This is a genomic window from Aquamicrobium defluvii (genome assembly GCF_004363725.1).
GTDB classification, from domain to species: Bacteria; Pseudomonadota; Alphaproteobacteria; order Rhizobiales; family Rhizobiaceae; genus Mesorhizobium; species Mesorhizobium defluvii.
The window spans coordinates 1-56863 of sequence record NZ_SNZF01000023.1 but is presented as its reverse complement, the minus strand read 5'-3'; the positions used below and the strand labels follow the sequence as shown (position 1 = coordinate 56863).

The 56863-nt window shown below is 63.8% G+C and carries 53 protein-coding genes and 1 pseudogene (1 of these 54 cut by a window edge); 27 read left to right on the top strand and 27 right to left on the bottom strand.

Features of this window, described 5'->3' with window-relative positions; translation table 11 throughout:
• Positions 1-872: the 3' portion of an iron exporter MbfA gene (gene mbfA, locus DES43_RS16250; protein ID WP_035030975.1), read on the top strand. It extends 112 nt beyond the left edge of the window; only the last 872 of its 984 coding nucleotides appear in the window; its start codon lies off the left edge, out of view; it ends in the stop codon at positions 870-872.
• 6 nt (positions 873-878) lie between these two features.
• Here mbfA and ligD read toward each other — a convergent pair.
• Positions 879-1793 (bottom strand): annotated as a pseudogene (gene ligD / locus DES43_RS16245) (non-homologous end-joining DNA ligase); the annotation flags it as partial.
• 325 nt (positions 1794-2118) lie between these two features.
• Here ligD and DES43_RS23200 point away from each other — a divergent pair.
• Positions 2119-2253, top strand: a complete 135-nt coding sequence (locus DES43_RS23200; RefSeq protein ID WP_280940173.1) for a hypothetical protein — start codon at positions 2119-2121, stop codon at positions 2251-2253.
• Between the two features lie 205 nt (positions 2254-2458).
• Here the strand turns inward: DES43_RS23200 and cysK are convergent, their stop codons facing one another.
• Together cysK and DES43_RS16235 are read right to left on the bottom strand one after the other, a co-directional pair.
• Positions 2459-3439: a cysteine synthase A gene (gene cysK / locus DES43_RS16240; protein ID WP_035030973.1), complete on the bottom strand. Its 981-nt coding sequence runs from the start codon at positions 3437-3439 to the stop codon at positions 2459-2461.
• Positions 3440-3731: 292 nt separating this feature from the next.
• On the bottom strand, positions 3732-4349 hold the full coding sequence (locus tag DES43_RS16235) for a LysE family translocator (protein ID WP_035030970.1): 618 nt from the start codon (positions 4347-4349) through the stop codon (positions 3732-3734).
• Positions 4350-4545: 196 nt separating this feature from the next.
• Here DES43_RS16235 and DES43_RS16230 point away from each other — a divergent pair, with 196 nt between their 5' ends.
• From DES43_RS16230 to DES43_RS16210, 5 genes are all read left to right on the top strand, one after another.
• Positions 4546-4770, top strand: coding sequence for an aa3-type cytochrome c oxidase subunit IV (locus tag DES43_RS16230; protein ID WP_035030967.1), 225 nt, complete (start codon positions 4546-4548; stop codon positions 4768-4770).
• Between the two features lie 88 nt (positions 4771-4858).
• A complete protein-coding gene (locus DES43_RS16225; RefSeq protein WP_035030964.1) occupies positions 4859-6151 on the top strand; it encodes a Re/Si-specific NAD(P)(+) transhydrogenase subunit alpha in 1293 nt (430 codons plus the stop codon).
• Complete coding sequence (locus tag DES43_RS16220; protein ID WP_035030961.1) at positions 6151-6564, top strand: NAD(P) transhydrogenase subunit alpha part 2; 414 nt, start codon at positions 6151-6153, stop codon at positions 6562-6564. The genes DES43_RS16225 and DES43_RS16220 overlap by 1 nt, the downstream gene beginning before the upstream one ends.
• Positions 6561-7109 carry a hypothetical protein gene (locus tag DES43_RS16215; RefSeq protein ID WP_035030959.1) on the top strand — a complete coding sequence of 183 codons (549 nt, stop codon included), beginning with the start codon at positions 6561-6563 and terminating at the stop codon, positions 7107-7109. Before DES43_RS16220 ends, DES43_RS16215 begins: the two co-directional genes overlap by 4 nt.
• 1 nt (position 7110) lies before the next feature.
• Entirely contained in the window at positions 7111-8511 is a 1401-nt protein-coding gene (locus DES43_RS16210; protein ID WP_035030956.1) for an NAD(P)(+) transhydrogenase (Re/Si-specific) subunit beta, read from the top strand.
• Positions 8512-8694: 183 nt separating this feature from the next.
• Here DES43_RS16210 and epmA read toward each other — a convergent pair whose 3' ends face one another.
• On the bottom strand, positions 8695-9750 hold the full coding sequence (gene epmA / locus DES43_RS16205; RefSeq protein WP_035030954.1) for an EF-P lysine aminoacylase EpmA: 1056 nt from the start codon (positions 9748-9750) through the stop codon (positions 8695-8697).
• 124 nt (positions 9751-9874) lie between these two features.
• Between epmA and efp the strand changes: the two genes are divergently transcribed.
• Both efp and DES43_RS16195 read left to right on the top strand, forming a co-directional pair.
• Positions 9875-10441, top strand: a complete 567-nt coding sequence (gene efp / locus DES43_RS16200; protein ID WP_035030951.1) for an elongation factor P — start codon at positions 9875-9877, stop codon at positions 10439-10441.
• 29 nt (positions 10442-10470) lie between these two features.
• Positions 10471-11238: a transporter substrate-binding domain-containing protein gene (locus tag DES43_RS16195; RefSeq protein WP_035030948.1), complete on the top strand. Its 768-nt coding sequence runs from the start codon at positions 10471-10473 to the stop codon at positions 11236-11238.
• 95 nt (positions 11239-11333) lie between these two features.
• Here DES43_RS16195 and gyrB read toward each other — a convergent pair whose 3' ends face one another.
• Positions 11334-13811, bottom strand: a complete 2478-nt coding sequence (gene gyrB / locus DES43_RS16190; protein ID WP_035030945.1) for a DNA topoisomerase (ATP-hydrolyzing) subunit B — start codon at positions 13809-13811, stop codon at positions 11334-11336.
• A 195-nt stretch (positions 13812-14006) separates the two neighbouring features.
• Positions 14007-14591, bottom strand: a complete 585-nt coding sequence (locus DES43_RS16185) for an NADPH-dependent FMN reductase (protein ID WP_035030941.1) — start codon at positions 14589-14591, stop codon at positions 14007-14009.
• A gap of 184 nt (positions 14592-14775) precedes the next feature.
• Here DES43_RS16185 and DES43_RS16180 point away from each other — a divergent pair, with 184 nt between their 5' ends.
• Positions 14776-16167, top strand: a complete 1392-nt coding sequence (locus tag DES43_RS16180) for a cytochrome P450 (RefSeq protein ID WP_035030938.1) — start codon at positions 14776-14778, stop codon at positions 16165-16167.
• Positions 16164-16442, top strand: coding sequence for an acylphosphatase (locus DES43_RS16175; RefSeq protein WP_035030935.1), 279 nt, complete (start codon positions 16164-16166; stop codon positions 16440-16442). Before DES43_RS16180 ends, DES43_RS16175 begins: the two co-directional genes overlap by 4 nt.
• Positions 16443-16450: 8 nt before the next feature.
• Here DES43_RS16175 and DES43_RS16170 read toward each other — a convergent pair whose 3' ends face one another.
• The 7 genes from DES43_RS16170 to rph form a co-directional block, all read right to left on the bottom strand.
• Complete coding sequence (locus tag DES43_RS16170) at positions 16451-16822, bottom strand: YraN family protein (protein ID WP_035030932.1); 372 nt, start codon at positions 16820-16822, stop codon at positions 16451-16453.
• Positions 16815-17726 (bottom strand): 16S rRNA (cytidine(1402)-2'-O)-methyltransferase, encoded by a 912-nt coding sequence (rsmI, locus tag DES43_RS16165; RefSeq protein WP_035030929.1) that lies wholly within the window; start codon positions 17724-17726, stop codon positions 16815-16817. The genes DES43_RS16170 and rsmI overlap by 8 nt, the downstream gene beginning before the upstream one ends.
• 42 nt (positions 17727-17768) lie before the next feature.
• Positions 17769-18203: an EamA family transporter gene (locus DES43_RS16160; RefSeq protein ID WP_035031073.1), complete on the bottom strand. Its 435-nt coding sequence runs from the start codon at positions 18201-18203 to the stop codon at positions 17769-17771.
• 104 nt (positions 18204-18307) lie between these two features.
• Entirely contained in the window at positions 18308-19465 is a 1158-nt protein-coding gene (hemW, locus tag DES43_RS16155) for a radical SAM family heme chaperone HemW (RefSeq protein ID WP_133675808.1), read from the bottom strand.
• On the bottom strand, positions 19462-20106 hold the full coding sequence (gene rdgB, locus DES43_RS16150; protein WP_035030923.1) for an RdgB/HAM1 family non-canonical purine NTP pyrophosphatase: 645 nt from the start codon (positions 20104-20106) through the stop codon (positions 19462-19464). Before rdgB ends, hemW begins: the two co-directional genes overlap by 4 nt.
• Complete coding sequence (locus DES43_RS16145) at positions 20106-20534, bottom strand: VOC family protein (protein ID WP_035030920.1); 429 nt, start codon at positions 20532-20534, stop codon at positions 20106-20108. The genes rdgB and DES43_RS16145 overlap by 1 nt, the downstream gene beginning before the upstream one ends.
• Before the next feature lie 13 nt (positions 20535-20547).
• On the bottom strand, positions 20548-21264 hold the full coding sequence (rph, locus tag DES43_RS16140) for a ribonuclease PH (RefSeq protein ID WP_035030917.1): 717 nt from the start codon (positions 21262-21264) through the stop codon (positions 20548-20550).
• A gap of 126 nt (positions 21265-21390) precedes the next feature.
• Here rph and hrcA point away from each other — a divergent pair, with 126 nt between their 5' ends.
• Positions 21391-22482: a heat-inducible transcriptional repressor HrcA gene (gene hrcA / locus DES43_RS16135; protein WP_035030915.1), complete on the top strand. Its 1092-nt coding sequence runs from the start codon at positions 21391-21393 to the stop codon at positions 22480-22482.
• A 12-nt stretch (positions 22483-22494) separates the two neighbouring features.
• Here the strand turns inward: hrcA and DES43_RS16130 are convergent, their stop codons facing one another.
• Together DES43_RS16130 and DES43_RS16125 are read right to left on the bottom strand one after the other, a co-directional pair.
• Positions 22495-23268, bottom strand: coding sequence for an N-acyl amino acid synthase FeeM domain-containing protein (locus DES43_RS16130; protein ID WP_084496586.1), 774 nt, complete (start codon positions 23266-23268; stop codon positions 22495-22497).
• Between the two features lie 338 nt (positions 23269-23606).
• Positions 23607-25919, bottom strand: a complete 2313-nt coding sequence (locus DES43_RS16125; protein WP_051520735.1) for a putative bifunctional diguanylate cyclase/phosphodiesterase — start codon at positions 25917-25919, stop codon at positions 23607-23609.
• Positions 25920-26191: 272 nt separating this feature from the next.
• Here DES43_RS16125 and DES43_RS16120 point away from each other — a divergent pair, with 272 nt between their 5' ends.
• On the top strand, positions 26192-26965 hold the full coding sequence (locus tag DES43_RS16120; RefSeq protein WP_035031067.1) for a gamma-glutamyl-gamma-aminobutyrate hydrolase family protein: 774 nt from the start codon (positions 26192-26194) through the stop codon (positions 26963-26965).
• Positions 26966-26970: 5 nt separating this feature from the next.
• Here DES43_RS16120 and DES43_RS16115 read toward each other — a convergent pair whose 3' ends face one another.
• The 4 genes from DES43_RS16115 to DES43_RS16100 all read right to left on the bottom strand — a co-directional run bounded on the left by DES43_RS16115 (position 26971) and on the right by DES43_RS16100 (position 30641).
• Positions 26971-27945: a 2-hydroxyacid dehydrogenase gene (locus tag DES43_RS16115; protein ID WP_035030909.1), complete on the bottom strand. Its 975-nt coding sequence runs from the start codon at positions 27943-27945 to the stop codon at positions 26971-26973.
• Between the two features lie 4 nt (positions 27946-27949).
• Positions 27950-28969: a LacI family DNA-binding transcriptional regulator gene (locus DES43_RS16110; RefSeq protein WP_133675812.1), complete on the bottom strand. Its 1020-nt coding sequence runs from the start codon at positions 28967-28969 to the stop codon at positions 27950-27952.
• A 64-nt stretch (positions 28970-29033) separates the two neighbouring features.
• Positions 29034-29921: a DMT family transporter gene (locus tag DES43_RS16105; RefSeq protein WP_035030906.1), complete on the bottom strand. Its 888-nt coding sequence runs from the start codon at positions 29919-29921 to the stop codon at positions 29034-29036.
• A gap of 183 nt (positions 29922-30104) precedes the next feature.
• The gene (locus DES43_RS16100) at positions 30105-30641 is read right to left on the bottom strand and encodes a MarR family winged helix-turn-helix transcriptional regulator (protein ID WP_084496584.1); all 537 of its coding nucleotides are present in this window, start codon (positions 30639-30641) and stop codon (positions 30105-30107) included.
• A gap of 270 nt (positions 30642-30911) precedes the next feature.
• Between DES43_RS16100 and DES43_RS16095 the strand changes: the two genes are divergently transcribed.
• A complete protein-coding gene (locus DES43_RS16095) occupies positions 30912-32018 on the top strand; it encodes a CobW family GTP-binding protein (protein ID WP_051520734.1) in 1107 nt (368 codons plus the stop codon).
• A gap of 7 nt (positions 32019-32025) precedes the next feature.
• Complete coding sequence (locus DES43_RS16090; protein ID WP_035030904.1) at positions 32026-33000, top strand: WD40 repeat domain-containing protein; 975 nt, start codon at positions 32026-32028, stop codon at positions 32998-33000.
• Between the two features lie 30 nt (positions 33001-33030).
• Here the strand turns inward: DES43_RS16090 and DES43_RS16085 are convergent, their stop codons facing one another.
• Positions 33031-33483, bottom strand: coding sequence for a hypothetical protein (locus DES43_RS16085; protein ID WP_035030902.1), 453 nt, complete (start codon positions 33481-33483; stop codon positions 33031-33033).
• A gap of 147 nt (positions 33484-33630) precedes the next feature.
• On the opposite strand from DES43_RS16085, the gene DES43_RS16080 reads away from it, so the two are divergent.
• Both DES43_RS16080 and DES43_RS16075 read left to right on the top strand, forming a co-directional pair.
• A complete protein-coding gene (locus DES43_RS16080; RefSeq protein ID WP_133675806.1) occupies positions 33631-35004 on the top strand; it encodes an aspartate aminotransferase family protein in 1374 nt (457 codons plus the stop codon).
• Positions 35005-35067: 63 nt separating this feature from the next.
• Positions 35068-36453: a glutamine synthetase family protein gene (locus DES43_RS16075; RefSeq protein WP_035030897.1), complete on the top strand. Its 1386-nt coding sequence runs from the start codon at positions 35068-35070 to the stop codon at positions 36451-36453.
• Between the two features lie 33 nt (positions 36454-36486).
• Here the strand turns inward: DES43_RS16075 and DES43_RS16070 are convergent, their stop codons facing one another.
• The 3 genes from DES43_RS16070 to DES43_RS16060 all read right to left on the bottom strand — a co-directional run bounded on the left by DES43_RS16070 (position 36487) and on the right by DES43_RS16060 (position 40416).
• Positions 36487-37749: a glycerate kinase type-2 family protein gene (locus tag DES43_RS16070; protein WP_035030895.1), complete on the bottom strand. Its 1263-nt coding sequence runs from the start codon at positions 37747-37749 to the stop codon at positions 36487-36489.
• A 70-nt stretch (positions 37750-37819) separates the two neighbouring features.
• The gene (guaD, locus tag DES43_RS16065) at positions 37820-39133 is read right to left on the bottom strand and encodes a guanine deaminase (RefSeq protein WP_035030892.1); all 1314 of its coding nucleotides are present in this window, start codon (positions 39131-39133) and stop codon (positions 37820-37822) included.
• A 62-nt stretch (positions 39134-39195) separates the two neighbouring features.
• Positions 39196-40416 (bottom strand): urate hydroxylase PuuD, encoded by a 1221-nt coding sequence (locus tag DES43_RS16060; RefSeq protein ID WP_035030890.1) that lies wholly within the window; start codon positions 40414-40416, stop codon positions 39196-39198.
• Between the two features lie 139 nt (positions 40417-40555).
• Here DES43_RS16060 and DES43_RS16055 point away from each other — a divergent pair, with 139 nt between their 5' ends.
• Entirely contained in the window at positions 40556-41497 is a 942-nt protein-coding gene (locus tag DES43_RS16055) for a LysR family transcriptional regulator (RefSeq protein ID WP_035030887.1), read from the top strand.
• Positions 41498-41598: 101 nt separating this feature from the next.
• Positions 41599-42087 carry a DNA starvation/stationary phase protection protein Dps gene (dps, locus tag DES43_RS16050; protein WP_035030885.1) on the top strand — a complete coding sequence of 163 codons (489 nt, stop codon included), beginning with the start codon at positions 41599-41601 and terminating at the stop codon, positions 42085-42087.
• A gap of 2 nt (positions 42088-42089) precedes the next feature.
• Here dps and xdhC read toward each other — a convergent pair whose 3' ends face one another.
• The 4 genes from xdhC to uraH all read right to left on the bottom strand — a co-directional run bounded on the left by xdhC (position 42090) and on the right by uraH (position 47409).
• Positions 42090-42962: a xanthine dehydrogenase accessory protein XdhC gene (gene xdhC, locus DES43_RS16045; RefSeq protein ID WP_051520731.1), complete on the bottom strand. Its 873-nt coding sequence runs from the start codon at positions 42960-42962 to the stop codon at positions 42090-42092.
• An 81-nt stretch (positions 42963-43043) separates the two neighbouring features.
• Positions 43044-45398: a xanthine dehydrogenase molybdopterin binding subunit gene (gene xdhB, locus DES43_RS16040; protein ID WP_035030882.1), complete on the bottom strand. Its 2355-nt coding sequence runs from the start codon at positions 45396-45398 to the stop codon at positions 43044-43046.
• A gap of 150 nt (positions 45399-45548) precedes the next feature.
• On the bottom strand, positions 45549-47030 hold the full coding sequence (gene xdhA, locus DES43_RS16035) for a xanthine dehydrogenase small subunit (RefSeq protein ID WP_035030879.1): 1482 nt from the start codon (positions 47028-47030) through the stop codon (positions 45549-45551).
• 4 nt (positions 47031-47034) lie between these two features.
• Positions 47035-47409, bottom strand: a complete 375-nt coding sequence (gene uraH, locus DES43_RS16030; protein WP_035030876.1) for a hydroxyisourate hydrolase — start codon at positions 47407-47409, stop codon at positions 47035-47037.
• Between the two features lie 202 nt (positions 47410-47611).
• On the opposite strand from uraH, the gene puuE reads away from it, so the two are divergent.
• The 8 genes from puuE (at position 47612) to DES43_RS15990 (ending at position 56378) form a co-directional block, all read left to right on the top strand.
• On the top strand, positions 47612-49045 hold the full coding sequence (puuE, locus tag DES43_RS16025; protein ID WP_035031052.1) for an allantoinase PuuE: 1434 nt from the start codon (positions 47612-47614) through the stop codon (positions 49043-49045).
• A 10-nt stretch (positions 49046-49055) separates the two neighbouring features.
• Positions 49056-49910: a bifunctional allantoicase/(S)-ureidoglycine aminohydrolase gene (locus DES43_RS16020; RefSeq protein ID WP_133675804.1), complete on the top strand. Its 855-nt coding sequence runs from the start codon at positions 49056-49058 to the stop codon at positions 49908-49910.
• Positions 49907-50416, top strand: coding sequence for an ureidoglycolate lyase (locus tag DES43_RS16015; RefSeq protein WP_035030873.1), 510 nt, complete (start codon positions 49907-49909; stop codon positions 50414-50416). The genes DES43_RS16020 and DES43_RS16015 overlap by 4 nt, the downstream gene beginning before the upstream one ends.
• On the top strand, positions 50413-51006 hold the full coding sequence (locus tag DES43_RS16010) for a nucleoside deaminase (RefSeq protein WP_035030870.1): 594 nt from the start codon (positions 50413-50415) through the stop codon (positions 51004-51006). Before DES43_RS16015 ends, DES43_RS16010 begins: the two co-directional genes overlap by 4 nt.
• A 297-nt stretch (positions 51007-51303) precedes the next feature.
• A complete protein-coding gene (locus DES43_RS16005) occupies positions 51304-52896 on the top strand; it encodes an ABC transporter substrate-binding protein (RefSeq protein ID WP_035030867.1) in 1593 nt (530 codons plus the stop codon).
• Positions 52897-52906: 10 nt separating this feature from the next.
• Positions 52907-53869, top strand: a complete 963-nt coding sequence (locus tag DES43_RS16000; protein WP_035030864.1) for an ABC transporter permease — start codon at positions 52907-52909, stop codon at positions 53867-53869.
• Between the two features lie 9 nt (positions 53870-53878).
• The gene (locus DES43_RS15995; RefSeq protein ID WP_133675802.1) at positions 53879-54709 is read left to right on the top strand and encodes an ABC transporter permease; all 831 of its coding nucleotides are present in this window, start codon (positions 53879-53881) and stop codon (positions 54707-54709) included.
• The gene (locus tag DES43_RS15990) at positions 54702-56378 is read left to right on the top strand and encodes an ABC transporter ATP-binding protein (RefSeq protein WP_051520730.1); all 1677 of its coding nucleotides are present in this window, start codon (positions 54702-54704) and stop codon (positions 56376-56378) included. Before DES43_RS15995 ends, DES43_RS15990 begins: the two co-directional genes overlap by 8 nt.
• The last annotated feature ends 485 nt before the right edge of the window (positions 56379-56863 follow it).

Here is a 56863-nt window from a genome sequence, read left to right as displayed (position 1 = left end):
CTTATGCGGATGGGCTGGCCGAGGGCTTCCCCCATTCGGCAAAAATGTTCGAGGAAATGGCCAGGGAGGAGGACCAACACCGCGCCGCGCTCATCGACATGCACCGCAAGCGCTTCGGCGAGCGCATCCCGCTGATCCGGCGCGAGCATGTTTCCGGCTATTATGAGCGCAAGCCCGACTGGCTGGTGCGCCCGCTTGGCGTGGAAAAAGTGCGCGCCCAGGCCGCACTGATGGAACGCCAGGCCCACGCCTTCTATATCGAGGCGGCAAAGCGCACCTCCGACGCCTCGACGCGTAAGTTGCTTGGCGATCTCGCCGCCGCCGAACAGGGTCATGAGAAGTTGGCCGAAAGGCTGGAACGACAGCATGTTACGGGCGAGGCTCGCGACGAGGAAGCCGAAGCAGAACGGCGGCAATTCATACTCACCTATGTCCAGCCGGGCCTTGCCGGGCTGATGGACGGCTCGGTTTCGACGCTGGCGCCGATCTTCGCCGCCGCCTTCGCCACGCACGATACATGGCAGACGTTCCTCGTCGGTCTCGCCGCCTCGCTCGGCGCCGGCATCTCCATGGGCTTCACCGAGGCCGCGTCGGACGACGGCAGGCTTTCGGGGCGCGGCTCGCCGGTCAGGCGCGGCTTTGCATCCGGCATCATGACCGCGCTGGGCGGGCTCGGCCATGCCCTGCCCTATCTGATCCCGGATTTCTGGACCGCAACGAGCGTTGCCATCGTCATCGTGTTCTTCGAATTGTGGGCGATCGCCTTCATCCAGAACCGCTTCATGGAAACGCCGTTCCTGCGCGCCGCCTTCCAGGTGGTGCTGGGCGGCGGGCTGGTGTTCGCGACAGGTGTGCTGATAGGCAGCGCCTGAGCCGGTTCACTTGCGGTCGAGCAGCTTGCCCCTGCTGAAAAAATCCGCCCACGGATCGTCCTGCGCCAGCCGCCGCAGGGTGGCCCTGCCGCCGAGCGGAAAGGCATCGGGCGCGACGCCGGCCTCCACCTCGTCCCACCGCACCGGCATGGCGACGGTGGCTCCCTTCTTCGCCCGCGACGAATAGGGTGCGACCGTGGTCGAACCGCGGCCGTTGCGCAGGTAGTCGATGAAAATACGCCCCTCGCGCGCCTTTTTCGACAAGGTGGCGGTGAAGCGCTCCGGCGCGGCCTGTTCCATCGCTTGGGCGAAGTCGTGGGCGAACCCCTTCACCTCGCTCCAGCCGGCCTTAGGCTTCAGCGGCACCACGACATGATAGCCCTTGCCCCCCGAGGTCTTGACGAAGGCTGGCAGCGAAAGCTCATCCAGCCGGGCGCGGATATCGAGCGCCGCGTCGCGAACCCTGTCGGATCCGATGCCTTCATCCGGATCGAGGTCGAAGACGATCTGGTCGGGCGTGTCGATCCGGTCGATCGTCGCGCCCCAGACATGGACTTCCACGACCCCGATCTGCACGAGCGCTGCAAGCCCGTCGAAGTCCTTGATATACAGGATTTCCTCTCCATCCTCCGGATCCGTGGCGCGATGGATATGATCGCTCATGCCGGGTGAGGCGTGTTTCTGGAAGAAGCGCTCGCCTTCGACCCCGTCCGGCGCGCGCACCAGCGCCAGCGGACGCTCCACCACAAACGGCTCCATGCGCGGCCACACGAGCCTGTAGTGGTCGAGCAGGCCGCTCTTGGAGATTTTTTCCCGCGGCCACAGCAACTTGTCGGGGTGGGAAAGCGTAACGGAGGATTTTATCGCGGGGGTCTTCGCGTTTTTCGCGGCTTTCGGCTTCTCCTGCACGATCTCCTCCGCCCTTTCTCCTCGCACAGGTTACGGGCGAGAACCTGGCAGTGTTTTTCAGGACTGGCACGGCGCCATGGCATCTTCCCGATCTCACGTCCTCGGGGAAGGACAACGAAGCAGGAAATGGTTCGTTCCGTCCCGCCGCCATGTGACGCAAAAGACACAGCGGCTGGACTTCATTTCCGATGGCACGAAAAGGGCGCGAACGAGCCGCAATCCGGTCACGAAGCGGCGCGTTTTATGGGAAAAGTTAAGATTGCGTTCACCGCTTATTCACGCCTGCAAGGCTATGGTGCACGCATCGGGAGGACATGGGTAAACCGGACGACGCGACATGACGATCTTGAACCTTTTGCGCCGCTTCGCGGCGGCCCTGCGCCAGCTCATCGCCCCTGCCTACAAGCCCGAACGCCATTATATGCGCGGACCAGGACCAGCAACCCTGCGCCGCAGCGCCGGCAAGATGTGAGCATGCCGTCCATGCATACGAGCAGGGTTCCCGGCAACGCGGCGCGCAAGGGCATCGACATGGCAGGCCGGGCGGCCCGCATCACCACCTATCACAGCCCGCGCCCCGCAGATCTGCGCCGGCGCTGATCTTCCGCTTTCGACGACAAAGGGCGGCGCATCTTTCGGTACGCCGCCCTTTTTCCATGCCGCGCAGGCCACAGGCGTCAGCCGCCGAGCCCTTCGAAAAGCACCGTCGACAGATAGCGCTCGGCAAAGGACGGGATGACGACGACAAGCGTCTTGCCGGCATTTTCGGGTCGCGAGCCGACCACCGCCGCCGCTTGCAGGGCCGCGCCTGACGAGATACCGACCGGAACCCCCTCCAGCCGCGCGACAAGGCGGGCATTGGCGACGGCGTCCTCGTTGGAAACCGTCACGATCTCGTCGTAGACGGCGGTGTCGAGCACCTTGGGCGCAAAGCCCGCGCCGATTCCCTGGATCTTGTGCGGACCCGGTGCGCCGCCGGAAAGCACAGGCGACGCCTCCGGCTCGACCGCCACCACCTGCACGGACGGCTTGCGGCTTTTCAGCACCTGGCCGACGCCCGTGATGGTGCCGCCCGTACCGATGCCGGAAACGAGGATGTCCACCTCGCCATGCGTGTCGTTCCAGATTTCCTCGGCTGTCGTGTTGCGATGGATTTGCGGATTGGCCGGGTTCTCGAATTGCTGGGGAATGATGGCGTCGGGAATGGACGCGGCCAGTTCGTCGGCCCTGGCGATCGCCCCCTTCATGCCCTTTGCGCCTTCGGTCAGAACCAGTTCCGCGCCGAGCAGGCTCAGCATCTTGCGGCGCTCCACCGACATGGTTTCCGGCATGGTCAGGATCAGGCGATAACCCTTGGCGGCGGCGGTGAAGGCAAGCGCGATGCCGGTATTGCCCGAGGTCGGCTCGATCAGCGTGGTCTTGCCGGGCGCGATCCTGCCTTCGGCCTCAAGCGCCTCGATCATGGCGACGCCGATCCGGTCCTTGACCGAGGCGATGGGATTGAAGAATTCCAGCTTGGCGACCAGTCTGGCGACGATGCCCTTCTCGGCGGCAAAACGGTCGAGCCGCACCAGCGGCGTGTTGCCGACGGTTTCGGTAATGGAATCGTAGATGCGGCCGCGGCCGGGAGCTTTCGGAAAGGTTTCTGCCTTGGTCATGGAACTCGCTCTCGCAGGGTTTGTCGCACAGGATTTCTGGGCGCAGGCTTGTCACGCCAAGACATAGGGTGCGCAACGGCAATATCCGAGCGGTTCCCTTGCTCTAAAATTAAAATATAAGAAAATTCATTCCCTATATTTTTATAATCATGAAAAAATAATCCGATCCGTCTCCGAAATGGGGCGCCAGCCAAAGCATGTCGCCCGAAAGCGGGAACCGGTTTCGGGACAACGGCATGCGTAAAAACAGGAACCTGAAGCGCAAGGAGCGGATCTGAAAGCTCCTTGCGCTTCAGTGCCGGGCGGCAATGGCTGCGGCAGCCCCCACCATGAAAGTCGCCGCCGTGCGGTTGAGCATCTTCAATGCCCTTGGCGAAGACAGGAACCAGCGTGCCCGCGAGGCAAGCACCAGATAGGGCAGCAGCACGACGGTCAGAACCACCGCCGTGATCAAGGCAAGAACCACATAGTCGGACAGGGTGATGCTGTTCAGATCGATAACGGTCGGCGTGATCGCGAGATAGAACACCATGGTCTTGGGATTGCCGAGCGTCAGGGTCAGCCCGCCGAGGAAACTCGACAGAAGCCCGCCCCGCGCCCTGCCGGCCTCGATGTTCTCCGGCGTGATGCCTTCGCGCCAGAAGCGCCAGCCAAGCCAGGCGAGATAAAGCACGCCGAACCATTTGATGACCGTGAAAACCATGCCGAACTGCTGGGCAACGAAGGCAAGACCGAGCACGGCGGCGGTCAGGTAGAACAGATCGCCGAGCAGGAGACCGATCAGCATGGTGAAGGACGAGCGGAATCCGGAGCCCAGCGCCCGCGCGACCAGTGCGGTGACACCCGGGCCGGGGATGGCGGCGGCAATACCCAGCGCCGCACTGTAGGCCAGGAAGCTGGCTGGCGTCATGAAATGTCCGTCTCCTTCAGATGACCAAGACAGCATTTCGCACGATCCGGCCCGCGTGGAAATCGCCTGTTCCGGCCTTCGATTGCGCCAGTGGCAAAAAAGCCGTCCGGTTCATACCGGTGCGGCAACAGCACCATTGCCCTCGGGTCCCGTTTTCGCTATGTGCCCCTGAGATAATTTCGGAGGGGTATTTCCTATGGCTGACCATTCGCCCGCGGGTCCTGTCGAACTCGGCGCCCAGATGGACTATGCCGAGCATGAGAAAACCTACAATCTGTTTACGTCGCTGACGAAATATTCCGCGCTGGGATGCGCGGCCATCCTGATCGGCATGGCCTTCGGTTTTTTTGCGGGGGGAGCCGTTTCCGGCTTTATTGTCTTCCTGCTTGCCTTCGTCGTTGGCGCCTTTCTCCTGCGCTGATCACTTAATCCCTTTGACCCTCGGGGCGGCATCAAGAGGGTCGCCACCGATGCGGGCTAGGCAATAATCCAGCCGAAAGGATCCTGCGGTGGGACAGATCATCTTCATACCTCGCGAGGTTGAAGCCAACGAAGCTCGCGTTGCGGCTTCGGCAGACAGCGTAAAGCGACTTGTCGGCCTTGGCTTCGACGTTATCGTCGAGGCCGGTGCCGGTTTGGCATCGCGCATCGTCGACGATGAGTTTTCGAAAGCCGGCGCCAAAATCGGCAAGGCTTCCGACGCCGCCAGGGCAGATGTGGTGCTGAAAGTTCGGCGCCCCACAGACGCGGAGCTGAAGGGCTACAAGGCGGGTGCGGCGGTTCTGGCCACCATGGACCCTTACGGCAACGAGGCTTCCGTCGCAGCCATGGCGCGTGCGGGGGTGACCGCGTTTGCGATGGAGTTCATGCCGCGCATCACCCGCGCGCAGGTGATGGACGTGCTGTCGAGCCAGGCCAACCTTGCCGGCTACCAGGCGGTGATCGACGCGGCGGCCGAATACGACCGGGCGCTGCCGATGATGATGACGGCGGCAGGCACCGTGCCGGCGGCGAAGGTGTTTGTGATGGGCGTCGGAGTGGCAGGACTTCAGGCGATCGCCACGGCACGGCGTCTGGGCGCGGTGGTGACGGCCACCGACGTGCGCCCCGCCGTGAAGGAGCAGGTCCAGTCGCTGGGCGCGAAGTTCCTCGCCGTTGAGGACGAGGAGTTCAAGGCGGCCGAGACGGCGGGCGGCTACGCCAAGGAGATGTCCAAAGAATATCAGGCGAAGCAGGCCGCGCTGACGGCCGAGCATATCGCCAAGCAGGACATCGTCATCACCACGGCGCTGATCCCCGGGCGCCCCGCCCCCCGCCTGATCGCGGCGGATGTGGTGGCCAGCATGAAGCCCGGCTCGGTGATCGTCGATCTGGCTGTGGAGCGTGGCGGCAACGTCGAAGGCGCCGAGGCGGGCAAGATCGTGACCACCGCCAATGGCGTGAAGATCGTCGGCCATCTCAACGTGCCCGGCCGCGTGGCGGCTTCGGCCTCGCTGCTCTACGCCAGGAACCTCTATGCTTTCCTCGAGACGATGATCGACAAGGAGAGCAGGCAGGTTGCGATCAACCGCGAGGACGAGCTGGTGAAAGCCACCATGCTGACCGACACCGGCAAGATCGTGCACCCGAACTTTGCCGGCAAGGCGGAGGAGGCAGCGCCCGCGAAGGAAGCCGCGAAGGCCAGGGTTCCGGCAGCGGCGAAAGCAAAAAGCGCGGCTGCGAAAAAACCTGCTGCGCCTAAAGCGGCCAGAAAGCCGTCGACGGCCACATCCTCCAGAAAGACCGGTGGGGAGAACGCGTGATGGAAACTCTGCAGAAAGCCCTCGACCAGCTCGACCAGGCCAGCGCCGCGGTGCGCATGGCGGTACAGGATCTGGCCACTTCCGGTGCCGCCGGCGATGCCGCCCACGCGTTGTCGGGCGGCATGGTCGATCCCTTCGTGTTCCGTTTCGCCATCTTCGTGCTGGCGATCTTCGTCGGCTACTATGTGGTGTGGTCGGTGACGCCGGCGCTGCACACGCCGTTGATGGCGGTTACCAACGCCATCTCCTCGGTGATCGTGGTCGGCGCGCTGCTGGCCGTTGGCATCTCGGCTGCCGGCCTTGCCACCGGCTTCGGCTTCGTGGCGCTGGTGCTGGCTGCCGTCAACATCTTCGGCGGCTTCCTCGTCACCCAGCGCATGCTGGCCATGTACAAGAAGAAGGACGGACGATGAGAGCGCTTCTCAAGCCCTTCCTGCCTGTCCTTGCCGCCCTTTCCATTCTTGCCGCACCGGCCGGCGCGCGTCCGCTGAGCGGGGAGGAGAAGGAGAAGCTGCAGCAGACCGTCGCGGCCTTCGACAAGGCCATGCGCGACGAGGATTACGACAAGGTCGCCAACACCATTCCGCCGCGCGTGATGGCGTTCATTGCAAAGCAGGCCGGCCTTGAGGTCGAGGCTCTGCGCACCGTTGTGGTGCAGCAGATGGAGGCCGCCCTCGCCGCCGTCGAACTGGAAGAATTCGGCATGGACATGGACGCGCTGAAGCAGGCCGAGCTTGCCGACGGCGAACCCTATGCCCTGATCCCGACCGAGACGGTGATGAATTCCGAAGCCACCGGCAGGATGCGGGCGAAATCGGAAACGCTGGCCCTGCTGGACGAAGGCCAATGGTACCTCGTCCGCGTCAACGACCTGCAGCAGGTGGCTATCCTGCGTCAGGTCTACCCCGAATTTGCAGCCGTCGAATTCTCCGGCGGTACGATGGAGGCCATAGAGTAGCATGTCCGTCAACCTCGCTTCGTTCCTCTATCTGGTCTCCGGCATTCTGTTCATCCTGGCGCTAAGGGGCCTGTCGCATCCGACCACCAGCCGCCAGGGCAACATCTACGGCATGGTGGGCATGGGCATCGCCATCCTCACCACGCTCGCGCTGGCAACGCCGTCGGCCGGCGGGCTGGTGCTGATCCTGCTCGGCCTCGCCATCGGCGGCGGCGTCGGCGCGGTGGTGGCGCGGCGCATCGCCATGACCTCGATGCCGCAGCTGGTCGCCGCCTTCCACTCGCTCGTCGGCCTCGCCGCGGTGATGGTCGCGGCCGCCGCCATCCATGCGCCGGAGAGCTTCGGCATCGGCACCATCGGCGCCATCCACGGCCAGGCGCTGGTCGAGATGAGCCTTGGCGTCGCCATCGGCGCCATCACCTTCACCGGCTCGGTCATCGCCTTCCTCAAGCTCGATGGGCGCATGTCCGGCAAGCCGATCATGCTGCCGGCACGCCACCTCATCAACATCGTGCTGGGCGTTGGCCTGGTGGTGCTGATCGTCATGCTGGTCACCACTCAGTCGACCACCGTGTTCTGGCTGATCGTGGCCCTGTCGCTGGTGCTGGGCGTGCTGCTGATCATCCCGATCGGCGGCGCCGACATGCCGGTGGTGGTGTCGATGCTCAATTCCTATTCGGGCTGGGCAGCGGCGGCACTGGGCTTCACCCTCGGCAATCTGGCACTGATCATCACCGGTGCTCTGGTGGGTTCCTCGGGCGCCATCCTGTCCTACATCATGTGCAAGGGCATGAACCGCTCCTTCATCTCGGTCATCCTCGGCGGCTTCGGCGGCGAGGCGGCTTCCGCAGGCGGCGACGACGGCATCGAGCGTACCGTCAAGCAAGGCTCGGCCGACGACGCCGCCTACCTGATGATGAATGCCCAGAAGGTCATCATCGTGCCCGGCTACGGCATGGCGGTGGCACAGGCCCAGCACGCCGTTCGCGAGATGGCCGACAAGCTCAAGGCCAACGGGGTCGAGGTCAAGTACGCCATCCACCCGGTCGCCGGCCGCATGCCCGGCCACATGAACGTGCTGCTGGCCGAGGCCAACGTGCCTTACGACGAGGTGTTCGAGCTCGAGGACATCAACTCGGAGTTCGCGCAGGCCGACGTCGCCTATGTCATCGGCGCCAACGACGTCACCAACCCCTCGGCCCGCGACGACAAGTCCTCGCCGATCTACGGCATGCCGATCCTCGACGTCGACAAGGCGCGCACCTGCCTGTTCGTCAAGCGCTCGCTCGGCTCCGGCTATGCCGGCATCGACAACACCTTGTTCTACAAGGACGGAACCATGATGCTGCTCGGCGACGCCAAGAAAATGACCGAGGAAATCGTCAAGGCAATGGATCACTGATCCACCCTTTCCCCGCTGAAACGAAACGGCCCGGAATCGCTTCAGGGCCGTTTTCTTTTGTGGAGCGGCTTGCCCGAGCCTTTCCGCGTCTCCTCGAACCGCAGAAACGCTCTGAACTTTTTTTTTACGCAATTCCGAACGCAAAGCCGCTTCGTGCTTTTGCTGGAATCGCTCCCGTTGGCATCAGCCCCAGCGGCCGGCCACCGGCGTCCAGATCACGTCCTCGATGCGGTTGGCACCCGCCGCCAGCATCACCAGACGGTCGAAGCCAAGTGCAATGCCGCTGGCGTCCGGCATGATGGCGAGCGCCGCCAGAAACTCCTCGTCGATCGGATAGCGCTCGCCATAGATGCGCTCCTTCTCGTCCATGTCGGCCTCGAAGCGCTTGCGCTGCTCGACCGGATCGGTCAGCTCACCGAAGCCGTTGGCGAGTTCGACGCCGCAGCAATAAAGCTCGAAGCGCTCGGCCACGCGCGGATCGTGCGGCGCGGGGCGGGCAAGTGCCGCCTCGACGATCGGGTATTCGCACAACACCGTGGCCCGCCCCTGCCCCAGTTGCGGCTCAACGCATTCCACCATCACCCGGCTGTAGAGGTCGGACCATGTATCGTCCGGCGCGGTGCGAAGGCCAGCCTGGACCAGCGCCGCATGCAGCGCGTCGCGGTCGGTGCTGCCGTCTTGCGCGGCCGTCGCCAGAAGGTCGATGCCGGCGTGGCGACGGAACGCCTCCGCGACGCTGACACGCTCCGGCTCGGCATAAGGATCGGCCGTGCGGTCGCGGAAGGAGAATGTCCGCACGCCAGCCCGGTCGGCCGCCAGCGCCAGCAATGCGGCGCAATCCTCCATCAGACGTTCATAAGCCTCGCCGACCCGATACCACTCGAGCATGGTGAATTCGGGGTGGTGCAGGGCCGAACGTTCGCGGTTGCGGTATACCGGCCCCATGGAAAAGATGCGCTGCTCACCCGCAGCCAGCAGCTTCTTGCAGGCGAACTCCGGCGACGTATGCAGATAGAATGGCTGCGTGCTTCCATCCAGCTTTATTTCGGCGGTTGCAAAGGCCGACAGATGGGTTTCGTTGCCGGGTGAGATCTGGAGAGCCGCCGCATCGACCTCCACGAAGTCATGTGCGGCAAACAAATCGCGGATCGCGCTGGCAATGCGATTGCGCAGCAGCAGGCGCGGACGGCGGTCGGCATGGACGTGCGGCGTCCACCAGGGCGAAGCTTCAAGGGTCATTTTTCGGGTCGTCTTTGAACTGATGTTTTTGAACCGGCTGGCGATTGGCGTACTTATAGGGTAAAGCGCCCCCTATGGCTGCCACAGCCGTTTGGCCGCAACACGATTTTCAGGAAGCAGACTTGTGAAGGTAATTGCCAGTTCCCTCCGTAAAGGCAACGTCGTCGACAAGGACGGCAAGCTCTACGTGATCCTTTCCGCCGAGAACATCCATCCCGGCAAGGGCACGCCCGTCACCCAGCTCGACATGCGCCGCATTTCCGACGGCGTGAAGGTCTCCGAGCGCTACCGCACCACCGAGCAGGTCGAGCGCGCGCACGTCGAGGACCGCGAGCACACCTTCCTCTACGCGGACGGCGAAGGCTTCCACTTCATGAATCCGGAAAGCTACGACCAGATCGCCGTGTCCGAGGACGTGGTGGGCGACAGCGCGCCCTACCTGCAGGAAGGCATGTCGGTGACGCTGTCGGTGCACGAGGGCGTGGGCATCGCGCTGGAACTGCCGCAGCGCGCCATCTACGAGGTGGTGGAGACCGAGCCGACCACCAAGGGCCAGACCGCATCCTCATCCTACAAGCCGGCGATCCTGTCCAACGGCGTCAAGACGGCCGTGCCGCCGCACATCACCGTCGGCACCCGCATCGTGGTGATGACCGCCGACGGTTCCTACGTGGAACGCGCCAAGGACTGAAAACGCCCCAGCCATTACGGGACGGCCCAATGAAGACCGCGCTTTTCGCCGCTTTGTCCATCCTGCTCGCAGGAGGTGCGGCGCGCGCGGACGATCCGCCCCTGCGCATGGGTGTAGAAGGCGCATATGCGCCTTTCAATGCCGTCGGCTCCGATGGAAAGGTGCACGGCTTCGACATCGATTTCGGCGAAGAGCTGTGCAAACGCCTGCAACGGCGGTGCGAATGGATCGTCGTGCAATGGGACGGGCTGATACCGGCCCTGCAAGCCGGCAAGTTCGACGTCCTGATGTCGTCGGTGACCATGACGCCTGAGCGGCACCAGCAGGTGCGGTTTTCAAAGCCCTATTACTTCTCCTACGGCCTGATGGTCGCGCAGAAGGGCAGCGGCCTGCAATTCACGCCCGGGAGCCTCGAAGGCCGCGCCATCGGCGTGCAGGCATCCACCACGCACGAGCACTGGCTGCGGGAACGTTTCGGCACCGCGATCTCCATCCACGCCTACTCGTCGAGCGACGACATGTTTCTCGATTTCCAGAACGGCCGGCTGGATGCAGTCTTCGCCGAGTCCGTCGCCATGTTCCCATGGATGGAGCGGAACGGCGGGATGGATGCCTATGAGCAGATCGGCCCGAACATCACCGATCCGGCGCTCGGCACCGAGATGGGCATTGCGGTCGCCAAAGGCAACGACCCGCTTGGAGAGGCCATCGACAGGCTTATCGACGAAATCGTCGCGGACGGCACCTTCAGGAAGATCGAACGCACATATTTCGAGACCCTGCGCCTCAGACCCTGAAATACCCCCCGACGGCTTACCGATTCTGAAACCAGAACGAAAAGCCGCGCCGGAAAAGCACTCCGGCGCGGCTTTTTGCAAAACATTTTTCCCGATCAGATGTCGAGATTGGCAACACTCAGCGCGTTGTCCTGAATGAACTCGCGGCGCGGCTCTACCTCGTCGCCCATCAGGCGCGCGAAAAGCTCGTCGGCGCTGGAGGCATCGTTGACCTTGACCTGAAGCAGCGAGCGCGCATTGGGGTCAAGCGTGGTTTCCCAAAGCTGCTCGGCATTCATTTCGCCCAGCCCCTTGTAGCGCTGCATGGTCAACCCCTTGCGGCCGATGGCGAATACGGCATCGAGCAGCGCCAGCGGCCCCGAGATTGTCTGGGTGCCTTCCTTGCGGCGCAGAACGGGCTGCTTGCCGTAGACTTCCCCGAGGCGAGGCGCGAGACGGTCGAGCTGGCGCGCGTCGGCCGAATTGATCAGTCCCATATCGAGATGCACCGCCTCGCGCACGCCGCGCACGGTGCGCTCGAACATGTAGCCGCCCGGTCCCTCGTTGGAGCGCGAGATGGAGCCTTTCCAGCCCCGCTCGGTTTCCTCGGAGATCATGTCCAGCCGCTCGGCGATCCGCCCGGCCATGTCATTGGCCTTGCCGAGGTCGTCGAAGATCGAAGGATTGAGGCCCCCGGCGATGGTCGCCTGTTCCACCACGGCATGGCTGTAGCGCGTGTGCAGCCCGTTCAGAAGCTGGCGCGCCGACAGCGCATCCTCCACTGCGGCGCGCAGGTCCTGCCCGGTTCGGACCTCGCCCGAGCCCAGCGTCAGCGAAGCGTCCTCGAGACCGGTGCCGATGAGGTAATCCTCGAAGGCCGCCTCGTCCTTGAGATATTGCGAGCTCTTGCCGCGCGTGACCTTATAGAGCGGGGGCTGGGCGATGTAGAGGTGGCCGCGCTCGATCAGTTCCGGCATCTGGCGGAAGAAGAAGGTGAGCAGCAGCGTGCGGATATGGGCGCCGTCGACGTCGGCATCCGTCATGATGATGATCTTGTGGTAGCGCAGCTTGTCCGGGTTAAACTCGTCCTTGCCGATCGAGGTGCCGAGCGCCGTGATCAGCGTGCCGATCATGTCGGACGACAGCATGCGATCGAAGCGTGCGCGCTCGACATTGAGGATCTTGCCTCGCAGCGGCAGGATCGCCTGGTTCTTGCGGTCGCGCCCGCCCTTGGCGGAGCCGCCAGCCGAGTCACCCTCGACGATGAAGAGCTCGGACTTGGCCGGATCGCGTTCCTGACAGTCAGCCAGCTTGCCGGGCAGCGAGGTGATGTCGAGCACGCCCTTGCGGCGCGTCAGTTCGCGCGCCTTGCGCGCGGCCTCGCGCGCGGCAGCGGCCTCGACCACCTTGCCGATCAGCGTCTTCGCTTCCGACGGATGCTCCTCCAGCCAGGTGCCGAGCGCCTCGTTGACAAGGCTTTCGACCACCGGTCGCACTTCCGAGGACACCAGCTTGTCCTTGGTCTGCGAGGAGAATTTGGGGTCCGGAACCTTTACCGAGAGCACGGCCGTCAGGCCCTCGCGGCAATCGTCGCCGGTCAGCGATACCTTTTCCTTCTTGGAAATGCCGGAGCTTTCGGCATAGCCGGTAACCTGGCGTGTCAGTGCGCCACGGAAACCCGCCAGATGGGTACCGCCATCGCGCTGTGGAATGTTGTTGGTGAAGCACAGCACATTCTCATGGTAGCTGTCGTTCCACCACATCGCCACCTCGACCGTGATCCCGTCGCGCTCGCTGCGGATGGCGATCGGCTTGTCGATGAGCGGCTTCTTGGCCCGGTCGAGATATTTGACGAACTCTTCCAGCCCGCCGTCATAATGCAGTTCCTGACGCCTGACATCGGCATGGCGATTGTCGGTCAGGATGATGCGCACGCCCGAATTCAGGAATGCAAGCTCGCGCAGCCTGTGCTCCAGCGTGCCATAGTCGAATTCGGTGACGCCTTTGAAAGTGTCCGGGGAAGGCAGGAAGGTCACCGCGGTTCCGCTGCGCCCCTCATAGGTGCCGGGCTGATTGTCGACCACATAGTCGCCGGTGACGGCAAGCGGCGCATCCGCCACGCCGTGCGAGAACTTCAGTTCGTGCACCTTGCCGTTGCGGCGAATGCTGAGCTTCAGCCACACCGACAGGGCGTTGACCACCGACACGCCGACGCCGTGGAGACCACCGGAAACCTTGTAGGAATTCTGGTCGAACTTTCCGCCCGCGTGAAGCTGGGTCATGATCACTTCGGCGGCGGAAACCCCCTCTGAAGGGTGGAGGTCGGTGGGAATGCCGCGTCCATTGTCGGCCACCGTGCAGGAACCGTCCGGATTAAGCGTGACCGAAACAAGATCGGCATGTCCGGCCAGCGCCTCGTCGATGGCGTTGTCCACCACCTCGTAGACCATGTGGTGCAGGCCAGAACCGTCGTCGGTGTCGCCGATATACATGCCCGGCCGCTTGCGCACGGCATCCAACCCCTTCAAAACCTTGATGGAATCGGCACCGTACTCGGCCTGTGCGCCGGCCTGGTTGTCGGTCGTATCGCTCATGAAATACTTTCGTCTCTCTGTCGCGGAGGCGAGCGCTCAAGAACGTCGCGAATCGAACGCCCGCCGATCCACCAGATATAGGCGTTTCAGGCCATTTTTCCAAGTTTTCCAAGGAGTTTGCCACTGAAAAACGGCTCCGCCGGATGTCCTCCGGCGGAGCCGTTCAAAAAGGGCAGATCTGTGCCGACCAGCCGCTCAGGCAGCGGCCACCGCAGCCTCGGGACGAAGCGCCTTGAGCGCGCCGGTCCAGCGGTGGAGTTCGTCCAGCATGGTGGTCGCTCCGGTGGTGATCAGCTCGTTCGGCCTGAACTCGCCATCGACAAGAAGCTGCGGATAGCCCGGCACCGGCACGCCTTCCGGGATTGGCACCACCTTCACCGTGTTGAGCAGCGGCTTGGCCGATTCCACGGCGCGCAGGCCGCCGGAAACACCGCCATAGGAGAGGAAGCCGGCCGGCTTGTAGTTCCATTCCGTCGACAGATAGGTAATGGCGTTCACCAGCGGCGCGGGGATGAAATAATTATACTCCGGCGTCACGAAGACGAAGGCGTCGCCTTCGGCGATAGTCTGCGACCAGCGCTTTGTATGGGCATTTTCATACTGGCCGAGGCGCGGATGCTTCGGCTCGTCGAAAAGCGGCAGGTCGAATTCGGCGATGTCGACCAGAACCGGCTCGAACTTGCCGTGCTCGCGGGCGAAGTCGGCGAACCACCTGGCGAAGATCGGCCCCACGCGGCCCGGCCGGGTGCTGCCCACGATGATGTTGAGTCTATACGTCAATGTCGGAAATCCCTGTGATGTCGGTCACCAAAAGTGACTGCGCCCAGATGGGACTTTTATCCGTCTCCGGCAAGAGAAGATTTTTCTCAAAGCCATGGTTTTTGACGGTGACAGTGCGTTCACGTTTCAGACACGATGAGGAATCCCGGTAGACGCTTGCCTGCCATGAACCTAGATACAGGCCATGGCCACCGTGACGGAAGCAGCCCCCGCCCCCTTCGTGCCCCCGGCCCCGAAGCCGCGCACCAGCCCGCCTTCCACGCTGGAAATGATGCGCATCGTCTATCGTAACCCGCTCGAACTGTGGGGCGAGCCTTCCTACAACGAGCCGTGGATCTCGATCAGCGGCATCGGCGGGCCGCTCGTCATCGCCAACGATCCCGGTCTCATCCGCCACGTGCTGGTGGACAATGCAAAGAACTACAAGATGGCCACCGTGCGCCAGAAGGTGCTGCGGCCGATCCTGCGCGACGGGCTGCTGACGGCCGAAGGGGCGGTGTGGAAGCGCTCGCGCAAGGCCATGGCGCCGGTGTTCACCCCGCGCCACATATTCGGCTTTGCTGCGCCCATGCTGGCCTGCACGAACGCCTTCGTGGAGCGCTACGAACAAGGCGGAACATTCGACATCGCCCACGACATGACGATGCTCACCTACGAGATACTGGCCGAGACGCTGTTCTCCGGCGAGATCGCCGGCGAACCGGGCAGCTTCGCCCGGCAGATCGACCGCCTGTTCGAGACCATGGGCCGTGTCGATCCGCTCGACCTTTTGCGCGCGCCGGACTGGCTGCCGCGCCTCACCCGCATCCGCGGCCGCCGCACCATGTCCTTTTTCCGCCAGATCGTGGCCGACACCATGGCCTTGCGGCGCGCGCGCATGGCCGGCGGCGGGGATCGCGAGGGCGACACGGTGCCGAACGATTTCCTCACCCTTCTCCTGCGCGCCGAAGGTCCCGACGGGCTGACCCGCGCCGAGATCGAGGACAACATCATCACCTTCATCGGCGCCGGCCACGAGACCACGGCGCGGGCGCTGGGCTGGACGCTCTATTGCCTCGCCGAAGCGCCATGGGAGCGCGAGCGGATCGAGCAGGAGATCGACGCGGTTCTGGCGCGAGAACCCGATCCGGTGAAATGGCTGGACGCCATGCCGCTGACGCGCGCCGCCTTCGAGGAAGCGCTGCGGCTTTACCCCCCGGCCCCCTCCATCAACCGCGAGCCGGTCGAAACCGACCACTACAAGGATCTCGAACTGCGCAAGGGCGCACAGGTGCTGGTGATGCCGTGGACGGTGCATCGCCACCGCAAGCTCTGGGAAGCGCCGGACGCCTTCATGCCCGAACGCTTCCACCCCGAAAACCGCGACCGCATCGACCGCTACCAGTATCTGCCGTTCGGCGCCGGCCCGCGCGTTTGCATCGGCGCCAGCTTCGCCATGCAGGAGGCGATCATCGCGCTGGCTGTGCTTCTGTCGCGCTTCCGTTTCGAGACCGTCAGCGAAACCAGGCCATGGCCGGTGCAGAAGCTGACCACGCAACCGCAGGGTGGCCTGCCGATGCGGGTGAGCCGCCGATGAGCGCCCGTACGGTGACGGTGCGTGTTCGGGGCCGCGTGCAGGGCGTCGGCTTTCGCTACTGGACACAGGAAGAGGCCGAACGGCTCGGCCTTTTCGGCTGGGTTCGCAACGAACCGGACGGCTCCGTCAAGGCGCTGCTCAGCGGTGCGGACAAAGCCGTCGCCGAAATGCTGGAGAGGCTCCATCTGGGCCCGAGAGGCGCTGTGGTCAGCGATGTGGAGATTCTGTCACCTTGTGTACAGGAAGTGCCGGTCAACTTCCGCATCCTGCGCTGAAAGCCCGTTTACCGTCCGTAGAACACGTTCTCCACATGCACAGGCCAGCGCCAGGGCAGCACGGCCACCATGTCGAAGCGCACGGAAAACCGGCCATAATCCGGCTGGCGCGACAGCCAGATATCGGCGGCGGCCTCGATGCGGCGCTCGGACTGGCGCGCGATGGCCTCCATCGCCTCGACCAGCGAGCGCCGCGCCTTGACCTCGACGATCAGCACCAGATCGCCGCGCCGGGCAATCAGGTCGATCTCGCCAAGCCGGGTGCGATAGCGGCGCTCCAGTATGCGGAACCCTTTCGCCATCAGCGCCACAGCGGCCAGCCACTCGCTGCGATGGCCGTGCCGGTAGGCTTTGCGGCGGCGGGTTGCGGCGTCAGCCACCGGAACCTTCCTTCAACGTGAGCAAGCGCCGGTAAAGCTCCTGCTTGGGCTGCCCGGTCATGCGCGCCGCCTCGGCCGCAGCCTTCGAGGCCGGCATTTCGGCCGCGAGGCCGACCAGCAGCGCGTCCACATCGGCAGGCGCCGCATTGTCATCCGCAGGCGGGCCGACGCAGATGACGACTTCGCCCTTCGGCGTGTCGGCAGAAGCGTAATGCGCCGCCAGTTCCTGCAAGCTGCCGTGGCGGGCTTCCTCGAAAGTCTTGGTCAGTTCACGGCACACGGCGGCCCGTCGCCCTGCCCCCAGCACCTGCGCCATCGCGTCAAGCGTGTCCGCCACGCGGCGCGGCGATTCGAAGAAGATCAGCGTGGCCGGCACCGCCTGCCACTGCTCCAGCCGGGCGCGCCTCTGTCCGGCCTTCACCGGCAGGAAACCCGCGAACAGGAAGGCATCCGAAGGCAGGCCGGAGACGGTGAGCGCCGCAAGTGCGGCCGACGGTCCCGGTATGGGCACGACGCGCAAGCCGCGTTCCAGCGCCTCGCCGACCAGCCGATAGCCGGGATCGGAGACCAGCGGCGTGCCGGCATCGGAAATCAGCGCGACGCTCCTGCCCTCCTCCAGCGCCGCGATCAGTCGCGGACCGGCCTCGGCGGCATTGTGCTCGTGATAGGCGGTGGTGCGGCGGCGGATGCCGTAGCGCTCCAGCAAAACGCGCGACACCCGCGTGTCCTCGCAGGCCAGAACGTCGGCGGCGGCCAGCGTTTCCAGCGCGCGGACGGTGATGTCGCCCAGATTGCCGATCGGCGTCGCCACCAGATAGAGCGCGGGCCCCAGCGGCCGGGCAGGAAATTCGGCCTGCCCGATCAGGAATGAGCGTTTGTGCTGTTCGTCCGCGTGTTTTTCCATCACGCTCCTGTGGCACGGATCACTGGCCGTTGCAAAACCCGTTCAGCGCCATGCCACCAGCACCGCGCCAGCCGCGATGAGCGTGACGCCGAGCCAGTTGGCGGCGGACAGACGCTCGCCCAGAAAGATCACGCCGAACACGGCCACCAGAACGACGCTCAGCTTGTCGATGGGCGCTACCTGCGCGGCCTGTCCGAGCTTCAGCGCGCGAAAATAGCATAGCCACGATGCGCCCGTCGCCAGACCCGACAGCGCGAGAAATATATAGGTGCTGCCGGAAATGGAGCCGAGCGGCTGCCCTTGCCCGGTCGCCATGACGATTGCCGCGATGACCAGCAGGATAACGGCGGTGCGGATCAGGGTGGCGAAGTCGGAATTGACGTTTTCCACGCCCACCTTGGCGAAGATCGCCGTGAGCGCGGCAAAGGCAGCGGAAAGCAGCGCCCAGAACTGCCATGATGAAAGGGAAAGGCTCATGCCATGCACCGCCAGATTGTGGGTCGCCATACTGGAACGGCGGCAGGCGAAAGAAAAGCCGTCAGAGCATCGGACCGAAAAGTGGCGTATGGATGCGCGACGATCTAACGCGCCAGTTCGGCCACAAGAGAATTCAGCACGATCATTCCTGAGGGCGTGGCCCGCAGGCCCGAATTTCCGACCGGCGCGACAAGCCCTTCCTCCTGCAAGATGGACAGTTGTCGGCGCGGTAGCGTGCGCCCGGACAAGGCTTCGAAACGGGCAAGATCGATGCCCTCGACCAGACGCAACCCCATCATGAGGAATTCGTCGGCTTCCTCCTCGCGGGTCAGCCGCTCGCCATCGACGATGCCGTGTCCCTGCCGCTCCACCAGGTCCGCCCATGTCTCCGGGTGCCGTTCGGCAATGGTGACGACGCGGGTGCCATCTTCCACGAAGCGGCCATGCGCGCCCGGACCGATGCCGACATATTCGCCATAGCGCCAGTAGACCAGATTGTGGCGGCTCTCCGCGCCGGGGCGCGCGTGGTTCGAAACTTCATAGGCCGGCAGGCCGCGCGCGGCGGTGACGTCCTGCGTGAGCTGGTAGAGATCGGCGGCAAGATCGGGAACCGGCATCTCGAATTTGCGGGCCGCATAAAGCTTGTGGAAGGCGGTGCCTTCCTCGATGGTCAACTGATACAGCGACAGATGATCGGCGGCATGGCCGATGGCCTCGTTCAGTTCCGCCTCCCATGCTTCCGGTGTCTGGCCGGGGCGGGCATAGATGAGGTCGAAGGACAGGCGCGGAAAGATCTCGCGCGCCAGCCTGATCGCATGCAGCGCTTCCGAAACATCGTGCAGGCGGCCGAGAAAGCGCAGGTCGGCGTCGTTGAGCGCCTGAACGCCCAGCGAGACGCGGTTGACGCCGGCGGCACGATAGCCGCGGAAGCGCTCCGCCTCGACCGAGGACGGATTGGCTTCCAGCGTCACCTCGATGCCGGCGGGAACCGTCCAGTTGCGGGCCACCTCTCCCAATATTGCGTCTACGGTTGCCGGCTCCATCAGCGAAGGCGTGCCGCCGCCAATGAAGATCGACGTCACCTCTCGCGGGCCGGTGCGCGCGCGCATCGATGCCATTTCGGCGGCGAAAGCGCGCACGAAGCGCTCCTGATCTATCCTGTGATGGCGCACATGGCTGTTGAAGTCGCAGTAAGGGCATTTGGCCGCGCAGAACGGCCAGTGGAGATAGACTCCGAAACCGGGAGAACGGTCCAGCGTCACGACACTCCCAATCTTGCCCGGGCGAATTTCTGGAAGGCGCGGGCGCGGTGCGACAGAGCGTCGGGCGCGCCTGGCTTCCAGCCGTGCTTCTGCTCGGCGGTCATCTCGCCGAAGGTCCCGTCATAGCCGTCCGGCAGGAACACCGGGTCGTAGCCGAAACCGAGTTCGCCGCGCGGCGGCCACACCAGATGGCCCTCGATCTCGCCGCGATAATACTCCGCCTCGCCATCGGGAAAAGCCAGACAGATCACGGCAACGAAACGGCCGGTGCGCTGCGCAGGCTCCACCGCGCCCGCCTTCTGCATGGCGGCCTCGGCCTTTTCCATGGCCATGCCGAAATCGCGCTTGCCATCCGGCGTTTCGGCCCAGTTGGCGGTGTAGACGCCCGGATCGCCGCCCAGCGCGTCGATGCACAGGCCGGAATCGTCGGAAAGGGCGGGCAGGCCAGTGGCCTTCGCTGCCGCGAAAGCCTTGATATAGGCGTTTTCCTCGAAGGTTGTGCCGGTTTCATCGGGTTCCGGCAGGCCGAACTCGCGCGCCGACTTCGCCTCGAAGCCGAAGGGCGCCATCAGGTCCGCGAATTCGCGCAGCTTGCCTTCATTGTGGCTGGCGACGACGATCTTCTTGTCCAAAGGATGCATTACAGGCCCCAGATACGCGGTTCGGCGAATTCCAGCGAATTGCCGGAAGGATCGCGGATATAGATGGAGCGGCCGCCGCTCGTTTCACCAGAACGGGGCGGCCACGCGAAATCGGCTTCGATGGCAACGCCCGCCGCTTCCAGCCGGCTCTTCCATGCGTCGATTTCATCGGCGCTGGCGGCAAAGCACAGATGTCCCTGCCCCACGGTCCCGTGCGGCGGCACCGGCAGCCGCGCATCGGGCGCGGGCGGCTGCATCGTCGCCCCGGCATCGAACAGGAGCACCACGCCCTGCCCGCAGCGGAAGAACACATGCCGCCCCTCGACCTTCGCAATCCGTTCCAGACCCAGCACATCGCCGTAGAAAGCTTCGGCTGCTTCGAGATCGGTGACGTAGAGCGCGGATTCAAGGACGGCGGCGGGTTTCATGACATCCGGGCTCTCAGGCGACGGCCAGCTTCTGCAACTCGACCAGCCGCGCGATGCCATTGCGGGCAAGGCCCATCAGCTCGGCGAACTGCGCGTCGGAAAAAGGCTCGCCCTCGGCCGTGCCCTGGATCTCGACGATGCCGCCCTTGCCGGTCATGACGAAATTGGCATCGGTGCCGGCTGCGGAATCCTCCAGATAATCGAGGTCGATGACCGGAACGCCATCATGGATGCCGCACGAGATGGCGGCGACATGATCCTTCAGGACACGCTGCACATTTACCATCTGGCGCGCCTCCATCCAGCGCAGGCAGTCATGCAGCGCGATCCACGCACCGGTGATCGAGGCCGTGCGCGTGCCGCCGTCGGCCTGGAGCACGTCGCAGTCGATGGTAATCTGCTGCTCACCCAGCGCCTGCATGTCGACAACAGCACGGAGCGAACGTCCGATGAGACGCTGGATTTCCTGCGTGCGCCCGCCCTGCTTGCCGGCGGCAGCCTCACGGCGCATGCGCTCGCCGGTCGAACGCGGCAGCATGCCGTACTCGGCCGTTACCCAGCCCTTGCCGGAATTGCGCATCCAGCCCGGCACCTTTTCCTCAAGACTTGCGGTGCACAGGACATGGGTGTCACCGAATTTGACGAGGCAGGAACCCTCGGCGTGCTTGGAAAAGCCGCGCTCGAAGGAGATGGCGCGCATTTCGTCTGGCTGGCGTTTGGAGGGGCGCATGTCGGTCTCTCTGATGCTGTGCTGATTGTGAGCGGCTTGTAGCCCTACGCGGCCCGATGCGCAAAGGAAAACGGGCCGCTTGCACTGGCGTCAGGTGCGTCTATATCCTTGTATCGGAGGTTCGAGATGACAAAGCACAGTTCCGCGCCGACACCGCCCCTTCCTGCCTCCCAATGGCAATCGCTCGATACGCGCTCACGCGAGATTTTCCGCCGCATCGTCGATTCCTATCTCAGGGACGGCGAGCCGGTCGGTTCGCGCAGCCTGTCGCGCATCCTGCCGTCGACATTGTCGCCTGCCACCATCCGTAACGTGATGAGCGATCTGGAGCATCTGGGGCTCATCTATGCGCCGCATGTCTCGGCGGGACGATTGCCCACTCAGGCGGGCCTGCGCTTCTTCGTCGATGCCTTCATGGAGATCGGCGACCTTGGCGACGAGGAGCGGCGCAGCATCGAGGCACAGATCAAGGCTTCGGGCAACGAGACCTCGCTCGAACACATGCTGACCGAGGCCAGCCAGTTGCTGTCGGGCATGTCGCGCGGCGCGGGGCTGGTGCTGGCGACCAAGAGCGAGGCTTCGCTCAAGCATATCGAGTTCATCCAGCTCGAGCCCACCAAGGCGCTGACAGTGCTGGTCTCGCAGAACGGCGATGTCGAAAACCGCATCATCGACCTGCCGGCCGGCGTCACCGTCTCGCAACTGCACGAGGCGTCCAATTTTCTGAACGCCCATATACGCGGGCGGACGCTGGCCGAGGCGCGGACGGAAATCTCGCGCATCAAGGAAGAAACGCGGGCGGCCCTCGACTCGCTGTCGCAGGCTCTGGTGGAAAAGGGACTGGCGGTGTGGGCGGGAACCGAGAGCGACCTGCCGGCGCGCCTGATCGTGCGCGGGCGGGCGAATCTTCTGGAAAACATCACCGCGCAGGCGGACATGGAGCTGCTGAAGAACCTGTTCGACGATCTGGAGACGCAGGACGGGCTGCTGCAACTGCTCGACCTCGCCGAGGAAGGTCCGGGCGTGCGCATCTTCATCGGCTCGGAGAACAAGCTGTTCTCGCTGTCCGGTTCGTCGCTGGTCGTCGCCCCCTACCGCGATGCGGAAGCGCGTGTGGTCGGCGCACTCGGCGTCATCGGCCCGACACGGCTCAACTATGCCCGCATCGTGCCCATGGTCGATTACACCGCCCAGCTCGTCTCGCGCATGCTGCGCTGAACCGGGTCGCTGTCAGGCCGCATCACTCAGATATCTGGCGCTTGGCAATATCGTCAGCGGCTGCAATTCGCCGGCATCGACCTTGGCAAACAAGAGCCGGCGCTCCCACTCCGTCGAACGGAAGAAGGGGAAGCGCGCATAGAAGCGCTCGCGGTTTGCCACCGCATTCGTGCGGAACAGCATGACCTTGTTGAACACGCCCGGATAAGAGCGGGCCTCGCTGATCTGTTCCGAATAATAGATGCGTTTGTAGAAACCGGCGTGATCCTCGCGCACCGTCGAAAGACCGTAGGGCGCCTTGAAATACTCGCAGGCCATGCCCGCCAGCCGCAGCGTCACGTAGACCAGTTGCGGATAGACGCGCGTCCATTCCGGATCGGACGCCAGGCGGCTCATGCACACGAATGTATCGCCAGCCTCCAGCATCGGCATTACGATATCGCCGAAAGCCTGCACCGACGGCGACACCGGCGTTTCCAGCGTAACGTGATGGATGCGCATGGTGGAAACCAGATGCTGGTCCACATAGACGCCGAAGCGATAGACGTTGGGCGCCTCGTCCAGCGCATCGCTGATCGTGTGCGTGTCTACGTCCGGCACCATGTCGTTGAACCGGTAGGCCTTGTAGCGCAGCCGGTAGATGTCCTCGAGATCCTCGCCCTTGTCGCACCGGCGATACTCGGACCGGTCAAGCAGCTCGAAAACCTTGTTCGAAAAGCTCGAACCGGACAGGCCCGGCTTTAGCTGTTCAGCATCTGCATCCAGCTTCAATTGCCGGGTCACCATCGGCTTACCCTCTGTCAGGCCGCGTCACGCACGGTAAGCGTTGAAGCACATCTGTAAAGTTTTAATTAAAGAAATTCGTCTTTACCCAAAATTAACCTTAACAAAATGGTTTTCACGCTCGCAAGAGCATGAGGCCAAGCCGAAGCGATCAACCCGCCGACGGCTCTCCGGACAATCGGGAAAAGAACGGAAGCATGGGCAGCGCATTGCGCCGGAACGGATCAGGCAGCGGATCTCGGTCCGGTTCCCTGCGATGTCGCTATCACAACACCGTTCCGGCTTCTTTTGCGGGCCGCATTTATGCGGCGTCAGCCGATTCCGTCCGACTGCAAAATGCTCTAGCTGCGGCTTGTGCCGGAGGCCACGATCTCTTCATGCGCGAAGGGCCAGCGCGCGGTGGACATGGTTTCGATGCCGGATGCGCTGAGGGCAGCGCCGAACAGAAAACCCTGGACGAGTTCCGGTTCGACCTGTCGCGACAGGAGGCGAAGCTGCTCGAAGGTCTCGACGCCCTCGATGGTCACGATCAGGCCCAGTGAACGCGACAGCGCCACGATACCCTTGAGCAGTTCCAGTGAGCGCGAACTCTCGGTCAGGTCCGACAGGAAGGAGCGATCGATCTTGACCTTGTCCAGCGGCAGCTTGTGCAGATAGCTGAGGCTCGAATAGCCGGTGCCAAAGTCGTCGAGGGCGATGTGCACGCCGAGCGCCTTGAGATCGTGCAGGATCTGGCGCGTTTCCGACTTGTCGTCGAGCAACGCCGTTTCCGTCACCTCGACTTCGAGACGGTGCGGGGACAGCCCGGACGCCGCGAGCGCGTCGCGGACCTTCTGGACCACGTCCCGGTTGCGGAAGTCCTTGGCCGACAGATTGACCGAGACATTGGTGTGCTCCGGCCATCTGGAGCATTCGGCACAGGCTGCATTCAGCATGAAGGTGCTGATCTGCGAGATGATACCCATCTCTTCCGCCAGCGGAATGAAAACGCCGGGCGAAATCGGGCCGAGTTCGGGATGATCCCAGCGGCAGAGCGCCTCGCAGCCGGAAATGCGCATCGTCGCCATGGCCACGATCGGCTGGTAAACGACTCGCAGTGTGGCCGCTTCCACCGCGCTGCGCAGATCGGCCTTCATCCTCTGCCGGTCGCGGAAGGCATCGTCCATCGACGATTCGAACAATTGCCAGCCGTTCTTGCCAAGTTCCTTTGCCTTGTAAAGCGCCAGATCGGCCTTGACGATCATCTCGTCGACATCGCTCGTCTCGACACGGGCCAGAACGGCACCGGCACTTACCTGAACGCGCAGCACATGGCCCGCGACATCCACCTCGCCCTTCAGCCCGGCGAAGATGTCGTCCAGCATCCGGGCGAGGTGGCTCTCGCTTTCCACCCGGTCGAAGAACACCATGAACTCGTCACCGCCGAAGCGGCTGATCTTGATGCCGGGGGCGGAAAAGACAGCAAGCCGCTCCGCAACCGCATAGATCAGGCCGTCGCCGACCGGATGGCCGACCGTATCGTTGACGCTCTTGAAGTCGTCGAGGTCGATGGTGGCGATGGCGCAATAGCGGCTCTGGTCGCCGGAAGCCATGCTTTCCTCGACCAGTTCGTGAAAGTAGGCGCGGTTGAGCAGGCCGGTGAGGCTGTCGTAACGGGCCATGAACCGGATGCGCTCTTCCGCCTCGACACGCGCGGTCACGTCCTCGAAGGTGATGACGCCGAGTTCCTGACTGCCTTCACGCGCGGAGAACTCATAGTGCTGGCCATTGGAAAAACCGACAAGGACCTTGCGGTCCCGGCCCTCGCGCAGCGCCCTCGTCAATTGCGTCTCGATGAACTGGCAGTCCTTGCGTGTCAGCATGCCGCCCACCACGCCGCGCATCAGCAGCGAATGGACCGAGCGCCCGAGCAGATCGTCGGGCGAATGGATCGACAGCAGGCGGGCCGCTTCGGCATTGGCGACGACAACCTTGCCGTCCGGATCGAGCATGATGAGCCCGTGCGGCATCGTGTTGAGCGCCCTGTTGAAGCGTTGCGCCAGCCTGTTGGCGAGCTTTTCCGCCGATATGGCGGTGAACAGCACGTCGCGCACCGTGTCGGCATAGCGGTGGATGGCGAGCAGGAAGGGCACCGACAGAAAGCCCAGCGTCACATGGTAGAAATCGCCGCGCAGGATGAAGCCCAGCGCCATCGGGCAGGCCAGCGTCAGGATGAGGATATTGACCATCCTCGGCGAGCCGTAGTTGCGGCCAGCAATGCCGGTTGCGGTGGCAAGAACGATACAGACGGCGGCAATCTCGGAGAAAGCGTCCTGCGCGGTATAGATGGCGACCAGACAGAAGGTGCCCAGCACAAGCCCGTGCATCGCGCCGTAGACGATGTAGCGGTTTTCGCGCCGCCGCGCTTCCTGGCGCGTTTCGACGGGCGGCAGAGCCGAGAAGCGGCGCATGTTGAGGACGCGCACGACGCCCACCATGACCAGAACGGCCGCCAGGATCAGATAGGAATGATTGCCGGACTTTGCCCAGACCAGACACATGAGAGCCGTCTGGGCGGAGATACCGATAGCGAGAGTGAAGCCGTCGCGGAACAGCGTCTCCACGAACGGAATGTAGACGTCGTCAGGCAGCTCTTTTCGCTTGATCGCGGTCACATCCGGCACTCATCCATGCGGAAGTAATGGCACAATCGCATTAAAAAAACTTTTAGAAGGCAGAAACCGACAATCGCGCACAATGTCGTTCTTGTATCCCATTCCAAATCACCCTGCGGCAGGATGCATCCATCGTAGCGTCAAGCGCAATAGCATTCGGGCCTGATCTGAAGCTGGTCTCCTTCACAGGTCGATGGTGGCCATGGTAAATGCGCTGCAAAGCTCCTATTTCCGGAGAGACCGATTTCCAGGCAGGTACCGGGTTCCCCATGATGACGCAGCCTCTGATCGCCGTCTCGACAGATGTCAGACAGTTTGAAAACTACACCTGGCACGCAACGCCCCAGCAATATCTGGAGGCGGTTGTGGCAGGGGCCGGCGCGCTTCCCGTCATGGTGCCTTCGTTTGGAGAGCGCCTCGACCTCGATGCATTGCTGTCGGCTGTCGACGGCGTGATGCTGACCGGCTCGAAAACCAACGTTCATCCCGCGCTCTACGGGGGCGATTCCGGCGAGGCCAACGGGCCCTACGATGAAGCCCGCGACTCCACCACCCTGCCGCTTATCCGCAAGGCGATCGAGCGCGGCGTGCCGCTGCTTGCGATCTGCCGCGGCATTCAGGAACTCAACGTGGCGCTTGGCGGCACGCTTGCCAGCGAAATCCATGAGCGTGAGGGCATGCTGGATCACCGCGCTCCGGTGAGCGACGATCAGGACGAACGTTTCGCCATCCGGCAAAAGGTGACGATCAAACCCGGCTCCTGCCTTGCCGGCGTGCTCGGTGCCGGCGACATCGCGGTTAACTCCGTACACAGGCAGGCGGCCGGGCGGCTGGCGCCGAAGCTCCAGATCGAGGCCGTGGCCGAGGACGGGACGGTGGAAGCCGTTTCGGTGAAGGATGCGCGGGCCTTCGCAGTCGGCGTGCAATGGCATCCCGAATACTGGGTGAAGTCCGACAGCGTGTCGCAGAAGGTGTTCAGGGCTTTCGGCGATGCCGCACGCCAGCACGCGGCGGCCAGGCTGGCCGCCCGGGCGGCGGCCGAATAGGCCCGCTACCTCGCCTTCACATGCGCCGTTTCCGGCACCGGCGTCAGTGCCTCGCGCCCGGCAAACCATGAAACGAGATTGTCGACGCACAGATCGGCCATGGCCCTGCGCGTGACCACGGACGCCGAAGCGATGTGCGGCAGAAGCAGGGTGTTAGGCGCATCGAGCAGAGCCTGCGGCACATTCGGCTCGTCGGCGAACACATCGAGACCGGCGGCGGCTATCGTGCCGTCGCAGAGCGCGGCCGCCAGGGCATCCTCATCGACCGTGCTGCCACGCCCCGTATTGACAAGGACGCCTTCCGGTCCCAGCGCCTTCAGAATGTCGTCGTTGATCGCCTTTTCGGTTGCTGCTCCACCCGGTGCAATCGACACCAGCGTATCGACGGCCTCGACGAGGTCCCTGAGCGTCGCGAAATAGGCGTAGGAGACACCCTCGACCGGCCTGCGATTGTGATAGGCGATGGAAACGCCGAAAGCCTCCAGCCGCTTCGCCACCGCGAGTCCGATTCGTCCGAGCCCGAAGATGCCGATGCGCCGGCCGCGCAGGCTGAGCGGGCTCAGCCGATAGGTGCCTTCCTTTGTCCATTTCTCCTGCCGGAGCCATGCCTCGGCCTTCGGGATCTCACGCAGGGTCGCCAGCAGAAGGCCAACCGTGAAATCCGCCACTTCCTCCGTCAGCACATCCGGCGTGTTGGTGACCATGATGCCCCTGGCGCCGGCATGAACGGCATCCACCGAATCGTATCCGACACCGAAATTGGCGATGATTTCCAGATTGGGAAACGCATCGATGAAAGCCGCATCGATACCACCGAAGGCCGAAATTCCGCGCACGGCCGCAATGTCCTGCGGCGACAGCAATGACGGGTCGGGGCGGTCGATGTGGATCAGCCGGAATGCATCTGCGATGCGCTTCACGACGTGGTCGTGCACCTGTCCCGAAACGAGAACGGTTACAGGCGCGGCGGCTGCGGTCATGAACTTAACGCTCCACGGGACGGCCGGTCGACTGGCGCACATGCAGTTCCGGCCTGATCAGTTCCTGGGTCTGGCCGACGGTCTGACCGTTGAGCTTGTCGAGCAGCGCGCTGGCCGCGCGCCGGCCGACCTCGCGCTGGCCGTTCCAGACGGTGGTGAGGGCGGGCGTTGCGATGGCCGCTTCCTCCAGATCGTCGTAGCCGGTCACGGAAATGTCCACGCCGGGCGTCAGCCCCGCACGTGCAATGCCGTTCATGAGACCGATGGCGACGAGGTCGTTCCAGCAGCAGGCGGCAGTCGGCTTGTCCTTCAGCGCCAGCAACTGGTTCGCCGCCTCGAAGCCCCCCTGCTTGGTGCGCGGGCCGGCTATGCGCCATGAAGGCTGGACTTCGAGCCCGGCCTCCCGCATGGCGCGCAGATAGCCCTGATAGCGGTCGCGCCCTGTCGAAGTCTGGTCCGTGCCGCCGACCATGGCGATGCGCCGGTGGCCGAGCGAGATCAGATGGTTGGTGGCGAGCGCGGTGCCATAGGCGTCGTCGCCGCGGAACACCGGCACATGCGCGCCCTCGACATCGCGGGCGATCAGAACCGCCGGCAGGCCGTTATCCTCGGCCATGCGGATGTCGCTTGCAGGCGTATCGATGGCGGGAGACATGATCACGCCGTCGGCGCCGAGTTGCAGCAGCGTGTCGATGAAGGTGCGCTGCTTGTCGAGCTTGTCGTAGTGATTGGACAGCAGGAAGGTCTGGCGCGAACGATCCAGCTCATGTTCGATGGAGCGCAGGATTTCCGCATAGAACGGATTCATGATGTCGTGGACGACGACGCCCACGATGCCCGAGCGGGAGGTGCGCAGCGACGCCGCGCGCCTATTGTAGATATAGCCGATCTCGCGCGCATGTTCCTTGATGCGTTCACGGGTCGATCCGGCCACCAGCGGACTGTCGCGAAGTGCGAGCGACACCGTTGCCGTCGACACGCCAAGCGCATCAGCGATCGTGGAAAGCTTGACCTTCTGAGCCAGCGCTACTGCTCCCCGCATCATTTAAATTTTTTAAATGCGGCTTATGCCATCGTTGCCGGCCAAGTCAAAGCTTTTTCGCCACGGCCTCGGCTTCGGCGTCGGGAATCGCCCGGTTCCGCACGCGCAACCGGTGCTCCCGGTGCACTATATAGAGGCCGCTTGCCACGATGATCGCGGCTCCGACAAGGGTCCAGCCGTCGGGAAGCTGGCCGAAGATCAGCCATCCGGCAAGGATCATCCACACCATCTGCATATAGGGATAGGGCGCGAGCGCCGTGGTGGTCGCCTGTCGGTAGGCCTGGATCAGACACCAGTGGCCGAGACCGCCGAACAGGCCAAGCAACAGCAGGATGAACCACTGAAAGGGAGAGCCCGGCGATGGCCATCCTATGTAGAACAGCGCCGGCGTCAGCAGGATCATCGGTGCAAGGGCTGAATAGAAGATCAGGCTTTCCGGGGTTTCGGTGGCCGACATGCGCCGGGTCATGATCACATAGATCGAGTTCGACAACATCGAACAGAGGGCGAACACATGGCCGATGCCGAACACCCCCACCCCCGGCCGGGTGATGACCAGAACACCGGCGAAACCGGCAAGGATGGCCAGCCAGCGCCGCCAGCCCGCCCATTCGCCCAACAAAGGTCCGGCAAGCGCCGCGATGACCATGGGCCCGAAGAAATAGATCGAGGTCGTCTCGGCCAGTTGCAGGTAGCGCAGCGCAAGTATGTTGAAGATGGTGGAGCCCGACAGCAAGGCCCCGCGTACGACATGGGCGGTCAGGCTTGCGGCGCGGAAGCGCGAAGGATCGCGCCAGCTTCTGAACAGGCCGGCAACGAGCACGACATGGCCTGCAAAGCGCATCCATGCGATGAACATCGGCGCAATGCCGGCAAGCACCAGGTATTTGCTCGACGAGTCGAGAAAGGTGAACAGGACATAGGCGGCGCCCATGTAGAGGATAGCCGCGGCGGGGGCCGCGCTGTCTTGTGAACGACTGGGGGAACTCACGCCAAAGCCGGATCGCTGAACTTGTCTTGCGAGCTTTGGGCCAGTCCGGGCCGCTCCGCAAGTGCTAATGCGGCTGGCCTGTCACGAAGATGGCGCTGGCCTCAACACCTTTGGGAGCTGCCGTATTCAGGCATCCGCCCCGGCGATCGCCTCGTCCTCGGCTTTCGGGGCATTCTTGCCTTCCGTCTTCGTCTCGGCTTCCGTCTCGGGCTCGTCGTCGGTGAAGACGATTTCCTCGTTGGTCAGATTGGCCTCGATACGGGCCAGGAGCTTCGCCAGAGCCTTCTGGTCTTTCTTGTCGAGGCCCTTGAGCGCCTGCTTTTCGGTCTTCTTGACCGATTTCTCAATGGCCACGATCATTTCGCGGCCTGCATCGGTGAGGAAGATATGCGCCTGTCTGGCATCGGAATTCGAGGTTCGCTTTTCCAGAAATCCCTGCGCCTGGAGGCGGTTGATCGTCTTGGTGATGGTGGGCGGACGTACGCCCAGCCGGTCGGCCAGAGCGCCGGGGGTCTGGCCGTCATCGCGATCCAGCGCCAGCATGATCTGGTCCTGCCCGGCGTAGAAACCGTGCTCCAGCAGACGCGCGGCAAGCGCGGTGCGCGCAAGCCGCGCGGCCGAATGCAGGCGGTTCATCGTAGCCGTTCTGTCAGCCTTGGCCATATCGTCCTCTCGACTGCATACGCGCCGCAACCATGGCCCGACACGAACCGGTTGGCAATCGCGCTTCCAAACATGCGTGCCGCAAACAGCTTTGCCGGCAAGTTTCGCGGCGCATGCAACGGCTAATGACAGATGTTTATTTCAGTTAGATGACAAACAATCCGGGTCGACACCCGTCCGCAGATGCCCGTTTTTGACCCGTGCAATCGCGGCGGCCACGTCCTATATGGAGCGCATATCCATTTCGAGGTTCCCATGAGCGACACTCAGATGAGCGACACACGATCCAGCGAGACCGGAGCAGGTGAAAGCGGGGCGCAAATCCCCGTCACCGTGCTGACCGGCTATCTCGGCTCCGGCAAGACCACCCTGCTCAATCGCATCCTGTCGGAAAACCACGGCAAGCGCTACGCCGTCATCGTCAACGAGTTCGGCGAGATCGGCATCGACAACGACCTCATCGTGGAATCCGACGAGGAAATCTACGAGATGAACAATGGCTGCGTGTGCTGCACGGTGCGCGGCGACCTGATCCGCGTGGTCGAGGGTCTGATGCGCCGCCCCGGCCGCTTCGACGCCATCGTGGTCGAGACCACCGGCCTCGCAGACCCCGCGCCGGTGGCGCAGACCTTCTTCATGGACGACGACGTGCGCTCCAAAACCAAGCTGGACGCCGTGGTGGCGCTGGTCGACGCCAAGCACCTGCCGCTTCGCCTCAAGGACTCCAGGGAAGCCGAGGACCAGATCGCCTTCGCCGACGTCATCGTGCTCAACAAGACCGACCTCGTTTCCGAGGACGAGCTGCGCGCGGTGGAAGCCACGGTGCGCGCCATCAATCCGGCCGCGAAGATCCACCGCACCCAGCGCTCCGGTGTCGATCTGGCCGAAGTTCTGAACCGCGGCGCCTTCGACCTGAAGCGCGCGCTGGAAAACGACCCGCACTTCCTCGAAGCGCACGATCACGACCATGATCATGTCTGCGGCCCCGGCTGCGATCACGATCATCACCACCATCATGACGGGCACGATCACCACCATCATGACCATCACGGGCACGACCACGCATCCCCGATACATGATGTGACAGTGCAGTCCGTATCGCTGCGCGGCGGCGAGATGGACCCGAAGAAGTTCTTCCCGTGGATCGAGAAGATCACGCAGATGGAAGGCCCGAACATCCTGCGCCTCAAGGGCATCGTCGCCTTCAGGGACGACCCGGAACGCTACGTCATCCAGGGCGTCCACATGATCATCGAGGGCGACCACCAGCGCGCCTGGAAGGACAACGAAAAGCACGAGAGCCGGCTCGTGTTCATCGGCCGCGAGCTCGACGCCGACCGGCTAAGGAAGAGCTTCGAAGCGTGTCAGGCGGCGTGATCCGGACATGCCGACAGTCGCCCCGCTCGATCTCGAAGGCCATTGCGTGGCCGCTGTATTTCTCGATGACGTTCCACATTTCGCGCTCGCCGACGGCTCCATCCACCGGCTGGATCACGGCCACAAGACCGAACAGGCCAATGACGGGCTGCTGTGCGCCTTCCACGATAGCGCCAACGACCGGCTGATCACCGGCGGCGAGGACGGCAAGGTGTTCGCGGTTCAAGCGGGCGGCGCGGTGGAGCAACTGGCCGAGGCCGGCCGCAAATGGATCACCAGCGTCGCCGCAGGCCCGCAAGGCGCGATCGCCTACGCTTCCGGGCGCACCGCCTTCGTGCGGTTCGCGGACGGCAAGGTTAAGGAATTCACCCATCCGCGCTCGGTGGAAGGCATCGCCTTCGCGCCCAAGGGCATGCGCATCGGCGTTGCCCGCTACAATGGCGCGACCCTGCATTTCGCCGCCACCGAGGGCAAGCCTGTCGAGTTGGAATGGGCGGGCGCGCATACCGGCATCGCCTTCTCGCCGGACGGCAATTTCCTCGTCACCACCATGCAGGAAAACGCCCTGCACGGCTGGAAGCTGGCCGATGGCAAGCATATGCGCATGACCGGCTATCCGGCCAAGGTAAAGAGCCTTTCGTGGTCGCCGAAGGGCCGCTGGCTGGCCAGCTCGGGTGCGCCGGCGGCCATCGTCTGGCCCTTTCAGGGCAAGGACGGGCCGATGGGCAAGGCGCCGCTGGAGCTCGGCACACGCGGCAACGCCATGGTCACATGTGTAAGCTGCCACCCCAGCCAGGATGTCGCAGCCATCGGCTATGACGATGGCATGGTGCTGGCAGCACGTTTCGCCGACGGCAAGGAGGTGCTTCTGCGCCGCCCTGGCAAGGGAGCGATCACCTCCATGGCATGGGACAGCGAAGAGCGCCGCATCGCGTTCGGCAGCGCTGCTGGCGATTGCGGCGTCATCGACATTGCAGGCTGAAAGGACCGGGCCGGTTAAGAGAGCCGGATTTCACTCAACGGAACAGGACACCTTGCCCTCGAAGATAGCGGTTTTCCCCTCACCGCCGGTTGCCCCGGTCATATCGAACACTTCGAGCGCATAGCCGCCCGCAAAGGTTCCAGCCTCACCCGCCACCGTCTTCATGGTGAGTTCGGCATAGCCGTGCGGCCGGTCGCCTTCCCGTTCGCGATAGAGCACCAGCCGCAATTCGGAGCCGTCCAGCCAGTACTGCGCCAGATGCCCGCGCTCGAAGCCCACCTTGCGCAGATCTTCCGCCACGACATCGTCACGGATTTCGATTGCGCCCTGAAGGCTGAACACTGGACTGCCCATGCCGTGGGTGACGCCGCCGCTCACCTCGATCGACACCGCTTTGCCTTCGGCGCTGCACGAAAATCCGCCCGAAGCCGCAACCGGGCCGGATGCCAGCATTGCCGGGAAGAACCAGATGATTGCACGCATCGCGACCTGCTCCTGAAACGCCGCATGATCGACATCGCAGGCAACGGGTCAAGCCCGCGCTGAGCCAATGGAGATTCGCCGCGCGGCCAGTTGCCGTGCCTAAACGCCCCTATATAGTGACGCCGGTTCTTTTGTAGCGGACAGGACATGGCGGGCAGCGGACAGGCGCAGGGCGGGATCGGGCAGGAGCGCATAGGAGCTGTGCGTGAGAGGGAGGCGAAGGCGTTTCGCGAGGCCCGGCCCAAAACCGCCGCGAGGCTGGGCAACGGTATTGCCGGCTTCCTCGACGGCGTGCCTATGCACTGGATGAAGGACTGGCCGACGCCCTTCCCCATACTGGTCGATCAGGCGCGCGGGGCCACCATCACCGACATCGACGGCAACCGGCTGGACGATTTCTGCCTTGGCGATACCGGCTCGATGTTCGGCCATTCGCCGCCACCGGTGGCGCGCGCCATCCGCAGGCAGGCGGGGCGCGGCCTCACCTACATGCTGCCCTCGGAAGAGGCGATGGCCACAGGTCCGCTGTTGCAGGAGAAATTCGGCCTGCCTTTCTGGCAGATCGCCACCACGGCCACCGATGCCAACCGATTCGCGCTGCGCATCGCGCGGGCGGTGACGGGGCGCGAAAAGATCCTTGTCTTCAATGGCTGCTATCACGGCTCGGTGGACGAGACGATGGTGCGGCTGAAGGACGGAAAGCCGATCAACAGACCGGGACTGGCCGGTGAATTCCGCGACCTGACACGCACGGCGAAGATCGTGGAGTTCAACGACATTGCGGCCCTCGGGGCCGCGCTTGCCGGCCGGGACGTGGCCTGCGTCATCACCGAGCCGGTGCTGACCAATTCCTGCATGGTCCTGCCCGATCCGGACTTCCACGCGGCGCTGCGCCGCCTGACCCGCGATGCCGGCACGCTGCTCCTGATCGACGAGACGCACACCATCTCGACCGGCCCCGGCGGCTACACGCGCGCCTTCGGGCTGGAGCCGGACCTGTTCGTGCTCGGCAAGCCGGTGGCCGGGGGCGTGCCGGCCAGCGTGTGGGGGATGAGCGAGGATGTCGCCTCGCGCTACGCCGATTATCGGCGCACCCATGAACCCGGCTATTCCGGCATGGGCACCACCCTGTCCGCCAATCCGCTTCAATTCGCAGCCATGCGCGCCACGCTCGAAGAGGTAATGACGGCGGAAAACTACGCGCATATGGAGCATCTGGCGCGGCGTCTCGACGCCGGGCTCACCGCCGTCATCGACCGCTATCGCCTGCCCTGGCATGTCGCGCGGGCCGGCGCGCGGGTCGAGTTCATCTGCGCGCCGGGGCCTTTGAAAAATGGCGGCGAGGCGGAAGCCGCCCATGCGCCGGAACTGGAAGCGGCGCTGCATGTCGCGCTGGTCAACCGTGGCGTGCTGATCGCCCCCTTCCACAACATGATGCTGATTTCCCCTGCCACGAGGCCCGCGCAGGTGGACCGGCTGATCCGTGCCTTCGGCGATGTCGTGAAACGGCTCACCGATTGATCATCACGCTTGCGTCGATTACCCGTATCGGCAAATCGGCATTCCTTTCCGGAGATACCCATCATGACCTCCCCCTCGGGCTCGACGCCCGGCGAAGCCCAGGCTTTTCTGGACGTCCATCCGGAGATCGAAGCCTTCGACATCGTGCTGACCGACGCCAATGGCGTCGGGCGCGGCAAGATCATCCGCCGTCATGAGCTGTTGGGCCTGTACACAGGCGGCAGGCACATGCCGATCTCGATCCTCGGCCTCGACATCACCGGCGAGGACGTTCACGAAACCGGGCTGATCTGGGATTCGGGCGACGGCGACCTGCGTGCGTGGCCTGTCCCGGGAACATTGGTGCCGCTTTACGGCACCAGCCCGGCGCGCGGGCAGGTGCTGATGGCCATGTACCACCTCGACGGCGCGCCGATGAGCTCGGATCCACGCCACGCGCTGGCACGACAGGTAGCAAAGCTGGCCGAAAAAGGCCTGCATCCGGCCGGCGCCTTCGAGCTGGAATTCTTCCTGCTCGCCAATGAGCGCGATGCCGAGGGCAAGGTACAGCCGGCCGGCGCGGTGCTGGACGGGCGGCGCTCGGCCAAGACGGAAGTCTATTCCGTCGATCACCTCCACGGCATGGAGCCGCTGTTCTCCGACATCTATGCGGCTGCGAAGGAACAGGGCATTCCGGCCGAGACGGTGATCTCGGAATACGCACCCGGTCAGTACGAGCTTACGCTTAACTACCGCAAGGATATATTGCGCGCCGCCGACGATCTGGTGATGCTGAAGCGAATCGTGCGGACGCAGGCGCGCCGCCATGGCGTTACCGCGTGCTTCATGGCCAAGCCCATCGAGCAATATGCCGGCTCCGGCATGCACCTGCATGTTTCCCTGCTCGACCGCGAGGAGCAGAACGCCTTCACCGAAAAGCCGGGCGAAACATGGTCGCCGCTGCTGCTTCATGCGTTGGGCGGGCTTGCCGCCACCATGGCCGAATCCATGCTGGTTTTCGCCCCGCACGCCAATTCGTGGCGGCGCTTCGTCTCGCAATCCTATGCTCCGGTGGCGCCGACATGGGGCGTCAACAACCGCTCGGTGGCGCTGCGCGTGCCGGCCGGAGACGCGAAGAACCGGCGCATCGAGCATCGCCCGTCCGGCGTCGATGCCAATCCCTATCTGGTTGCAGCTACGGTGCTGGCCGGCATCGCCAGGGGCATCGACGAGGAACTGGACCCCGGCCCGGAGACGACCGGCAACGGCTATGAGGCCGACAGCTGCGACAGCGCCATGCCGGCGGACTGGCGGGCAGCGATCGATGCGGCAACTGCATCTGCGTTCCTGCGCGAGGCGCTGGGACCTGACCTGCACAACACCTTCACCGCCATAAAGCAGGCCGAATATTTCCGGGTCGCACGCACGGTGAGCGAACTGGACTACCACCTCTATCTGCATGAGGTGTAGGCAGAATATGTAAGCAAAAACTTACATAAAGCTTCAGCGCACCAGAATGGCGCGCAGGTCGTTGACATTCGTTCCGGTCGGCCCCGGAACGAACAGGTTGTCCACCGCATCGAAGGCCGTCCACGCATTGTTGGCTGCCAGCATGGCGCGCGCATCGACACCGGAGGCCCGCATGCGGCGCACGGTTTCGCCATCGCAGAAAGCGCCGGCATTGTCCTCGGAACCGTCGATGCCGTCGGTGTCGGCCGCCAGCGCATGGATGCCGTCGACGCCGTCGATGCCGAGCGCGAAGGACAGCAGGAATTCGGTGTTGCGGCCGCCCTTGCCTTTGGCCCGCAGCGTCACTGTCGTTTCGCCACCTGACAGCAGCAGCACGGGCTTCCGGAAAGGCCGGTTACGGGTGGCGATCTCGCGGGCTATCGCGGCATGGACCGACCCCACCTCGCGCGCCTCGCCCTCGATGGAATCGGACAGGATGACGGCCTCGACGCCCTGCCTTTTCGCCTCCGCCACGGCAGCCTCCAGCGAAACGGCGGCAGAGGCGATCAGCTTCACCTCGTTGCGGACGAAGCGCTCATCGTCGGGGCGCGGCGCGTCGGCTTCCGGCGAGTTGAGATGCGCCATCACACGTTCCGGCAGCTCGATGCCGTAGGTTTGGACAGCCTTCAGCGCATCGGCACGGCTGGCTGCGTCAGGCACCGTAGGGCCGGACGCCACCAGCGCCGGATTGTCGCCTGGAATGTCCGACACGATCAGCGACACCACACGCGCCGGCCAGGCCGCCGCCGCCAGCCTGCCGCCCTTGATGGCGGAGACATGCTTGCGGATGGCGTTCATGACCGAGATCGGCGCTCCTGATGCGAGCAGCGCCTCGTTGACGGCGATTTCATCCGCCAGCGTCAGCGAACCGGCGGGAGCCGGCAGCAGGGCCGAGCCACCGCCGCAGACCAGCGCCACGACGAGATCGTCTTCATTCAACCCCTCCACCAGCCGCAACAGGCGTTGTCCGGCTTCGAGCCCGGCATCGTCAGGCACAGGATGGGCAGCCTCGATCACCTCGATGCGCTTGGTCGGCGCGCCATAACCGTAGCGGGTGACGACAAGTCCCTCGACAGGCCCGTCCCATACCTTTTCGAAGGCGGCCGCCATCTGCGCCGCGCCCTTGCCGGCGCCGATGACGACGGTGCGCCCTTTGGGCCGCTCAGGCAGGCGATCGCGGATCGCCCTCTCCGGATCGGCAGCGGCAACAGCCGCCTCAAAGATCGACGCAAGAAACGGCTTCGGGTCCACGGTCAAAGGCTCCTTCCCCAATTATGGAATTTCTTTGTATGGCCGCACTTGCGCGGTCAAGCCGCATGACACTGCGTTATCCGGCAATGACGCTCTTTGCCGGTTTGCCGGCGACATACACTTCCCGCACGGCGCGGTCGTCGCCCAATGTCTGCAACAGGAACAGTTCCTCGGCGAGGGACGTCACCGTCTCCATGCGCAGTTCCATGACGGAAGTTGCACGGCTGTCCAGCACGACGATATCGGCATCGGTGCCTTCCTCCAGCGTGCCGACGCGACCGGCTACAGAGAGGGCTTCGGCGTTACCGCGCGTGATCTGCCAGAAGGACTGGAACGGGTTCAGCTTCTCGCCCTGCAAGGCGATCACCTTGTAGCCCTCGTCCATGGTGCGCAGCATGGAATAGTTGGTGCCGCCGCCGACATCCGTGGCCGCCGCGATGCGCAAGGGTTTTTCGCGCCGACGATAGCGCTGGTAGTCGAACAGGCCGGAGCCGAGGAAGAGGTTGGAGGTGGGGCAGAAAACCGCCACCGAGCCGGTGTCGGAAAGGGCGTCCGCCTCGCGTTCGGACAGATGGATGGAGTGGCCGAGCAGCGTGCGCGATCCCAGCAGGCCGTAATGCGCATAGACGTCCGTGTAGTCTCTCGCCTGCGGATAGAGCTCGCAGGTATAGGCGATCTCGGCATGGTTTTCCGACAGATGCGTCTGGATGTGCAGATCGGGAAATTCCTTCGCCAGTGCGCCGGCCATATCCATCTGCCGGGGGGTCGAGGTGATGGCGAAGCGCGGCGTGATGGCATAATGCTGGCGGCCCTTGCCGTGCCATTCTGCGATCAGCGCCTTCGAGTCGTCGTAGCCGGATTGCGGCGTGTCGGTGAGACCGTCCGGCGCATTGCGGTCCATCATCACCTTGCCGGCGATGTTGAGCATGTCGCGGTCGTGCGACTCGGCGAAGAAGGCTTGCGCCGACTCCTTGTGCACCGAGCAATAGGCGGCGACCGTGGTGGTGCCGTGGCGGATCACCTCGTCGAGGAACAGGCGCGCGATGCGGCGGCCGTGCTGGGCGTTCAGGAACTTCGTTTCTTCCGGGAAGGTATATGTGTTGAGCCACTCCAGCAGTTCCGCGCCATAGGAGGCGATGACCTGCATCTGCGGGAAATGGGCATGTGCGTCGATGAAGCCCGGCATCAGCAGGTGCGGGCGGTGGTCGACCCTCGCCGCATCGTCCGCGGCTTTCGGGGCGACATCGGCATAGGCGCCGGCGGCGACGATCTTGCCGTCCTTCATCAAGAGGCCGCCGTCTTCCTCATAGCGCCACGCTCCATGATCGTCGATCGCTTCGGGCCAGCGCAGGAAGGTGAGCGTACGGCCACGCAAAAGAGTTTCGGTCAAGGCAGATCCTTCGCTTTTTGGCTGAGGACGATCCGGCGCGTCGGCCCGCCGGAAGGCTTACATCATTCGCGCCCGTCTTCGAACCAGGCAATGAGCAACTGGCGCTCGCGATCCGTCATCTGGGTGACGTTGGCCGGCGGCATGGCATGGCTGCGGCCGGCCTGAAGGTAGATTTCGCGAGCGTGGGAAGCGATGGCATCGTCGCTGTCCAGCACCACGCCCTTGGGCGCATGATAGATGCCGTCATAGAACGGCTCGGCGGAGTGGCACATGGCGCAACGCCCCATCACGGTGTCGCGCACGGCGGGAAAATGCGTGGAGGCGACATAGACTTCGCCGGTGGCGGAAGCAGCCTTCGGCTCGCCGGTCAGCACCTTCGGCACGGTGGACAGCCAGATGATGATGACGAACAGGATCGCCGCCACCAGCCAGGTCCAGGTCGGGTTGCCCTTGCGGGCATGGCCGGTGTTGAAATAGTGGCGGATCAGCACGCCGATCAGGAACACCAGCGAGGCGATGACCCAGTTGTACTGGGTGCCGAACGCCAGCGGGTAGTGGTTCGACAGCATCAGGAACAGGACGGGCAGGGTCAGGTAGTTGTTGTGAACCGACCGCTGCTTGGCGATCTTGCCATATTTGGGGTCCGGCTTGCGGCCGGCGATCAGGTCGGCCACCAGGATCTTCTGGTTGGGAATGATGACCATGAAGACGTTGGCCGACATGATCGTCGCGGTAATCGCGCCCAGATGCAGGAAAGCGGCGCGGCCGGTGAACAGATGGGTCAGCCCCCAGGCGATGAACACCAGGATGACGTAAAGCACGATCATCAGGCCGGTGTCGCTCTTGCCGAGCGAGAACTTGCACAGATTGTCGTAGAACAGCCAGCCGACGCCGATCGTGGCCAGCGAAATGCCGATGCCGACCGGCACGGAAACGTCGAGCACGCTGGGATCGATCAGGAAGAGGTCCGCACCCGCATAATAGACGATGCACAGCAGCGCGAAACCCGACAGCCAGGTGGCATAGCTCTCCCATTTGAACCAGGTCAGATGCTCCGGCATGGCGGCCGGGGCCACCAGATATTTCTGGATATGGTAGAAACCGCCGCCATGAACCTGCCATTCCTCGCCAAAGGCGCCTTCGGGCAGGCCGGGCCGTTGCCGCAGCCCAAGGTCGAGGGCCACGAAGTAAAAGGACGAACCGATCCATGCGATGGCCGTAATGACGTGCAGCCACCGCACGGCAAACGACAACCAGTCCCAGAAAATCGCGAAATCCAGCATGCTCCACCCCTGTTCGGCAGAGAACGACTTTACGGACTGCCTCCTGAACGAAAAGGGGGCAATGGCACGAGGACTTTCAAAAAAAATTGGAAAATACTATCGTCGCCGCACGCAGCTTCATGAAAGCCACGAAATCCGCATGGCCTATCTCGACAATATTGCCGTCTTCGTCCGTGTCGTCGAACTGGGAAACCTGTCGGCCGCCGGCCGCGACATGCGCATTTCCCCTGCCGTCGCGTCCAACCGGATCAAGGAGCTGGAAAAGCACCTCGGCGTGAGGCTGTTCAACCGCACCACACGGCAATTGATGCCTACCGAGCAGGGAACCGTTTTCTACACCGGCGCGAAGCAGATTCTCGACGCCGTCGCCCAAGCGGAAGCCGCCGTTACCGCTCTTTCCGGCCAGCCGCGCGGCACCATCCGCGTTACCGCGCCGCTGGGGCTCGGACGCCGCCTCATCGCTTCAGGCATTCCGGAGTTCCACGACAAATATCCCGACATCGAGGTGCGCCTTCGCCTCTCCGACCACAATGTCGATATCCTGAAGGAGGGCATCGACGTCGCGTTCCGCCTGGGTGTCATCGAGGATTCGTCGCTGCGCCTGCGCGGCATCATGGAATGCGAGCGGGTTCTGGTTGCCTCGCCGGCCTATCTGGAACGGCGCGGAGAACCGGTCAGCATCAGCGAGCTCATCGAGAAGAAGCACGATTGCCTGATGTTGCGCTATCCGGGCTCGCGCGAGTTCTACTGGATATTGCAGACGCCTTCAGGTCCGCAGAAATTCGAGTTTCGCGGTCCTTATGACAGCGACGACGGCGATGTGCTGACGGAATGGGCGCTCGGTGGACGGGGCATCGTCAACAAGCCGCGTTTCGAGGTCGAACCCTATCTGCGCGAGGGGCGTCTGCGCGTCATCCTCGCACAGACGCCGCCTACCCCGGTTCAGCTTGCCGCGGTTTATCCGCACAAGAAGCTGCAGGATCCGAAAGTACGGTTGCTGCTCGACTTCATGGCGGAACGCTGCCAGCGGCTCATTCGCGAGGCGCTGGAGCGCCGGCCGGCGAATATCGCTGCCAAATAGCCGCAGGCAGCTTGAGGAACCGATCACGGGGCCACACATTGTTGGGCGAGGTGGCGCGGTCTTGCCGCGCCCCATCGATCAATCATGGAAGGGAAAGTCCAATGGCAATGATCCAGACCCGCAACGATCTGAAGTCGAACACGCGCGCCTCCTCCATAGAGGTGCTGAACGCACGGCTGGCAGACGCCATCGATCTGGCGCTGATCACCAAACAGGCGCACTGGAACGTGAAGGGTCCGCAGTTCATTGCCATTCATGAAATGCTCGACACGTTCCGCACCGAACTGGATGGCCATGTCGACACGATCGCTGAACGCGCCGTGCAGCTCGGCGGCACCGCTTACGGCACATCGCAGGTTGTGGCGAAGGACACGAAGCTGGCCCCCTACCCCACCGACATTCACAAGACCAAGGACCATCTTGCCGCACTGATCGACGCCTATGCGACCGCAGCGAAGAGTGTACGCGAGGCAATCGACGAGACGGACGAGGCCGGCGATGCCGATACCGCGGATATCTTCACCGCCTATTCGCGCTCGCTCGACAAGTTCCTGTGGTTCCTGGAAGCTCACACGCAGGAAAAGGAATAGCCTTATCCATGCCTTGCCGGGAGGCCGTTCGCGGCCTTCCGGCAGGACGCCTGAGCCGCCCCTTCATGCAGGGTCAGCGCGGACATGATCTCCGCGGCTGCAAGGGCCGCGATCACCGCCGGTCGCTTGTCGCGCACCGCCTCGCCACCGATGGGCGAGACGAGATGCGAAAACTCTTCTTCCGTGCCATCGGCAACCTTCAGAAACCAGCTTCGGAACGTGGCCTTCTTGGTTTTCGAGCCGATCATGCCGACATAGGCCGCATCGCGCCGCTTCAAAGCTTCGGCGACGATCAGGAAGTCCAGCGCATGATCGTGGGTCAGGATGGCGAAGGCCGATCCGGCCGGCGCTGCACGCACAGCCTCCTCCGGCATGGGCGTCAGCATCGTCTCCACGCCGGACACAATGCCTTCCAGCTCGCTGGCGCGGGTTTCCACGACGATGGCATGCACGGGCAGCAGGGCGACAGCAGCCGCAATCGCCTTGCCGACATGGCCGCCACCGAAAATATAGAAATGGGGCAGCATCGCCTCCTCCCGCTCGGCCTCGCGGATCAGGCCGGAGGCCAGCCCGTCATCGCCAAGCCTGATCTCGACCTCGACCCGCCCGCCGCAGCACTGGCCGATTTCCGGTCCCAGCGGCACGTCGAGCATGGTTGGCGCATCGCCGGATTTGCCGAGAACCTGCCGGGCCTTGTCGATGGCCATATATTCGAGCTGGCCGCCACCGATGGTGCCATAAGTGGTCAGGGTCGACACCAGCATCCACGCGCCGGTCTCGCGCGGCGTGGAGCCTTTGGTTCCGGCCACCCTGACCAGCGCGAACCTGCCCGCGCCCGCGAGAAAGGACTTCAGACTGTGAACGGTCGAGGCCACTTCATGCCTCCGCACATTTCCCGGCTCTGCAAACGGACAAATCCTTCATGCCCATAAGATAGGCTCCCAACCCGGCCAGCGCTACTTCGCGACCTGCGCCTTCAGCCGCTCCACGGCCATCAGCACCCGTTCCGGCGTGGCCGGCGCATCGAGGCGCGGACAGATCCGGTGATCCGCAACGCTGGCAACGGCATCCGACAATGCATGCAGCACCGCAAGCCCCAGCGGCAGCGGCGGCTCACCCACGGCCTTGGAGCGATGAATGGTCGGCTCATAAGCCTCCGACCAGTTGGTCAGCGCCACGTTGAAGATCTTCGGCCGGTCCGATGCCAGCGGTATCTTGTAGGTGGAAGGCGCATGGGTGCGCAGGCGGCCCTTGTCATCCCACCACAATTCCTCGGTGGTCAGCCAGCCCATGCCCTGAATGAAGCCGCCCTCGACCTGTCCGATGTCGATGGCCCTGTTCAGCGAGCGGCCGGTATCGTGCAGGATGTCGGTGCGCTCGACGACATACTCGCCGGTCAGGGTGTCGACCGAGACTTCCGAACAGGCAGCGCCATAGGCGTAGTAGTAGAAAGCGTGGCCACGCCCTTTGGCGCGGTCCCAGTGGATTTTCGGGGTCTTGTAGAAACCCGCAGCCGAAAGCTGGATGCGGTTCATGTAGGCCTGCCTGACCAGTTCGTTGAAGGCAATCTCCTCGTTGCCCACCCGCACCCGGTTGGGCAGGAACACCACCTGATCGCGCGGGATCTGATGCGTTTCGGCGGCGAAATCGATCAGGCGATCCTTGATCTGGCGCGCCGCATCCTGCGCCGCCATGCCGTTCAGGTCGGCGCCGGACGAGGCGGCGGTGGGCGAGGTGTTGGGCACCTTGGCCGTGGTGGTGGCGGTGATCTTCACCCGATCGAGGTCGATCTGGAATTCTTCCGCGACAACCTGCGCGACCTTCAGATGGAGGCCCTGCCCCATCTCGGTGCCGCCGTGGTTCATGTGCACCGAACCGTCGGTGTAGACATGCACCAGCGCGCCGGCCTGGTTGGACTCGGTCTTGGTGAAGGAGATGCCGAATTTCACCGGCGTCAGCGCCAGCCCGCGCTTGACCACCGGACTGCCGGCATTGAACTCGGCAATCGCCTTGCGCCGTCCGGCATAGTCGGCGCTCTCTTCCAGTTCGGCGACGATGCGCTGGATGATGCAGTCCTCGACCTTCTGGTGATAGGGCGTGATATTGCGCTCGCCATCCACGCCCATCGCATCGTAGAAATTCAGCTTGCGGATTTCCAGCGGGTCCTTGCCGACGGCGAATGCCACCTCGTCGATGACGCGTTCGGCGCCCACCATGCCCTGCGGCCCGCCGAAGCCACGGAAGGCCGTGTTCGACACGGTGTTGGTGTAGAGCGGCGCCGACTTCGCGTGCACATGCGGGAAGAAATAGGCGTTGTCGCAGTGGAACAGGGCCCGGTCGCCTACCGGTCCGGACAGGTCTGCCGAGAAACCCGCGCGCAGCGCGAAGGTGTAGTCAACGCCGAGGATGCGGCCCTCTTCGTCGAAGCCGACATCGTAGTCGATGGCGAAATCGTGCCGCTTGCCGGTAGCAAGCATGTCCTCGTCGCGGTCGAGGCGCAGCTTGACCGCGCGCTTCAGCTTCTTGGCGGCGATTGCCGCCAGCGCCGCGCACTGGTTGGCCTGCGTTTCCTTGCCGCCGAAACCGCCACCCATGCGGCGCACCTCGATGGCGACCGAATGGCTGGGAACCCCCAGCGCATGGGCGACCATGTGCTGGGTTTCGCTCGGCCCCTGCGTCGAGCAGTAGACGAGAACGTCCTCGTCCTCGCCCGGAATGGCCAGCGACACCTGGCCCTCGAGATAGAAATGGTCCTGCCCGCCGAGACGCATGCGACCCTTCACCCGGCGCGGCGCGCTGGCAAGCGCTGCGGCCGCGTCGCCGCGCTTCAAGGTCAGCGGTGTGGTCACCTGCCTGTGGGTTTCGACATCGACATCCCAGATGTCGATGACCGCCGGCAGTTCCTCATATTCGATCTTCGCCAGCCTCGCGGCGCGGCGCGCCTGTTCGCGCGTCTCGGCGATGACGCAGAAGATCGGCTGGCCATGGAATTCGACCTTGCCATCGGCAAGCACCGGGTCGTCGTTCATGCCGCTCGGCGAAATCTCGTTGACGCCGGGTATGTCGCTCGCCGTCAGCACATCGACAACGCCGGGAGCCGCCCGCACGGCGGACAGATCCATCGAGCGGATGGTGCCATGGGCGACGTTGGCGAGGCCAAGCCCGGCGTGCAGGGTGCCGAAAGGTTCCACGATGTCGTCGATATAGACCGCCGTGCCGGTGACATGCTTGTGCGCGGAATCATGGCGCGGCGACGCATGGACGCCGCCGACGATCTTCTCGGCCTTGAGATTGCTTGTGTGCTTCGTCATCGATCCTGCCTCATCGATCCCGCCCCCTTGGCGGTGCCCGGAGCGGTTTTGACGAAATCGCCGAAACCCCTCCAGGCATTTTTTTCGCATTCCCGGACGCAAAACCGCTTCGCACTTTTGCTGGAAATGCTCTGCGCGCCTCGCGGCCACTCAGGCCGCAACGGTATATCTCGATACGCGCGCCGGAACCTTTGCCCCGGATGTTTCCAGATGGAAGCGGCGCAACAGGTTCTTCGCCGCCAGCATTCGATATTCCGCCGTGGCGCGCATGTCGGTCAGCGGTGTGAAATCCTGCTCATAGGCAGGGATCGCCGCCTCGATCGTCGCTTCCGTCCACGGTTTTCCGGTCAGTGCGGCCTCGACCGCGCTTGCCCGTTTCGGCGTCGCGGCCATGCCGCCATAGGCGATGCGGATTTCCTTCACCGTGCCGTCGGCGGCAAGTTCGAGATGGAATGCGCCCAGGGTCGCGGTGATGTCTTCCTCGCGGCGCTTGGAAATCTTGTGAACCGCATAATGGATGCCTTCGCCCGGCACCGGCACATGAACGGCCTCGACGAACTCGCCCGGCTGACGGTCCTGCTTGCCATAGGCAATGAAGAACTCTTCCAGCGGGATGGTGCGCTGCGCCGCGCCCTTGCGCAGGGTGAGCCTGCTGCCAAGCGCAATCAGCGGCGGCGGCGTGTCGCCGATGGGCGAGCCGTTGGCGATGTTGCCGCCGATGGTTCCCATGTTGCGGACCTGCTCGCCGCCGATGCGGGCCACCAGAGCGCCAAGTGCCGGGATACGCCGCGAAAGATAGTCGAACGCCTCGCTGTAGGTGACGCCGGCGCCGATGGTGACGACGCCGTTTTCCTCGCTCATGGAGCGCAGTTCCCGCACGCCGCCGATGAAGACGGCCGGCGAGATGTTGCGCATCATCTTGGTGACCCAGAGCCCGACATCGGTGGAGCCCGCCACCACGGTCGCCTTCGGCTCCGCCTCCAGAACCGCGGCAAGATCATCGACATCGGCCGGCACGATCAGGCGCCCACCGCCCTCGCCGACCTCGACGCGGGAACCGTCATCCATCCGCGCCAGCCGCGCGAGGATCGAGGCGCGCTCACTGGCCAGCGGGTCCTCGCTCACCCTGCCATAGCTGGAAATGGCGCGCGCGGAGCGGATGATGGCCTCATAGCCGGTGCAGCGGCAAAGATTGCCCTGCAACGCCTTCTCGATCTCGAAATCGGAGGGGTCTGGCGAGCGCATCCACAGCCCGTAGAGCGACATGACGAAGCCCGGCGTGCAGAAGCCGCATTGCGAGCCGTGGAAATCCACCATGGCCTGCTGCACCGGATGCAGCCGCCCTTCGTTCGGCGCCAGATGCTCGACCGTCACGACATGGCAGCAATCGAGCGAACCCGTGAAGCGGATGCAGGCGTTGACGCCCTCATAGACCAGTTCGCCGCCGACCCGCTTGCCGACCAGAACCGTGCAGGCCCCGCAGTCGCCCTCGGCACAGCCTTCCTTGGTGCCGCGCAGGTTCTGCGACAGACGCAGCCAGTCGAGCAGCGTCTGATCCGGCGCCACCGAAGTGAGCACCACATCGCGATCGTTCAGAATGAAGCGTAGCTCGTGGCGTATTGCTGCGGCCATCGCTTTAGCTCCCCCGATAGGTGGAGTATCCGTAGGGCGATATCAGTAAAGGCACATGATAGTGCTTCGGTTCCGCCATGCCAAACCGGATCGGCACGATGTCGAGGAAAGCGGGCTCCGGCAATGCCGTGCCCTGCCCGCGCAGATAGTCGCCGGCAGCGAAAACCAGTTCGTACTCGCCGGTACGGAATTCCTCTCCCGCCAGAAGCGGCGCGTCGCAGCGGCCATCCGAGTTGGTGACGACGGTCTTGAGCAGCATGCACTCACCCGCCTCGACACGAAACAGCTCTATGGAAAGTCCCGCCGCCGGCTTGCCGGATGCCGTATCGAGCACATGAGTTGTCAGACGGCCACCCGCCGCCTCTGCCTTCGCTCCCACCTGTTCGCCTCCCGTTCAAGCTACGCCGGATATGCAATCCATGCCAAAATTGCAGCAGTTGATTGTGCGTCATTTAACGGCGCGGCATAAGGGCTGCCGCCCGACCGGAGCCCAAAAACACTTTCAAATTTTTTGAGGGGAATGCCACACCTTCCCTTTGGATACTCTGTCGATGGAAATTGCCAGCCTGGAGCTTTCGAACATGCGTTATCTGCGTGACATGCGCGGCTATGGAGCCAATCCACCGGATGCGGCATGGCCGGGCGGTGCGCATGTCGCGGTGCAATTCGTGGTCAATTACGAGGAAGGCGGTGAAAACTGCATCCTTCACGGCGACAAGGCGTCCGAAGCTTTCCTGTCGGAAGTGACGGGTGCGGTGCCATGGCCGGGCAAGCGCCACTGGAACATGGAATCCATCTACGAATACGGCGCCCGCGCCGGCTTCTGGCGGCTGCACCGGCTGTTCACGCAAGCAGACGTGCCGGTCACCGTCTACGGCGTCGCCTCCGCGCTTGCCCGCTCGCCCGATCAGGTCGCCGCCATGCAGGCGGCGGACTGGGAAATCGCCACCCACGGCCTGCGCTGGATCGACTATCGCGACCATGAGGAAGACGCCGAGCGCGCCGACCTCATCGAAGCGATCCGCCTGCACACGGAAGTCGTCGGCGAGCGGCCGCGGGGCATGTATCTGGGCCGGACGTCGGTCTGGTCGGTCCGGCTGGCCGCGGCCGAAGGCGGCTTCGACTACATCTCCGACACCTATGACGACGACCTGCCCTACTGGCTCGACCATGACGGCCACGGCAACGCCATCCCGCCGCAACTGGTCATCCCCTATACGCTCGACGCCAACGACATGCGCTTCGCCATTCAGGCTGGCTTCACCGAGGGCGAGCAATTCTTCACCTATCTGAAGGACGCATTCGACACGCTTTATGAGGAAGGCAAGACCGGCAAGGCGAAGATGATGTCGATCGGCCTGCATTGCCGCCTGATCGGGCGGCCGGGCCGCGTGGCGGCGCTGAAGCGCTTCATCGACTATGTCAAAAGCCACGACAAGGTCTGGCTGCCGCGCCGCATCGACATTGCCCGGCACTGGAAGGAGCATCATCCCTACAAGGCTCCGGCGCTGCGCCCTTCCCGCATGGACGAGGCAAGCTTCGTCAAGGCGTTCGGCGGCATCTTCGAGCATTCGCCATGGATCGCCGAGCGCGCGTGGAAGCTGGAGCTCGGTCCCGCCCATGACAGTGCCGGCGGGCTGCACAATGCGCTCTGCCGCGCTTTCCGCTCCGCCAGCGAAACGGAGCGTCTGGGCGTGCTCACCGCCCACCCCGACCTTGCCGGCAAGCTGGCGCAGGCGAAACGCCTGACGCCCGAATCGACCGCCGAGCAGGCGTCCGCAGGGCTGGATGCTTTGACCGACGAGGAGCGCGAGACCTTCACCCGGCTCAATGCCGCCTATGTGGAGAAGTTCGGCTTCCCCTTCATCATCGCGGTCAAGGACAATACGAAGGCGAGCATCCTCGCCGCCTTCCGGACCCGCATAGACAACGACCGCGCCACGGAGTTCGCCACGGCGTGCCGGCAGGTCGAGCGCATCGCCCTGCACCGCCTCGGAGATCTCCTTCCCCTGTAGGATTCCAATCATGGACATGACCGCCATGCCGAAACGCACCTATTACGCTCCGCAAGGCGGTCTGCCGCCCCAGAGCGATCTGATCACGGACCGCGCCGTTTTCACCGACGCCTATGCGGTGATACCGCGCCGGGAGTTCAGCGACATCGTCGCTTCCTATCTGCCCTTCTGGGAAAACACGCGCCTGTGGGTCATCGCCCGCCCGCTGTCCGGCTTCGCCGAGACCTTCTCGCAATACATCATGGAAGTGCAGCCGGGCGGCGGCAGCGACCGGCCCGAGCCCGATGCCGATGCCGAAGGCGTTCTGTTCGTGGTCGAGGGGGAGATCGCCGTGACGCTCGACGGCACGACCCATCGGCTCACCCCCGGAGGCTATGCCTTCCTGCCGCCCGCAAGCGGCTGGACATTGCGCAACGACAGTCGGGAAACGGCCCGCTTCCACTGGATTCGCAAGGCTTACGAGTTCGTGGACGGCGTCGACGTGCCCGACTCGATCTTCACCAACGAGAACGACATCGAGCCGGCGGCGATGCCCGACACGGACGGAAAATGGGCGACCACCCGCTTCGTCGATCCGGCAGACATCCGCCACGACATGCATGTCACCGTCGTTACCTTCAAGCCAGGCGGCATCATCCCCTTTCCCGAAACCCACGTCATGGAGCATGGCCTCTATGTGCTGGAGGGCAAGGCGGTCTACCGTCTCAATCAGGACTGGGTCGAGGTGGAGGCCGGCGACTACATGTGGCTGCGCGCCTTCTGCCCGCAGGCATGCTATGCGGGCGGGTCCGGCAATTTCCGCTACCTGCTCTACAAGGACGTGAACCGGCACGCGGCTCTCGGCGGCTTCGGGAGACAGGGATGAACGGCACCATCGTCGCCAGACCGCTGACGCGCGACAGCTTCGCGGACTTTGGCGATGTGATCGACACCGATTGCGACACCCACTATCCGATCAATGCCGGCAAGTGCGAGCGCTATCATGACCTCGCGAAGGTGGAAGCGACCGGACCCAACTGCCGGGTGCTGATCTCCATCTTTTGCGGAACGCCCTACGCGTTTCCGCACCGGCTCTCCATGGTCGAGCGTCATCCGCTCGGCAGCCAGGCGTTCGTTCCCTTGTCGCCGCGCTCCTTCGTGGTGATCGTTTGCCCGGATGGGCCGGACGGCCCCGGCACGCCACAAGCCTTCGTCACAGCGCCGGGACAGGGCGTCAACTATCATCGCAATGTCTGGCACGGCGTGCTCACGCCTGTCGGCGAGCCGCAGAACTTCGTCGTGGTCGATCGCGGCGGCGACGGCTCCAATCTCGAGGAATTCTACTTCTCCCATCCTTATGAGATCCGCCTGCCGGAAGGGTTTCAGGCATGAGCGACGTTTCCCTGATCGACCGCCTTCTCGATGTCATCGAGAACGATATCGTTCCGAAGACAGCCGGGGGAGTGGCGAAGGGAAACAAGCTTTTCGGCGCGGCGCTGCTGCGCAAGTCCGACAGGTCGCTGGTTCTGGCCGAAACCAACAACGAGATTGAAAACCCGCTCTGGCACGGCGAGATGCATTGCCTGAAGCGCTTCTATGAAATCCCGAAGGCCGAACGCATCGAAACCGCAGACGCGATTTTCCTCTCCACGCATGAGCCATGCTCGCTATGCCTTTCGGCCATCACATGGGCTGGCTTCGACAATTTCTACTATCTCTTCAGCCATGAGGATTCCCGCGACAGCTTCGCCATTCCCCACGACCTGAATATCCTTAAGGAGGTCTTCAGGCTGGAACCGGGCGGCTACAATGCCGAGAATGCCTACTGGAAAAGTTTTTCAATTCGAAAACTGGCGCGCGAAGCGCCCAGGGAAGAGCAGGAGCGGCTGGAAAAGCGCATTTCGGCTATTTCCGCTCGCTATGACGACCTGTCCGCCGCCTATCAGGCGGGGAAGAATCAAAACGATATCCCGTTGAATTAACAACTTTTCTGTTTGCGACATTTCGAAGCGTCGCATCCGAATGAAACCCTTGAAATTCGTTCGTGGAAATCGGCGATTTCCACTCTCAAACCCGCTCAGAATAGCGGTTCTTGTCTGTTTGCGACATTCAATTCGACCGGTGGCGGCGGCTCGCTTGCTCCAGTTGCGACATGCAAATTACGCCAGCGCATGTCGCATACAGTCCAGTTACGGGTTGACCCAGACCGCATTATTCATCGTAATTGAAAAAATAAAAATGGCCGCAGGGTCGAACCACAGAGTGAGGGAGCTCTAGAAATGTCAGGCGAACTGGATTTTTTAAGCCGTGCGGTTGCAACAGGCAAACTCAGCCGGCGTGATTTCCTCGGCCGCGCCGCGGCGCTCGGCGTCGGTGCGGCAGTGGCCAACACGATGCTCGCCACCGCGGCCCGTGCGCAGACCCCGCAAAAAGGCGGCGCGCTCAAGATGGGCCTCGTGGGGGGCGAGTCCACCAACAGCCTCGACCCGGCCCAGTTCCTGACGCAGGTGCCGCAGAATTTCGGCTCCACCTGGGGCGAGCTGCTGGTGCTCCAGTCGCCGGAAGACGGCAGCGCCCAGCCGGTTCTGGCGGAATCGTGGGACGCTTCCGACGACGCCTCCGAATGGGCGTTCAAGATCCGCAAGGGCGTCACCTTCCACAACGGCAAGGACCTCACTCCCGAGGACGTCGCCCAGACCATCCGCCGCCACTCCGATGAGAACACGAAATCGGCCGCGCTCGGCGTGCTGGGCGATATCGACGAGGTTGTGGTGGACGGCGACAACGTCGTCTTCAAGCTCAAGCGCGGCAATGCCGACCTGCCCCTGCTGCTGACGGACTACCATCTGATCATCCAGCCGAACGGCGGCTACGACGACCCGACTGCCGGCATCGGCACCGGCCCCTACAAGGTGGAGGTGAACGAACCCGGCGTGCGCCACATGTCGGTGAAATATGACGGCTACTGGCGCGACGATGTCGGCCATGTCGATTCCGTCGAGGTGATCGTCATGAACGACACCACCGCCCGCATGGCGGCGCTGCAATCCGGTCAGGTGCACATCATCAACCGCGTGGAACCCAAGACCGTCGCCCTGCTCAAGCGCGCTCCCGGCGTCGTCGTCGTCAACGTGCCCTCCAAGGGCCACTACATCTTCCCGATGTTCTGCAACACCGCGCCGTTCGACAATGCTGACCTGCGCATGGCGCTCAAGCTGGCCGTCGACCGCGAGCAGATGGTGCAGCAGATCATGCAGGGCTACGCCTCGATCGGCAACGACTTCCCGATCTCCAAGAGCTATGCCCTCTATCCGGAAGGAATAGAGCAGCGGACCTACGATCCTGACAAGGCGAAGTTCCATCTCGAGAAATCCGGCCACAGCGGGCCGATCCTCCTGCGCACCTCGGACGTCGCCTTCCCCGGCGCCGTGGATGCCGCTCAGCTCTTCCAGCAGAGCGCGGCAAAGGCCGGCATCCAGATCCAGGTGCAGCGCGAGCCGGGCGACGGCTACTGGACCGAGGTTTGGAACAAGCAGCCTTTCTGCGCCTCCTACTGGGGCGGTCGCCCGACACAGGATTCGATGTATTCGACCGCTTACATCACTGGTGCCGACTGGAACGACACGCGCTTCTTCAACGAAAAGTTCGACAAGATCATCCTCGAGGCGCGCGCCGAACTGGACAGCGCCAAACGCACGGAAATGTACCGCGATGCGGCCATGATCGTGCGCGACGACGGCGGCCTCATCCTGCCCATGTTCAACGACTTCATCGATGCCCATCGCGAGGAAGTCCAGGGCTGGGTCATGGACCCGAACCACGAAACCTCCAACCTCAAGGCGGCCATCCGTGTCTGGCTGAAGCAGGGGTGAGACGCACCTGATGGGAAGTGCGCTTATCCTGCGGCTGATCGCCCAGCGTCTCGCGCTGGGCGTTCTCCTCCTTTTCGCCGTTTCGGTGCTGATCTTCGCCGGCACACAGATTCTTCCGGGCGATGTGGCCCAGTCGATCCTCGGGCAGGCGGCAACACCTCAGGCGCTGGAGAACCTCCGGCGCGAGCTCGGCCTCAACGATCCGGCCTATATCCGCTATTTCCGCTGGCTTGGCGGCGTGCTCACCGGCGATTTCGGCACCGCACTGTCCAACCGGCGCGATATTGCGGAAGCGCTCGGAGGGCGGCTCTGGAACACCCTGTTCCTTGCCGGCTGCGCGGCGGTGATCTCGGTGCCGCTCGCCATTCTGCTCGGGCTGCTGGCCGTGCGCTACCGCAACGGCGTCATCGACAAGGCGATCTCCGGCTTTGCGCTTGCCTCGACCTCCCTGCCTGAATTCTTCATCGGCTATCTGCTGATCCTGTTCTTCGCCGTGGAACTGCAATGGTTTCCGGCCAGCTCGACCGTTTTCGACACCATGTCGTTCGGCGCGCGGTTGCAGGCCATCGCCCTGCCGGCGATCACGCTGACGCTGGTGGTGCTGGCGCACATGATGCGCATGACGCGCGCGGCGATCCTCAACGTCATGCAATCGGCCTATATCGAGACGGCGGAACTCAAGGGGCTTTCGGCCTTCGACATCATCCGCAGGCATGCCATGCCCAACGCCGTGGCGCCCATCGTCAATGTGGTGATGCTCAACCTTGCCTATCTCATCGTCGGCGTCGTCGTCGTGGAGGTGATCTTCGTCTATCCGGGCATGGGCCAGTATCTGGTCGACCATGTCTCCAAGCGTGACGTGCCGGTGGTGCAGGCTGTGGGCCTGATCTTCGCCGCCGTCTATATCGGCCTCAACATGATCGCGGACATCGTGGCCATTCTGGCCAATCCCCGCCTCAGGCATCCGAAATGAGGCCCGCGCGTGCTTGACCTGAAACGCATTCCGCTGAGCGCCCTGATCGGCCTTTTCCTGACAGCGCTGTTCCTGTTCGCGGCTCTGTTCGCACCATGGATCGCTCCCTACGGCAATGGCGAGATCGTCGGCGACGTATGGGGGCCGATGTCCGCCACGCATCTGCTCGGCACCGACAATCTTGGCCGCGACCTGCTCTCGCGCATGATCTACGGGGCGCGCATCACCATTTTCATCGCGGTGGCGGCCACGGCGCTCTCCTTCATCCTCGGCTCCGTGCTCGGCTTTACCGCCGCGGTGATAGGCGGATGGATCGACCAGACCATGTCGCGCTTCGTCGATCTTCTGATGTCGATCCCGACCCTGATCTTCGCGCTCGTGGTGCTTTCCGTCCTGCCGTCGACGCTGATCACCCTCATCCTCGTCATGGGCATTCTCGACGCAACCCGCGTCTATCGCCTCGCACGCGCCGTTGCGGTGGACATCAACGTCATGGACTTCGTGGAGGCTGCGAAACTGCGCGGCGAAGGCCGGTCCTGGATCATCTTCCGGGAAATCCTGCCAAATGCGCTGTCGCCGCTGGTCGCCGAGCTTGGCCTGCGTTTCATCTTCGCGGTTCTGTTCCTGTCGGCGCTCTCCTTCCTCGGCCTTGGCGTACAGCCGCCGGACGCCGACTGGGGCGGCATGGTCAAGGAAAACAAGGACGGCATCGTGTTCGGCATCCCGGCTGCGCTGATCCCGGCCGGCGCCATCGCGCTTCTGGCGATCTCGGTGAACCTCGTGGCCGACTGGGTGCTGAACCGAACCTCCGACCTGAAGGGAGGCCGTGGCAATGGCTGAACAGCCAAGGAAGAAGGTGCAGGAAGCCGCCAGGGGCACGGGCACGCTGCTCGACATACGCAACCTGCGCATCGAGGCGACCGTCTACCCTCCCGGCGAGGACCCGAAGAACGTCGTCATCGTCGATGACGTCTCGCTCACCGTCGAGCGTGGCAAGGTGCTGGGGCTGATCGGTGAATCGGGAGCCGGCAAGTCCACCATCGGCCTGTCGTCCATGGGCTATGGCCGCGGGGGCGTGCGCATCACCGGCGGCGAGGTCGTCCTCAACGGGCGCGACATCCTCGGGGACGAGCGGGGCCTGCGCAAGCTGCGCGGCAAGGAGGTGTGCTACGTCGCGCAGTCGGCGGCGGCCGCCTTCAACCCCGCGCACAAGCTGATGCGGCAGGTGGTAGAGGCCACGCTGGAACATGGCGTTTCGAGCCGCGAGGAGGCCGAAAAGCGGGCCGTGGACCTGTTCCGCCAGCTCAGCCTGCCCGATCCCGAAAATATCGGCGACCGCTATCCGCATCAGGTTTCCGGCGGGCAGTTGCAGCGCGTGATGACGGCGATGGCGCTGTGCTCGAAACCCGACCTCATCGTCTTCGACGAGCCGACCACGGCGCTCGACGTCACCACCCAGATCGACGTGCTGGCAGCGATCAAGAAGGCGATACGGGACACGGGCGTGGCGGCGCTCTACATCACCCACGACCTGGCCGTGGTGGCGCAGGTGTCGGACGACATCATGGTGCTGCGCCACGGCAAGACGGTGGAATGGGGCGATACGCGCCAGATCATCGAGAAGCCGAAGCAGGATTACACGAAAGCTCTGGTTTCGGTTCACGCCATCGACCACGAGGAACATGCACCGACGCCGGTGCCGATCCTCACGGTCGACAACGTCACCGCCTCCTATGGCGGCGGCAGGGTGAAGGTCCTGCGCGATGTGAGCGTCGATATCCACCCCGGCCAGACGCTCGCCGTCGTCGGCGAATCCGGCTCCGGCAAATCCACGCTGGCGCGCGCCATCACCGGCCTGCTGCCCCCGGAAAGCGGCTCGATCACCTTCGATGGCCGCACGCTCGCCAACAGGCTGGCGGACCGTCCCAAGGAGGACCTGCGCCAGCTCCAGATGATCTACCAGATGGCGGACGTGGCCATGAACCCGCGCCAGACGGTCGGCACCATCATCGGGCGGCCGCTGGAGTTCTATTTCGGGATGCGCGGCGCCGAGCGCAACGCCCGTGTGGCCGAACTTCTCGACAAGATCGAAATGGGCAAGGGATTTGCCGACCGCTATCCGGCGGAGCTGTCTGGTGGCCAGAAACAGCGCGTGTGCATCGCGCGGGCGCTGGCGGCAAAGCCGAAGCTCATCATCTGCGACGAGGTGACCTCGGCGCTGGATCCGCTGGTCGCGAACGGCATTCTGAAGCTGTTGCTCGAACTTCAGGCCGAGGAAGACGTGGCCTACCTGTTCATCACGCACGATCTGGCGACCGTGAGAGCCATCGCCGACTCCATCGCCGTGATGTATCGCGGCGAACTGGTGCGCTACGGGCCGAAGGGCAAGGTTCTCACCCCGCCCTTCGACGCGTATACCGATCTCCTGCTGTCGTCCGTTCCCGAGATGGAGGTCGGCTGGCTGGAAAAGGCAATCTCGAACAGGCGCATGGAGGCGGCGGGCAACTGACGTCTGCCGCTCCGGAGTACGTTCCCGAAAGGCAGGCGTCCGTCCGGAAACGTGATCATTCCTGCAACCGGCTGGAAACAGGAAACCAGCGCCATGCTCGACATGAGTTCGCCAGCCGGATGGGGCTGGTAGCCGCCGACCTTGTCTGAAACGGCGTCCACCCAGTCGTTGAACACGGGGATGATCGCTCCACCTTCATCGCGCACCATCAGGGCGATGTCGCGATACAGGGTCTTGCGCTTCGCCTCATCCAGCTCGGCCCGCACCGCGACCACCATCCGGTCGAAATCCTCACGGCGGAAGCGCCTTTCGTTCCAGTCGGCGCAGGAGATGTAGGCTGTGGAATATTGCTGGTCCTGCGTCGGGCGGCCGAGCCAGTAGGACGCCGAGTGTTGATTTCCGCTGAGAGCTGACCCGGGATTTTCGCCGAGAAGTGACCCGCCTTCATGTATGGTTTGGGTCTTAGGTTTTGGTCAAGGGGCGGC

Coding starts and splice junctions, on each gene's coding strand:
- DES43_RS23200 (WP_280940173.1), top strand. CDS start 2,119: ATGACGATCTTGAACCTTTTGCGCCGCTTCGCGGCGGCCCTGCGCCAG.
- cysK (WP_035030973.1), bottom strand. CDS start 3,439: ATGACCAAGGCAGAAACCTTTCCGAAAGCTCCCGGCCGCGGCCGCATC.
- DES43_RS16235 (WP_035030970.1), bottom strand. CDS start 4,349: ATGACGCCAGCCAGCTTCCTGGCCTACAGTGCGGCGCTGGGTATTGCC.
- DES43_RS16230 (WP_035030967.1), top strand. CDS start 4,546: ATGGCTGACCATTCGCCCGCGGGTCCTGTCGAACTCGGCGCCCAGATG.
- DES43_RS16220 (WP_035030961.1), top strand. CDS start 6,151: ATGGAAACTCTGCAGAAAGCCCTCGACCAGCTCGACCAGGCCAGCGCC.
- DES43_RS16215 (WP_035030959.1), top strand. CDS start 6,561: ATGAGAGCGCTTCTCAAGCCCTTCCTGCCTGTCCTTGCCGCCCTTTCC.
- DES43_RS16210 (WP_035030956.1), top strand. CDS start 7,111: ATGTCCGTCAACCTCGCTTCGTTCCTCTATCTGGTCTCCGGCATTCTG.
- epmA (WP_035030954.1), bottom strand. CDS start 9,750: ATGACCCTTGAAGCTTCGCCCTGGTGGACGCCGCACGTCCATGCCGAC.
- DES43_RS16195 (WP_035030948.1), top strand. CDS start 10,471: ATGAAGACCGCGCTTTTCGCCGCTTTGTCCATCCTGCTCGCAGGAGGT.
- gyrB (WP_035030945.1), bottom strand. CDS start 13,811: ATGAGCGATACGACCGACAACCAGGCCGGCGCACAGGCCGAGTACGGT.
- DES43_RS16180 (WP_035030938.1), top strand. CDS start 14,776: ATGGCCACCGTGACGGAAGCAGCCCCCGCCCCCTTCGTGCCCCCGGCC.
- DES43_RS16175 (WP_035030935.1), top strand. CDS start 16,164: ATGAGCGCCCGTACGGTGACGGTGCGTGTTCGGGGCCGCGTGCAGGGC.
- rsmI (WP_035030929.1), bottom strand. CDS start 17,726: ATGGAAAAACACGCGGACGAACAGCACAAACGCTCATTCCTGATCGGG.
- DES43_RS16160 (WP_035031073.1), bottom strand. CDS start 18,203: ATGAGCCTTTCCCTTTCATCATGGCAGTTCTGGGCGCTGCTTTCCGCT.
- rdgB (WP_035030923.1), bottom strand. CDS start 20,106: ATGCATCCTTTGGACAAGAAGATCGTCGTCGCCAGCCACAATGAAGGC.
- DES43_RS16145 (WP_035030920.1), bottom strand. CDS start 20,534: ATGAAACCCGCCGCCGTCCTTGAATCCGCGCTCTACGTCACCGATCTC.
- rph (WP_035030917.1), bottom strand. CDS start 21,264: ATGCGCCCCTCCAAACGCCAGCCAGACGAAATGCGCGCCATCTCCTTC.
- hrcA (WP_035030915.1), top strand. CDS start 21,391: ATGACAAAGCACAGTTCCGCGCCGACACCGCCCCTTCCTGCCTCCCAA.
- DES43_RS16130 (WP_084496586.1), bottom strand. CDS start 23,268: ATGGTGACCCGGCAATTGAAGCTGGATGCAGATGCTGAACAGCTAAAG.
- DES43_RS16120 (WP_035031067.1), top strand. CDS start 26,192: ATGACGCAGCCTCTGATCGCCGTCTCGACAGATGTCAGACAGTTTGAA.
- DES43_RS16115 (WP_035030909.1), bottom strand. CDS start 27,945: ATGACCGCAGCCGCCGCGCCTGTAACCGTTCTCGTTTCGGGACAGGTG.
- DES43_RS16105 (WP_035030906.1), bottom strand. CDS start 29,921: ATGGGCGCCGCCTATGTCCTGTTCACCTTTCTCGACTCGTCGAGCAAA.
- DES43_RS16100 (WP_084496584.1), bottom strand. CDS start 30,641: ATGGCCAAGGCTGACAGAACGGCTACGATGAACCGCCTGCATTCGGCC.
- DES43_RS16095 (WP_051520734.1), top strand. CDS start 30,912: ATGAGCGACACACGATCCAGCGAGACCGGAGCAGGTGAAAGCGGGGCG.
- DES43_RS16090 (WP_035030904.1), top strand. CDS start 32,026: ATGCCGACAGTCGCCCCGCTCGATCTCGAAGGCCATTGCGTGGCCGCT.
- DES43_RS16085 (WP_035030902.1), bottom strand. CDS start 33,483: ATGCGTGCAATCATCTGGTTCTTCCCGGCAATGCTGGCATCCGGCCCG.
- DES43_RS16080 (WP_133675806.1), top strand. CDS start 33,631: ATGGCGGGCAGCGGACAGGCGCAGGGCGGGATCGGGCAGGAGCGCATA.
- DES43_RS16075 (WP_035030897.1), top strand. CDS start 35,068: ATGACCTCCCCCTCGGGCTCGACGCCCGGCGAAGCCCAGGCTTTTCTG.
- DES43_RS16060 (WP_035030890.1), bottom strand. CDS start 40,416: ATGCTGGATTTCGCGATTTTCTGGGACTGGTTGTCGTTTGCCGTGCGG.
- DES43_RS16055 (WP_035030887.1), top strand. CDS start 40,556: ATGGCCTATCTCGACAATATTGCCGTCTTCGTCCGTGTCGTCGAACTG.
- dps (WP_035030885.1), top strand. CDS start 41,599: ATGGCAATGATCCAGACCCGCAACGATCTGAAGTCGAACACGCGCGCC.
- xdhB (WP_035030882.1), bottom strand. CDS start 45,398: ATGACGAAGCACACAAGCAATCTCAAGGCCGAGAAGATCGTCGGCGGC.
- xdhA (WP_035030879.1), bottom strand. CDS start 47,030: ATGGCCGCAGCAATACGCCACGAGCTACGCTTCATTCTGAACGATCGC.
- puuE (WP_035031052.1), top strand. CDS start 47,612: ATGCGTTATCTGCGTGACATGCGCGGCTATGGAGCCAATCCACCGGAT.
- DES43_RS16020 (WP_133675804.1), top strand. CDS start 49,056: ATGGACATGACCGCCATGCCGAAACGCACCTATTACGCTCCGCAAGGC.
- DES43_RS16015 (WP_035030873.1), top strand. CDS start 49,907: ATGAACGGCACCATCGTCGCCAGACCGCTGACGCGCGACAGCTTCGCG.
- DES43_RS16010 (WP_035030870.1), top strand. CDS start 50,413: ATGAGCGACGTTTCCCTGATCGACCGCCTTCTCGATGTCATCGAGAAC.
- DES43_RS16005 (WP_035030867.1), top strand. CDS start 51,304: ATGTCAGGCGAACTGGATTTTTTAAGCCGTGCGGTTGCAACAGGCAAA.
- DES43_RS16000 (WP_035030864.1), top strand. CDS start 52,907: ATGGGAAGTGCGCTTATCCTGCGGCTGATCGCCCAGCGTCTCGCGCTG.
- DES43_RS15990 (WP_051520730.1), top strand. CDS start 54,702: ATGGCTGAACAGCCAAGGAAGAAGGTGCAGGAAGCCGCCAGGGGCACG.